A 57,671-nucleotide genomic window follows, 5' to 3' on the forward strand; every position below is an offset into this window, starting at 1 on the left:
ACGCGACATCACCGTGCCCATCGGAATATCCATAATCTCGGCGATGTCCTTGTAAGCGAAGCCCTCAACATCGGAGTAGTAAACCACCATGCGGAAATCCTCCGGCAGAGAGCTCAGCGCCTCACGCACCTCGGTACCCGGCAGGGCGCTGAGCGCCTCCGCCTCCGCTGAACGCAAGCCCACCGCGTCATGCTCACCGGCGGCGGCCAGCTGCCAATCCTCGACGGTTTCGCCCTGACTCTGCTGCGGTTCGCGCTGACGCTTGCGGTACAGGTTGATATACGTATTCGTGAGGATGCGGTACAGCCACGCCTTCAGGTTCGTGCCCTCGGTGAACTGGTGGTAGGACGCGAAGGCCTTCATGTAGGTCTCCTGCACCAGGTCCTCAGCGTCGGCGGGGTTGCGGCTCATGCGCAGGGCCGCGCCGTAGAGCTGGTCCACGTACTGCATGGCCTGTGCGGTAAAGCGTTCGCGTAGCTCGCGGGTGTCCTCGGCACTGACGTCCTGCGTGTCTGCGGTCTCGGCCATGATTCCTCCTCTCTACGGGAACGCTTTGCATGGTCACCGTAGAACATAACGTCGGGTTAGGGGGCTTTATTCCCTGCACCCAGATGATGAGGGGTAAAGCAAAACCCCGGGCTCGAATAGAAGATTCGAAACGCCGGGGTTTTAAAGTGTATGCAAGATACCTTATGCGTTGGGGCGCTTACCGTGGTTTGCGCCGCCCTTACGACGGTCCTTGCGCTTACGACCGCGCTTGCTCATGAGAGCCTCCTTATAGTGTCCATGGAAACACGCCCCACCTTCGCGGTGCGCGTTCCTCGTTAACTGCCCTGTGAGAGGCGGTCACCGAAAATCGGTGGTCCACGCTATAGGGGCAACGCCGTCTATTTTTTCATAGAAACGGTCTGATTGCATCTTGGAACCGAGATATGAGCGAAAAAACACGAAGTTTCTTCACCCACTACTTCCAAAGGATTAGCCGTGCTCCGGGATGTTCAGCCAGTTGTACCAGCCGCGGTGCAGCACGAGCCAAGCCATGAGGCCGTAACCGGACTGGCCGGGGCGACCATCGTTTGCAGCCAGGTCGTTACGCCACTGTTCGTGGTGCAGTAGCGGGTTGAAAGTGTCCACGTACACGTGGTTGCGGCGGGTCACGACGTCAGCGTATGCGGCCGACAGGTCGGCGATGCGGCGGTTACGCTCGGCATCTAGAGTCGGCGGGGGACCGACAACCAGAACCTTGATGTTGTTCTGCGAAGCCATGTCCACAATGTTGGCCAGGTTCAAACGGGAGCGTGCGCTGGTCAGACCCAAATCGATATCAAAGGTCGACGGAGCGATGACAAGGCGGTTGTCGGCGCCCGGAACAAAGCGGCGGCGGGCCTCCTCAAACCAGCGAGCGTTGAGCTGTTCGCTGCCTTCATTGGGTGCGGCCAGGTTGTACGCCGCGATGGATGCGGTGGTCTGCGGGGTGCGCGCCATGACCCGGCCGAACCAGCCAAGGGTACGGGGATCGCCAACACCGGCGAGCAGGTCATCGCCGACTGCCACAATTCGAATATTGCGTTGCTCCACGGAATTCTTTCTTCTGCAGGATGGGCCCGCCGTGAGAGGCGGCAGGGCACGTGAGTAATAGTCTTCATATCTAGGATAAGCGCTTACGGGCCGGTTTTCGAACTTAACCCCTCTCCACAAGCATCCGAGACCAAAACCCGTCGCCCCGCTAGGCGTACCTGACGGGGCGACGGGTGATGAACGGTTAGAGCTTCAACCGGTTAGCCTTCGAAGACCTGCTTGAGCAGAGCCTCGTTCTCAGCAGCGTGCAGCTTGCCGGTACCGGCAGCCGGGGAAGCAGCGGCCGGGCGGGAAGCCAGACGCACGCGGCGGTCGAGCAGCGGCAACAGGTTGACCGCCATGAACGGCCACTGACCCTGGTTAGCCGGCTCGTCCTGAGCCCACACAACGTCGGTAGCGTTGGAGTACAGGGCAAGCTGGCCCTTGATCTCCTTCTCAGGCAGCGGGTACAGCTGCTCCACCGAGACAATCGCGGTCTTGGTGTCGCCGCGGCGCTCGCGCTCAGCCTCGAGATCGTAGTAGAGGCGGCCGGACACGAAGACCAGACGCTCTACCTGAGCCGGGTTAATACCCGAGCGGTCGCCAATCACCGGCTGGAACGAGCCTTCGGTGAAGTCCTCAATCGAGGAGGCGGCAGCCTTCAGACGCAGCAGCTGCTTGGGGCTAATCACCACCAGCGGCTTGTACGGGCGGTGCTGAGCGTGGCGGCGCAGCAGATGGAAGTGTGAAGCCGGGGTCGAGGGGACCGCAACGGTCATGTTGTTCTCAGCGCACAGCTGCAGGTAACGCTCGATGCGTGCCGAAGAGTGGTCAGGACCCTGACCCTCGTAGCCGTGAGGCAGCAGCATGACCAGCGAGGAGCGCTGGCCCCACTTCTGCTCGGAAGAAGACACGAACTCGTCGATGATGGTCTGGGCGCCGTTGGCGAAGTCACCGAACTGAGCCTCCCACACGACCAGCGAGTCGGGGCGCTCCACCGAGTAACCGTACTCAAAGCCGAGCACACCGTACTCCGAGAGGAAAGAATTGTAGATACGGAACTTACCCTGATCCTCGGAAAGGTGCTGCAACGGCGACCACTCTTCGTCAGTCAGGTGGTCGTGCAGGACCGCGTGACGCTGAACGAAGGTACCGCGCTGAACATCCTGACCGCTCATACGAACGTCGGTGCCCTCCAGCAGCAGCGAACCGAAGGCGAGCAACTCACCCATGCCCCAGTTCACATGACCGCTACGGCCCATCTCAACACGCTGATCCATGAGCTTCTTCAGCTTCTTATGGATGGTGAAGCCCTCGGGAGCCTGACCGAAAGCGTCAGCAATACGCTGGAAAGTCTCCAAGGAGATTGCAGTCTTACCTGCGTGAACCACCTCGGTGTTCTGCTGAGCAGCCGGCAGCTCCAGGCCCGAAACGTGAGGAGCGGACGGAGCCGGTGCCGAGGACTGAGTCTCGACGAAGATAGCGTCCAGCTTCGAGTGGTAGGAATCCAGAACCTCGTCTGCCTCCTCCTGGGAGACATCGCCACGGCCCACCAAATCCTGTGCGTACAGGGTGCGGGTCGAGGGCAGTGCGTCGATGTCCTGGTACATCTTCGGCTGGGTCATCGACGGGTCATCGGCCTCGTTGTGACCGCGGCGGCGGTAGCAAATCAGGTCGATAACCACATCGCGGCCGAAGCGCTCGCGGTACTCGAAGGCCAGGCGTGCGGCGCGGACCACAGCATCCGGGTCATCAGCGTTGACGTGGAAGACCGGGGCCTTAGTCATACGCGCGATATCGGAGGGGTGGGTTGCGGTGCGGCCATCGTTGGGCAGGGTGGTGAAGCCAATCTGGTTGTTCACCACGATGTGCAAGGTACCGCCGGTGGTGTACGCCTTCAAGCCTGCCATCTGCAGGGTCTCCATAACGATGCCCTGGCCAGCGAACGCGGCGTCACCGTGAATCAGGATCGGCAGAACCGGGTAGCCCTCAACGCCCTGCTCGCGGTAGACGTCCTGCTTAGCGCGGACGATACCCTCGAGCACGGTGTTAGCGGCTTCGAGGTGCGAGGGGTTTGCGGCCACGTACACCTGGGTCTGCTTGCCGGAGTCGGAGGTGAAGACACCTTCGGTGCCGAGGTGGTACTTCACGTCACCGGAGCCACCCTCATAGGGTGCTGCGGTGCCGGAGAACTCACGGAAAATCTGAGCGTAGGACTTGCCCGCAATGTTGGTCAGAACATTCAAACGACCACGGTGTGCCATACCGATGGCAACACCCTTCAGGTCCTTGTTAGCTGCCTTGTCCAGAACAGCGTCCAGCAGCGGAATCAGGGACTCGCCACCCTCCAGGGAGAAGCGCTTCTGACCTAGGTACTTGGTCTGCAGGAAGTTCTCGAACGCCTCAGCCTCAACCAGCTTGGAGAGAACACGCAACTGCTCCTCACGGGTGGGCTTAGCGGCACCGCGCTCCATGCGCTCTTGGAACCATGCGCGAACCTCGGGGTCCTCGGAGTACATGTACTCGACCGAGAGGGAACCCGAGTATGCCTCGTGCAGACGCTCCAGGATGGTGCGTAGCGGCAGACGCTCGGCACCGCCGAAACCGCCGGTCGGGTAGACGCGGTCCAAATCCCACAGAGTCAGACCGTAGCGCTCTAGCTTCAGGTCCGGATGCGAACGCATCTCATACCCGACGGGGTTGGTGGCCGCGGTCAGGTGGCCGTGCACGCGGTACGCGTGAATCAGCTGCTGAATACGGGCGACCTTCGAAATCTCGTGCTCGTCATCGATGTGGTTGTCACGGGCCCAACGCACCGGCTCGAACGGGATGCGCAGGTCGCGGAAGATAGCGTCGTAGAAGTCATCGCCGCCGAGCAGGTAGTGCTCGACCAGCTTCAGGAACTCGCCAGAACCGGCGCCCTGAATCACACGGTGATCGTAGGTGCTGGTCAGGGTGATAATCTTCGACAGGCCCTGCTGAGTAATGAGCTTCTCGGACAGACCACGGAACTCAGCCGGGTATTCAAGAGCACCCACACCAATAATGGCGGCCTGACCCTTCGACAGACGGGGCACCGAGTGAACGGTACCGATACCGCCGGGGTTGGTCAGCGACACAGTAGTGCCGCGGAAGTCCTCAATGGTCAGTGCACCGTTACGGCCACGCTTGACGATGTCGTTGTAAGCGTCCCAGAACTCGCGGAAGCTCAGCTGCTCAGCACCCTTAATGTTCGGAACCACCAGGTTACGCGAACCATCAGGGCGGGGAATATCAATTGCCAGGCCGAAGTTCACGTGAGCATTGTGAACAGCAACGGGCTTACCCTTTTCGTCCACGTTGTAGGTCACGTTCATGGAGGGCATAGCCGCAACGGCGCGGATGACCGCGTAACCAATGATGTGGGTGAAGGAAACCTTACCGCCGCGGGTGCTGGCCAGGTACTTGTTGATGGCGCTACGGTTCTCAATCAGGAGCTTAGCGGGGACCGCACGAACAGTCGTAGCGGTGGGGACGGTCAGCGACTCTTCCATGGTCGTGACGACCGCCTTGGCGGGGCCACGCAGGGGGACAATCTTGTCTTCAGCAGGTTCCACGGTATTAGCTTTCGGAGTAGCAGGTGCGGGGGAGGGGGCAGCAGGCGCTTTCGTAGGCTTCGATGCCACGGGAGCGGTGGGGGCTGCGGGAGCCGCAGGAGCGGCGGTGGGAGTTGCGGGAGCCACGGGAGCAGCCGGTGCGGCTACGGCGGGGCTCGGAGCACTCGCGGTACCGGCGCCTCCCAGCGCCTTGTCGATGGTCTCAAAAATGGGCCACCATGAAGGGTCCACGAGGTTCTTGTCCTTTTGGTAACGCTCGTACTGTTCTTCAACGAACCATTCGTTACCGGCAAATTCCTCAGGCACCAGATGTTCTGGCAGATTTGGCACGTTAAACGCCTCTTCCAATTAGTGTGAATTTATCCGTCGCGTCCGGGACTCACCCCGGCATAGACGACCCGCGTCTTCGAGGGGCGAATCATCACGCTGAGCATGCGCGCATCGCCTGCAGTAGAGGCCGTATGTGCGGGGTTCGCACCGTACAAACCTGCCTAGCGTGCCGTGAACGTCGGAGATCATCCGCTACCTGGCGGCACACTCATGCTCCTATGTATAAGTGTAGAGAGAATCACCGTGAAGTTTCCAGCTGAGAACAGCATGTAGACAATGCAATTTTTCACTCAACACGGTTCAAATAAGGTAAGGGTTGTCATAAAGCCCCTCACGAGGCCTTCCGCCTAGAACAGAACCGACAATGAGCCACGAAGCGGTACAGAACCTTCGCTAGAATATGGGGTATGGATGACCCTTCGAGTACGAACGTACACACAGACCAACGCGGAGTATCCGCACTATTCCGCAGCCCGACCGCTACTCTCCCCAAACTTGGCCCCTCGCCCCAACATGAGGCGGTGACCGAGTGGATCTGATTCTACTGCTGATTGGGTTGCTACTCATTCTGGGAACCGGATTCTTCGTGGCCGTCGAATTCTCTCTCGTGGCCCTCGAAGCCGCCACCGTGCAACAGGCCAAAGACTCCGGCGACAAGGCCGCAGATGCCGTCCTGCACTGCCTTAAGACCCTGTCTACGCAGCTCTCCAGTTGCCAGATCGGTATCACCATCACCACCCTGCTCACCGGTTACACCCTGGATGCCGCCATCAAGGCACTCACGACGGGCGCCATCGGCAGTCTGGGCTTACCGAGCGGGATAACCGACGTCCTGACCCTCATCCTCGCGATGCTCATCGCGACCCTGCTATCCATGGTGATGGGCGAACTGTTGCCCAAGGGACTCGCTATCGCGGACCCCTACACCATGGCCCGCCGTCTTGCCCCCTTCCAGCTGAACTTTACGCGCATTATTTCGCCGCTCGTACGCATTATGAACGGTTCCGCAAACTGGATTCTGGGCCGATTCGGCATGGAAGCCAAGGAAGAACTCTCCGCCGCCCGCACCCCCGACGAGCTCTCCTCGATGGTGCGCCGATCCGCCAAGGAAGGCACCCTCGACTCCGCTGTAGCCCGCTTCCTGGACCGTACCCTGCGCTTCTCCGAGCTGACCGCCTCCGAGGTCATGACCCCGCGAGGCCAGGTCTCCATGCTCGAAGACACCGCACCCGTCAGCGATATCATCGAGCTGGCACGCTCCACCGGACACTCCCGATTCCCACTCTACAAGGGCGACCACGACAACATCGTGGGCGTTGTACACGTCAAGAAGGCCGTGGGCGTTCCCCCCGAAGTGCGCGGCACCCTCGAAGCCGGCACACTCGCCGAAGATGTCTTGCAGGTCCCCGAAACCCTGCACCTGGACGCCCTGCTCACCCAGCTGCGCCAGGGAGCCCTACAGCTCGCCGTGGTCCTCGACGAATACGGCGGAACCGCGGGCATCGCAACGCTAGAAGATCTCGTAGAAGAAATCGTCGGCGAAGTCTCCGACGAACACGACCGCGGACGCACCGAGCGTCCCCTGCGCTACGGCAACGGCGACTGGGTCTTCTCTGGCCTGCGCCGCCCCGACGAAATCAACGCCCTCATCCCCGGACTCGAGGTTGAGGAAAGCTCCGAGTATGAAACAGTTGGCGGCTTCATGATGGATCGGCTCGGCCGCATCCCCGAAATCGGCGACACCGTCCCGGTCACCGGGGGCACCTTGCGCGTCGACGCCCTCGAAGGCCGGCGCGTGGACCGCATCCGATTCACCCCCGCCCCCGAAGAAAACTCGGTTCACGAGGACACCGCACCGAAGAAGGGAGTACGCGCATGAACGACTGGGTAGCCATCGCACTGCTGGTCCTGCTGCTCGCCGGAAACGCCTTCTTCGTCTCCGGTGAGTTCTCCATCATGTCCACTCGACGAGCACAGGTCGAACCTCTGGCGGAGGACGGCAACAAACGGGCGCAGACCGTCATCTACGCTCTCGAACACGTCTCGCTCATGCTCGCCACCTGCCAGCTGGGCATCACCATCTGCTCACTGCTCATCCTGAACGTCTCAGAGCCTGCACTGCACCACCTGCTGGAGACGCCCATGCACCTGGTCGGTCTACCCACCATGGTTGTCGATGTGCTGGCCTTCGGCATCACCCTCATCCTGGTCACCTACCTGCACGTCATCTTTGGTGAAATGGTGCCCAAGAACGCGACCGTCACCCTCGCCGCTCGAGGCCTGGCCCTCTGGGTCGTACCGCCGCTGGTACGGGTCTCCAAGGTCTTCGCACCCATCGTTGCCCTGCTCAACAACCTCTCCAACGGCCTGCTGCACCTCATGAAGGTCGAAGCTAAAGACGAGGTCGCCTCGACCTTCACCCTGGGCGAGCTGCAGACCATCGTGGCCACCTCAACCGCCGAAGGCACCGTGGAGGACGACGCCGGCGTGATTGAAGGCGCCCTCGAGTTCACCGAGAAGGAAATCTCCGACATCATGGTGACCGGTGACAAGCTCATCACCCTGCCTTTCGGCAGCACCCCCGCCGAGCTGGAACACGCCGTAGCCCGCAGCGGCTACTCACGATTCGTCATCACCGACAGCGACGGAACCTACATGGGATACCTGCACGTGAAGGATGCGCTCGCTATCTCCCCGGAGCGGTTCAACGAGCCCTTCCCCTGGTATAAGCTGCGCTCGCTGGACACGCTCTCGCCGACCACGGATATCGACGACGCTCTGACCTCGATGCAACGCACCCGAACCCACATCGCGCAGGTTATGGACAGTCACGGCCGCACCCTGGGCGTGGTCTTCCTGGAGGACGTACTCGAGGAACTTGTCGGCGAAATCAACGACACCACGCAGGACGAGGTGCGCGAACGTATTCGCCGTCAGCGAGCCCGAGCTACGGGTCGGGACGCCGACTAAAGAGATGCTCGCGCCCTGGTTCGGCTCCTCGATGCTCTTGCCGTCTGAGAGCCGCCCGCGGCAGAAACGATGCCCCGTGCTTCAGTGCCCACAGCTCTGAAGTACGGGGCATTCGTTTACCTGAACCATCGATAAGGTATGTCTCCAATGGGTACCGAACGCAGGTATTCACCGGGCCTGGGCAATGAATAAAGAGTTGTTTATACGGGTATGCGCATGGTGTAGTTAAGAGCGGAAGAAACGCATCAGCAGAGAAAACGAGCAGAAAGAGAACGATATGTCGCATCGCCCCATCACCCGCAAGCACTTCCTCACCGCGCTGGGGTCCCTCGCGGCGACCTCCCTCTTTCTAACCGGTTGCGCCACCGAGAACAGCCCTTCCGGTTCGAACTCCTCCGGCAAATCGAATGGCAAGGTTAAGGTACTCGCCTCTACCGACGTGTACGCCGACATCGTGAAGCAGGTCGGTGGCGATAACGTTGAGGTTAGCGCGCTGATTTCCTCCACCGGTACCGATCCCCACTCTTACGAAGCCACCAGCTCCGACCGTCTCAAGGCTAAGGACGCATCCCTGATTGTTATCAATGGCGCGGGCTACGACCTGTTCCTCGAAGACCTGGCCGGTAAGGATAACGCCTCCCAGAAGGTCGTGAACGCGGTCAAGGTCAGCGGTAAACTCACCGACGCAGAGTACGACCACTTGGTGAATGACCACCGCGGCGGCGAACACCATGAGGACGGTGGCGATCACGCCCACGCTCACGAGTTCAACGAGCACCTCTGGTACGACTTCGAGACCGTCAAGAAGGTTGCCCAGCAGATTGCCGAGGACCTCGCCACCCTGGACTCCGCGCACGCTGAGGCCTACCGCTCGAACGTAGCTAACTTCGTCAAGGAGTTGGACGGCCTCGAAGCCTCTGCAAAGGCCATCTCTGGTGCGGGCAAGAAGTACCTCTATACCGAGCCCGTACCCGACTACCTGATTTCCTCTACTGGCGCCGAGAACGCAACCCCCAGTGAGTTTGCTGAGGCCGTCGAGGCGGGTAACGACGTTCCCGCCCTCGTGCTGAAGGAAACCAAGGACCTCATCAGCGAGAAGAAGGTGCAGCTACTGGCCTATAACGAGCAGACCGCTACCTCCCAGACCAACGAGGTCCTGCAGGCTGCGAAGGACGCCTCCGTGAACTACGTATCCTTCACCGAAACCCTGCCCGAGAACACCGGCTACCTGGCATGGATGAAGACCAACGTCAGCAACCTCGAAAAGGCGCTCTCCTAAGTGACTGATAACAATAACGGTGCCGCCCCCGCGATTTCGATTCGCGGGGGTAGCCTCGCTTTCGGGGCCCGCACCCTCTGGAAAAATCTCACCCTTGATATCGGAGCCGGGGAGTACTTCGCGGTGCTCGGCCCGAACGGCTCCGGCAAATCAACCTTCCTCAAGGTCATCCTCGGTCTGACAGGTCTTAACTCCGGCGAAATTTCGGTGCTCGGCAAGCCTGCACGCCTGGGCAATCCCGGCGTCGGGTACGTGCCCCAGCAGAAGGCAATTGACCCCTCCACCCCGATGCGCGCCCGCGACCTCGTGGGCCTGGGCGTGGACGGACACCGCTGGGGCATCCGCCTGCACGGCCGTAAATACCGTGCCAAGGTCGGCGAACTCCTCGAAGCCGTCGGTGCGACCGAATACGCGAACGTTCCGGTGGGTCTGCTCTCCGGCGGTGAGCAGCAGCGCCTACGTATTGCTCAGGCCCTCGCGAACGACCCGAAGATTCTGCTAGCTGATGAGGCGCTCCTCTCCCTAGATCTGAACCACCAGTACGCCGTGGCGGAGCTGATTCACCGGTTCAACCGCGAGCGCGGGGTCTCGGTGATTTTCGTGACGCACGAAATCAACCCGATTATTGAGCACGTGGATCGTGTGCTCTACCTGGCCAACGGCCGCTTTACGGTCGGCTCGGTCGAGGAGGTTATGACGAGTGAGACCCTCACCTCTCTGTACGGAACTCCGGTGAGTGTGCTCAAATCCAATGGCCGCTACGTGGTGGTGGGGGAGACTCACGCCAGCGATCACTGCCATGTTGAAGGTGGCGACCAGAACATTCACGGCGCCCACCTGCGAGCCGAGGTACAGCCCGGCGATGCATCTGGCACTTTGCACCTTCCGGGAGGAACCACACGATGACCATACTCTCTTCCTTCCCCGTGTTGGCCGCTGCATCCACCACGCAGGGTGATTTGCTCTCGCGCATCTTCGTGTTTGACCGTTACGGCGAGTTGTTGCACATGCTGCAGAACTCGATTCTGGCCGGCGCAATTTTGGGCCTCATCGGCGGCTTCGTCGGCATTTTCGTGATGATGCGTGATCATGCCTTCGCGGTGCACGGCGTTTCGGAGATGTCCTTCGCGGGTGCAGCCCTGGCTCTGCTTCTGGGCTATGACGTGGTGACCGGATCTATGATTGGCTCAATTGCTTCGGCCTTGCTGATTGCGATGATTGGCTCCAAGGCGAGCGAATCGAACTCGGTGATTGGTGCACTCATGCCCTTTGGCCTGGGCCTGGGTATTCTGTTCCTGTCGCTGTATCAGGGCCGTAGCGCGAATAAGTTTGGCCTGCTGACCGGCCAGATTGTGTCTGTGGATGCCGACCAGCTGAACACCATGATTATTGGTGCGGTGGTCATTATTGCCCTGCTGGTTATTGTGTGGCGGCCCCTGAGCTTCGCTTCCCTTGACCCGGATGTGGCTCGGGCGAAGGGTGTACCGATGCGCTTCCTTTCGTTGGTGTTCATGGTTGTGCTCGGTATTGCGGTGGCGCTGTCGGTGCAGGTGGTTGGCTCGTTGCTGGTGCTGGCTTTGCTGATTACTCCGGCGGCGGCAGCGATGCAGGTGACGGCTTCCCCGCTGCGGACGCTGCTGCTTTCGGTGCTTTTCGCCGAGGCTTCTATTGTGGGCGGCATTATGCTGGCGTTGGCTGGCTCCCTGCCTATTAGCCCGTACGTGACGAGTATTTCCTTCCTGATTTACCTGGTGTGCCGTGTGGTGGGGGCCGTGAAGCGCCGCTATAGCGCGTCGGGTCGTCACCTGGTGGCAAAGAACTAGCTTCCGTCCGCAGACGTGAAAGAGCCCCCGCTCGGGTTAAGCGGGGGCTCTTTCACGTCGTGCTATAGGGTTGGGGTCTCAACGCCCTGTGTGTTGTCGTGCTATTGGTGGGGTTCGTCGGTATTTGATCAGAATCCCAACCGTCTCTGGGACGGCGTATCGATCCTAGCGGGCCGATTCGTTCTGCGTTTCTTCTTCTCGCAGGGCCAGGGTGCAATCAGGGCAGTAGCCGGTCACTTCAACCACGTGCTCGAGCTCCGAGAAGCCGTACTTCTTGCCCATGCTCAGCGCCCAATCCTCGAACTCGGGGGCTTCCAGCTCGATGGCGGTGCCGCATCGGCGGCAGAGCAGGTGGTGGTGGTGTTCCTTGGCCCGGCAGTGGCGGTACAGGGTTTCGCCCTCTACGCCCTTCACCGAGTCCAGTTCGCCGGTGTTAGCTAGAGACTGTAGCACGCGGTAGGTGGTTGCGAGGGAGACCTGTTCCTTGCGGTTTGCGAGGGTGAGGTGCAGATCCTGTGCCGAAATAAAATCGCCGAGCTCCTCCATCGTGGCCTTGATGATACGGCGTTGACGTGTGTTGCGGGCTTCGGCGGGCTTTGTAATTCTCCGAACAGGAATATGAGTGTCCATTGATGAACCTTTCGGGGCGGAGGACCGCCCCAATAGTCACGGTTAATCTTGTGTATAGAACTGTACACTAAAGCCACATAGAAAGCTCTTGATTTGCAGTTTATCTCAAAAAGTGAAGTTTTCGCAGGAATAGGGGGCGTATAAGAGTAGACTAAAACACATGAAGCTAACAAAGTACACCCACTCCAGCATCCGTATCGAAAACGACGGACACATCCTGGTGATTGACCCCGGTAATTTTGCCCCCGAAGGCGAGCATGCCGAGGCCCTGCAGGGTGCGGAGTACCTTTTCATTACCCACGCCCACCCCGACCACTTTGACGCCCCCTCGGTACTGCCGATTATTGCCCAGCGCATCGCAGAGGGTAACCCCCTGAAAATCTGGGCCGTTCCCGAGGTTGCCCAGGTCATTCTGGAAGCCTCACCCGAGGCTGAGGTGACCGTCGTGGAGGCAGACACCGAGTTTGCTATCCATGGCTTTGACGTGAAGACTTTTGGTGGCCAGCACGCCCTGATTCACCCGCTGATTCCCGTAATCCGCAATGTCGGCTACCTGTTCAACAACAGCGTGTATCACCCGGGCGACTCCCTCGTGGTGCCCCACCGTGTGAAGGCTCAGACCGTTCTGGTTCCGATTCACGCACCCTGGTCAAAGGTTCAGGAGGTCATTGATTTTGTGATTGCTACCGGCGCTCAGCGTGTGGTTCCGATTCACAACGGTATGATCAACCAGAATGGTACCGGTATTATTGAGGGCTTGGTGACGAACTTCGGCGGCAAGTACGGTACCGAGCTGAAGCACCTGAACCCCGGTGAGAGCATCGAGATTGAAGACTAACCCTCATTCCCGTACTACCCGTTCTACTGCCCACGCGTTAATTGCGTGAGCGGTGGGGCATTATCAAAGGAGATACCATGAGCACGATTTTTACCAAGATTATTGACGGCGAGATTCCCGGCCGCTTCGTCTGGAAGGACGACCAGTGCGTGGCCTTTATGGACATCATGCCCGCCTCTGAAGGCCACCTGCTGGTTGTTCCCCGTGCGGAGATTGACCGCTGGCCCGACCTGCCCGAAGACTTGGCTGCCCACCTGTTCTCTGTGGCACACAAGATTTCTGGTGCTTTGGACGAAGCCTTCGATAAGGACCGTGTGGCACTCATGATTGCCGGTTTCGATGTGCCGCACACCCACATCCACCTGTTCCCGGCTGACAGCATGGCTGAGTACGACCCCGCCAACGCCAAGAAGGACGCCACCGCCGAAGAGCTGGACGCGGCCGCCGAGAAGGTGCGTGCCGCCCTGCGCAAGCGCGGTCACGGCGAGTTCGTGCCGGAGGCATAAACACACCTCTTACAGTGTCGATACAGATGAAGGAGCCGCCTTCTACGGGACAGTAGAGGGCGGCTCCTTCATATCGCGTGTTGCTTGCAGAGAGGACCCTTAGTGCTTCTCAGCCTTGGAAATCTGATCGGCCAGGTCCTCGGGGGAGAGGTTAGCGGAGGAGAACTCGGGGGTCAGCGGCAGGTGCAACTGCAGGCCGGTACCGGGGCAAATCTCAACGCTTGCCGAACGCAGCTTGAAGTCGACCACGTGGCCGCCCTGAACGTGATCGTCGTCGATAAAGTGGGCGTGGCAACCGGGCACGGAAATACCCTGCTCGTAGATGGGGGTGCGGAAGCCAACAATCGTACCGGTCACGTTGTCGAACTGGACAATGTCCTCATTCTCGGTGGCCGCAACCATCTTCGGGTAGGGCTTCTCCTGCTTGATGACGGTGCGGGTGCGGACCCACTCGAACTCGCCGTAAATCTTGATGGCGTACATGTAGTTCTTGGAGACGGTGAAGTCATCCAGAATCTGCGAGGCAGACTTACGCAGCAGGTTCTGCGGTAGTTCGCGCTTAATCATGGGCACGAAGTTGGTAACGACAGCGTAGGGGGTCTGCTGGCGCAAATCGGGCAGGGAGACGGAACCGTCGTGACGTACCTGGTAGCAGACGCCGTCGAGGACGACCATCTCGCCGTCGAGGCCGTTGAAGGTACCCACGCCAAAGTTACCGTGGCTCAGGAGCTCACCGATAGTCATTTCACCATCGTAGATACCGTCCAGTAGCTGGGACATGAGACCGGTCTGGAAAACTTCATTACGAAAAACGGTTTCACCGTTTAGGATAGTCGGCTGGTATGCCATAGTATTTCTCCTGGTTGACAGTTGATACGCGGCGTCAGACGAATCGGTCGGTCATCGGCGATGCTCGCCCCGGGAGGCGTTAGGGCACTCAGGTGGGCGGCACTGAGAACACGGCGTGTGATGTCGTTTCTCGAGGAATTCGTAGGTGACGCAGGCCGGGCGCTCGCATTTCCATTGTACGCCCGTCCGTGAAAATCCTGGGACCTGTACTGGGACCTGTAAAGATGGTATCTTATGGTATGCTCCCATGCTCTTTGCGCCCGCTATGAGATTTTAGAGCTTCAAAATCATCTCCACATGCTCGATACCGACCTCAAGGTACGGCTCACCCACCTGCACGAACCCCGCTGCACCGTAGTAGCTATCTTTGAGATATGACTGGGCGCTAATCACCAGCTGACGGGCATCCGTATTCTCCTTGACCCATTCAATCGCTTCACTCAGCAGAGCACGCCCCAGGCCGGTGCCGCGTGCTTCCTCACGTACCGCTACCCGTCCAAGAGTCCAAGCGCCCTCGATAGGGCGATGATAGCCATCATCAACCGTCATAAGGTCGAAGAGACGTAGATATGCCAGGATTCGCCCAGACTCATCTGCATGGAAGAAATGAACAGACTCGAAATCTGCTTCGTCTGGCTCCTGAGCTAGAATCTGCTGACCCACAGTAAAAACTAGGGAACGGGTGATCTGAATCTGCTGAAGCTCACGGAGGGTCAGCTTGTCAAAACGTTTAGCCTGAAAACGAGGGGGAGTGCAAGGCTGGGAAAGCAAAAGGGGCTCGTCCTTTCGTCGTAGTTAGGCAATGAGCGTACCTCATTAAGAGAAGCGGCGTGCAGGAGCAGAACGAATAAGCCGCTCTATGAAATTGTGTGGGGAGGGGGCGATAGCAGCGGCGGATAAACCTGTCGTATCAATGTATTCAACGTTTGCGCCGGGCCCTCCAACAGATAACCGTTGGGAGGGCACATAAAATAATAAAGCTCTATACTGATGAAGCTATTGTCACTCAACGATTCGGAGACACTCCTATGTCTATCGCAGCTATCATGACCTGGACCCTTCAATCAGAAATTCCTGTACCGCCGGATGCCCAAGCTCTTTTAACGCCTGGCGAAAGTGCTGTCGCGGCCTTCGCTACTTTTCGTGATTCCGCGATTTTTACCACTCACCGACTCATCATCCGCGATGCTCAAGGTCTAACAGGTAAAAAGGTAGAAATGTACTCGCTGCCCTACTCTTCGATTCATATGTGGTCTTCAGAGAACGCCGGAAACTTGTTCGATGTAAACAGTGAAATTGCTCTGTGGACAAAGGTGGGATACATCAAAATCAAGCTGGGGCGAAAGGTAGATGTCCGCAAGCTTGACTGGATTATTGCCCAGCAGGTTCTAAAGTCTCAGCAGCACTAAGGCATAAAGATGCTGGCGCCCCTCCCGGTTGCACGACGTAAGTAGGAGGAACGCCAGCATCTTTAGGTTAATCCTTAGAGTTACTCTAAGTGCAAATTCGAGGCATAAGCCTAAACCAACAGCCACAACTCAGAACATGCAATACGGGGCGTGCCACCCTGAATCCTCAGCCCCACGCCCTGAGCGGACCACCGCCTCCGGAATAGGTACCTGAATCACCACTGCGGTAGAAGAAGAAACCCAATAAACGACTGTTCCCCGCACACCTCATAGGTATGCGGGGAACAATCACAGGCTAGCTACTGAATGAAGCAAGCTCTTAGACGCCGTAGTACAGCTGGTACTCAAGCGGGTGCGGAACCAGCGAAAGGGGCTCCAGCTCGTTCTTACGCTTGTAATCAATCCAGGCCTGAATCAGGTCCTCGGTGAACACGCCGCCCTCGAGCAGGAAGTCGTGGTCAGCCTCGAGAGCCTCCAGAGCAGCCTCCAGGTTAGCAGGAGCCTTCTTGATGTCCTTAGCTTCCTCAGCGGGCAGCTCGTACAGGTCCTTGTCAACCGGGGCGGGCGGCTCGATACGGTTGCGGATACCGTCCAGACCAGCCATCAGCTGAGCAGCAAATGCGAAGTAGGGGTTAGCCGAGGGGTCCGGAGCACGGAACTCAAGGCGCTTAGCCTTGGGGTTGGTGCCGGTAATCGGAATACGGATACCAGCCGAACGGTTACCCTGCGAGTACACCATGTTCACGGGAGCCTCGTAGCCGGGAACCAGACGCTTGTAAGAGTTCACGGTCGGGTTGGTGAAGGCCAGAACAGAGGAAGAGTGCTCAATCAGACCGCCGATGTACCAGCGAGCGATGTCGGAGAGGTTAGCGTAACCGCGCTCGTCGTAGAACAGCGGCTCACCGTTCTGCCACAGCGACTGGTGGCAGTGCATACCGGAACCGTTGTCGCCGAATACGGGCTTCGGCATGAAGGTTACGGACTTACCCCAGGCATCCGCGGTGCCCTTGATAACGTACTTGAACTTCAGCAGGTCGTCAGCAGCCTTGGTCAGAGTGTCGAACTTGTAGTTAATCTCTGCCTGGCCGGCTGCGCCCACCTCGTGGTGGCTACGCTCAACCTCGAGGCCAACCTCATCCAGAGCAACGCTCATAGCGTCACGCAGGTCACCCTGCTTGTCGATGGGGGAGACAGGGAAGTAACCGCCCTTAATGGGGGTCTTGTTACCCAGGTTGCCGCCCTCTTCCTTGCGACCGCTGTTCCAAGGAGCCTCGTCAGAGTCAATCTTGTAGAACACGGAGTTCGGCTCGACCTGGTAGCGCACATCCTCGAAGACGAAGAACTCAGCCTCGGCAGCGAAGAACGCGGTGTCTGCAATGCCGGTGGACTGCAGGTATGCCTCGGCACGCTCAGCAACGCCACGGGGGTCACGGTGGTAGGGCTCACCGGTACGGGGGTTCACGATGGAGCAGATGATGACCAGGGTCTTCTCGAGACGGAAGGGGTCAACGTATGCGGACTGAACATCGGGGATCAGCTGCATATCGGACTCAGCGATGCCCTGGAAGCCGCGGATGGAAGAACCGTCAAAAAGCTGACCGTTGACGAAGAAATTGTCATCGATAGCCTTAGCCGGAAGGTTGAAGTGCTGCTGCACACCGGGCAGGTCAGTGAATCGGATGTCAACGAAGACAATGTCTTCGTTCTTAATGAAATCGAGGACTTCCTGAGGGCTGGTAAACATGAGGACTGCTCCTTGTTTGATTGAGTGCGGAGGGAGAATCGTAACCCGCCGCGACAGCTCAACCTGTTTGTCTAGTGTCGGTTTCGGGCGAATCACGAATCACCCGGACATATCCAGCATAGTGGGTATTTTTTTCGGGTGCATGACTAACGTGTTTCGTCAATGTTACAAATTTGGGAAACAGGTAACATCTCTGCCGCTGTACTCCCCTAACCCCTCATCATTCACGACTGACAGCGGGACACTACTCACAATACCGGCCTTAGACACAATGAGGGCCCCGACCCCTCCACAGGGGAGAAGTCGGGGCCCTCAGAAGCGTTACCTAACGGCCGCGCATCGCACGGCGATCGGGGCGTGCACGCATCGGGTCAATACCCTTGGGAAGGCCGTTCATCGGGTTGCGCATGTGGTTCAGGGTCTTCAAACGACCGCCCACCGCCTGCACCTCCTGCTGGGTCAGAGCCTTGGGCAGCTTGTTCATAGTCTTCACGACGTCCTTGAGCTCCACCTGGCCCTCATCATGACCGGTCTCAATCACGTGCACAGGCACGCCGGGAGCCACACGATTCAAATGCTTCTTCTCGGTGCTCACCAGAGCATTCACGCGGCTGTGGGGACCCTCAGTCACCAGCACGATACCGGGACGACCCAGTGCACGGAACACCATATCCTGGTTGCGGTTAGCGGCCACCGGCTGCTCCTCAACCTGCCAGCCTCGACGCACCGAGTTCATGGCTGCACCGCTTCGGCCAGGCTGGCCCTCAATCTGCGAGAAAGCAGCGGCCTCCGCACGACGGCTCAGAATCAGCATTGCCACGACAGCAGCAGCGCCCAGACCCAGAATCAGGAAGGTAATCCAGTTACCCAGAGCAACGCCAATGAGGATAAAGACCAGGAGGGTGCCCAGGGCGGCCAGGCTCAGAATCCAACCAATCTTCGGGTCGGACTTCTTGGTCATCTGGTAGACCTGCTTCATCTGGGCGAAAGTGCCCGGAGTGCGTTCCTTCTTCTTCTTTTTCTTCTCTTCGCGCTTATCTGCCACGATGTCTTCCTCGGTGGTTCTTCCGCGGCCCCGAAGCGCCTCAAACGCTCACGGAACCATAGTGACGTAACGATGCAGTGTGCCTGCAATTTATCTAGTTTACCCTACCCGCACAAAGACCGGGGTATAAAATGGAGGCTCCCCGAACACCAGCTGAACACCGGGTTTGGGGAGCCTCCACACTCTCAGACAGAATCTGAAACGGCTTAGTAGCCCGCAGCCACCAGAGAAGAGGCTTCCTGCAGGGCAGCACCCTCACTCTCAATGTGGGAGAGATTCTCAGGGATGGGGTAGCCGTTCTTACGCATCGCACGAGCCCACAGACGACCCGCACGGTAGGAAGAACGAACCATCGGGCCTGCCATAACCCCGGCAAAGCCAATCTCCTCCGCCATGTTTGCGAAGTCCACGAACTGCTGCGGCTTCACCCAACGCTCGATGGGGTGGAAGAGCGGGCCGGGGCGCAGGTACTGGGTGAGGGTAATGATGTCGCAACCAGCATCGTGCAGGTCGCATAGAGCCTCGTAAATCTCGTCGTCGGTCTCACCCATACCCAGAATCAGGTTGGACTTGGTGACCATGCCACCTTCCTTCGCCTGGGTAATGACGTCCAGAGAACGCTCGTAACGGAACGCGGGACGAATCTGACGGAAGATGCGGGGGACGGTCTCCAGGTTGTGCGCGAACACCTCGGGCTTAGCGTCAATCACCTTCTGGACGTGCTCGGGAACACCCTTGAAGTCGGGAACGAGCATCTCAACACCGGTGTTCGGGCACATCTTGTGAATCTGGCGGGTGGTCTCTGCATACAGCCACGCACCGCCGTCCTCCAGATCATCACGGGCCACGCCGGTCACGGTAGCGTAGCGCAGACCCATGACCTTCACATTCTTTGCCACCTTGAAGGGTTCTGCGTAGTCCACTGCGACGGGCTTACCGGTCGCAATATTGCAGAAGTCGCAACGACGGGTGCACTCGGAGCCACCAATCAAATAGGTAGCCTCGCGGTCTTCCCAGCACTCGTAAATATTGGGGCAACCAGCCTCTTCACACACGGTGTGCAGGCCCTGACCACGAGCCAGCTCACGCATCTCGTTGTACTCAGGGCCGACAATGGCCTTGGTCTTAATCCAGTGAGGCTTCTTCTCGATGGGGGTCTCGGCATTGCGAGCCTCCACACGCAACAGCTTGCGTCCGTCAGGCTTGGTGCTCAAAAGTCTTCTCCTTGGGTTCGACGTGCCCTCTGCTCATTCGGGCCACGTCCTATTCTACGCCCGGTACGGCGTAAGTGTAAGTGAGTTTAATATATGACGTGCAGGTGACGGGCCAGTTACTTAGGCGCTAATAGGCTCGAAAGATTCAGCCAAACGGTCCTGGTACTTTACCAGTTCTGCCTCAAGCGGCTCCAAAATATCTGCAGGAGTGACGGTGCGACCGAGCTGCTCCGAAATTGAGGTGACGCCCGCATCGCTAATGCCACAGGGGATGAACTGAGCAAAGGGCTCAAGGTCGTTGCAGCAGTTGATGGCGAAGCCGTGCATCGTGGTGTTACGCGAAACGCGCATACCCAGAGCGGCAATCTTCTTATCCTGAGTCTTGCCATCACCCAGAATCCACACGCCGCTACGACCCTCGACGCGCTCACCCTTAATACCCAAGCCCGCCAAGACATTGATAATAATTTCCTCGACGATGCGCACGTAGGCTACCACGTCAATGGGCTCGGGTAGGCGAAGGATAGGGTAGGCGGTCAGCTGACCCGGGCCGTGCCACGTGAGCTTGCCACCGCGGTCAATCTTGACGACCGGGGTGGATTTATCTGCGGGATACTCGTGGTCTTCGGTGCGCTTACCGGCCGTGATGACGGGCTCATGCTCCAGCAGAAGAATGGTGTTCTGGCGGGTGCGGTTGGCCACCTCATCATGGATGCGGTACTGGTTCTCGAGGCACTCGACATAGTTCACATAGTTCGGGGCGAAGCCCACTCGTTCAATAGTCACAGACATACTTCTACATTAGACCTGTGGATGAGCTGATAAAAATTAGGGAGCCCTGAATCATATGGTGAGCGAACACGAGGCATCGCAACGCTTTGCGTGAGGGTGAGCGAAAAGTGCCAGAAGATGGTGCATAGGCGCTGAAATTTAACCTTTGCGTGTCTAATAAAGTTATTTAATATAATTTGATACTCTTATATTATGAATAGCGATGAAGTATTCCCGCTCGAAACCATCGGAAACACATCCCTGGGTACCCTGCACATTGTTGATTGCCCCTTTGGAATGCGTACCGGAGAACCGGTTCTGCGCCCGGGACGCTACACCCTGCGCATCCTCAACAACCCGGGAAAACCGATGGCCACGATGCCCCCAAACGGCCCGGGGCTTGCACGAATCTACGGGAAAGTTAGCCCCTCAGACGAAAACAACGCAGTAAGCCTCTACTACGAACCGTTTGATGCAGGAACACTGGACCGATTGCTGGCCATGCGCTCGCTAGAAATCGAAGAGCTTCTAACCCTGGCTTGCGCCCTGCAAGAATCCATCGAGACCCTACGTGAAGCGGGTGAACGCCACGCCATAATCTCCGCCGAGTATGTGGGGCTCACAGCCAGCGGCAAACCCCGGCTACTACTCCCCGAGAGCTCCTACCTTGGCCCGGAGCACGACCTCCAAAAGAACACGGAACTCACACGCTACGTCTGGGTGGGAGAGTACGTACGCTCCGCTGCCGCCCTGCTCTGGTATGCCGCTTGCGGGTACAACCCCGAGCCAACCGCCGCCCGCGTACCCCTTAGCCTGCGTCTTAGCCCCAGAACAAAAACCGAAACCAATCAAGCCCGAAGCCTCGGCCGCGCCCTCGAGTACCTACTGGATGCTCCCGCCGCCCAACTGGCTCGCATCGGTTTAAGACCTGTGCTTAATCTCGACTGCAACTTCAGACCCATTAACGTGTACCTCAGCTGCTCCGAACGTGCCCGGATGCTGATACCCACCGCCCCGCAGCAAGAGGGCAACATGAGAAACACCCCGCTCGAGAAAACCCAAGAGAAGATCCGCAAAACCTTGGAATCCCTCGGGATTATCAAACAACGCGGAAGGTCGATAAGGCGTGCCTCCGGGAGATTACTTCCCCTCACTCCCATCCGGTGGCTCGTAAGCCTCGTTGCGGGTGATAACAGAAGCTCCACGAAAAGCCCGCGCTTTAGCACCTCGACGCGGATAGGTGTTACTGCATTGACCCTGGCTGTGCTCGCGGCCTCTGCAAGCACGCTGGTGCTTAACGGGGGAGCGGGGGAAGCCTCGGCCCGGGTACATGCTGTCTCCACCGAATCACCCGTAGCCCGTGATACTCCCGACGTATCAGAGACGGGGGATAGGACACACGAAAATCCAGAGGCGGTGCTGAGAGCCCTCCTCGACCAGCGTAACCGCGAACGCCGCGCCCGAGGCGGAGCCGAACTCACCCTCGAACGCATCGAAGATTCCGCCGGAGACGGAGCGGACCTGCGCGTCGTCGCGGTGATTTCAGCATCCGGCTACCGGCCCAGTGCGGAAGAAAAACAGGCCCGCAAGCTCAGCGAAGAAAACGGTGTCACTCGCCAAAAAGTTATCTTTGAGCTACACCGCGGAGAGCAAGGCTGGGAAATCATCCGCGCCGAACCCGTGTAACCCTGTAACCCCTGCATTATAGAGATACAAAAAGCGGCGGCCCCACCCACCGAAGTGGATGGGGCCGCCGCTTTTACGTGCCATCGGAAAAACCGGGGAGCTACGCTCGGTTACCCGTCAGGGTACCGCCGCAAGGAAACTTCCTTGAATCTACGCAGGTCTTAGAGGCCCAGCTCAGACTCGAAGTTTGCCTCCTCCAGGCGGGTCTTGACGGTGTGCAGGAAGCGACCTGCGTCTGCACCGTCGACCACGCGGTGGTCGTAGGTGAGGGACAGGTAGCACATGGAGCGGATAGCGATAACGTCGTTACCGTCAACATCCTTAACAACCATGGGGCGCTTCACGATAGAACCGGTACCCAGAATTGCAACGTTCGGCTGGTTGATGATCGGGGTGTCGAACAGTGCACCGAAGGAACCAATGTTGGTGATGGTGAAGGTCGAACCCGACAGCTCCTCGGGGGAGATGTCGCCGGTACGTGCGCGGCCACCCAGGTCGCCAATAGCCTTTGCCAGGCCAGCAATGCCCAGGTCGGAAGCGTTCTTGATGACGGGAACCAGCAGACCCTTGGGGGTGTCCACAGCAATAGCGATGTTCTCGGAGCCGTGGTAAGTAATCTGCTTGTAGTCCTCGGTCATGGAAGCGTTCAGAGCGGGGTGCTGCTGCAGAGCCTCAGCGGTTGCCTGGACGAAGAAGGGCAGGAAGGTCAGCTTTGCGCCCTCGCGAGCAACGAAGCCGTCCTTAGCCTTTGCACGCAGCTGAACAACACGGGTCACGTCAACCTCGGTGACCTGGGTCAGCTGGGTGGAGATGTCCAGGGACTCGCGCATACGCTTTGCAATGACCTGGCGGATGCGTGCGGTCTTCTCGACGGTGCCACGCTTGGGGGAAACTTCGAAGGTGTGTGCAGCCTTTGCGGAGCCTGCTGCCGGAGCAGCAGCTGCGGCGGGAGCAGCTGCGGGAGCTGCGGAACCCTTGGCAGCGATAGCAGCCTGAACATCCTGCTTGCGGATGCGGCCACCAACACCGGTACCCTTCACGGTGGACAGGTCGATGCCGTTGTCCTTAGCGAGCTTACGGACCAGCGGGGTCACGTATGCTTCACCCTCAGCAGCTGCCGGAGCGGCAGGTGCAGCGGGAGCTGCGGCCGGAGCCGGAGCAGCAGGAGCAGCGGCCGGTGCAGCTGCGGGAGCCGGAGCGGCCGGAGCTGCAGCAGCGGAAGCGTCACCGATGATAGCCAGAACCTGGCCAACAGCGGCGTCCTCATCCTCGGGGATGCGGATCTCGAGCAGGGTACCTGCAACGGGGGAGGGAACCTCGGTGTCAACCTTGTCGGTGGAAACCTCAACCAGGGGCTCGTCAACCTCAACCTGCTCGCCAACTTCCTTCAGCCAGCGGGTCACGGTGCCCTCGGTCACGGACTCGCCCAGAGCGGGCAGCAGAACCTCGGTACCGGAAGCGGAGCCAGCAGCCGGAGCAGCAGCGGGAGCAGCGGCAGGCTCAGCGGGAGCGGCCGGAGCAGCAGCAGCGGCGGGAGCGGCCGGAGCTGCAGCGCCGGAACCGTCGCCAATGATAGCCAGAGCAGCGCCAACCTCGACGTCCTCGTCCTCAGGAACGAGAATCTGCTCGACAACGCCTGCTACGGGGGAGGGAACCTCGGTGTCAACCTTGTCGGTGGAAACCTCAACCAGGGGGGCGTCAACCTCAATGGTGTCGCCGACCTCTACGAGCCAGCGGGTGACGGTACCTTCGGTCACGGACTCGCCCAGTGCGGGCAGTACTACGGTGTGGGACATAATCTTTCCCGTTCTCCTTGGTGAATGCTTGAACTAGAAAAATGTGGGCGGCAACCCGGATGCGCACCCCGGCTCAAAACCGGAGGATGCGCATCCGGGTGCAGGGCGTAGTTCAGCGGATACGCCCGTTACCGCCTATGACCTAAAAGGTCGTAACTAAGCCGATGCAAAAGCACCAGCCAGTAAAAATAGGGGCGCCTGGATTATGCGCTGTGCAACGGGGTGCCGTTCAGGAGCATAGCTGCCTCACCCAGAGACTCGTTCTGAGTCGGGTGTGCGTGGATGAACTTGGCAACATCCTCGGGGAATGCTTCCCAAGCAACCCACATCTGAGCCTCACCAATCTGCTCACCCATGCGCTTACCGATGGCGTGAACACCAACGATGGGGCCGTCCTTCTGGCGAACAACCTTGACGATACCGGTGGCGCCCAGGATAGCGGACTTACCGTTACCAGCCAGGTTGTACTCGGCGGTCTCAACGTTGTCAGCACCGAACTTCTCCTTAGCCTTAGGCTCGGAGTAGCCGACAGATGCAATCTCGGGATCGCAGAAGGTGACCTTGGGGATGTTGATGTCTTCAACAACGGTGGGGTTCAGGCCAGCGATTTCCTCAGCAACGAAGATACCCTGCTGGTAACCGCGGTGAGCCAGCTGAACGCCGGGGACGATGTCGCCCACAGCGTAGATGTTGCCCACGCCGGTGTGCAGACGCTCGTTAGCCAGGACGAAGCCGCGGTCCATGGGGATGCCCTGCTCCTCGTAGCCCATGTTTGCAGTGTTCGGGCCACGACCAACAGCAACCAGAACGATGTCAGCCTCGAAGACCTTACCGTCTGCCAGGGTGACCTTAGCGCCGTTAGCGTTCTGCTCGACCTTCTCGAAGAAGGTACCGGTGTTGAACTTGATGCCGCGCTTCTTGAAGGCACGCTCCAGAACCTTGATGATGGCCGGATCCTCGTTCGGAACCAGGTGGGGCAGACCCTCAATGATGGTGACGTCAACGCCCATAGCGTTCCACATGGATGCAAACTCGCAACCAATCACACCGCCGCCGAGCACGATAGCGCTCTTGGGCAGGTAGTCCATCTCCAGAGCCTCGGTGGAGGTCAGGACGCGGCCCTCAATGGGCAGACCGAAAGTCTTGGAGACCGAACCGGAAGCCAGGATGATGTTCTTACCCTTGTACTCCACACCGTTAACGGTGATGGTGTCCTGAGCGGTGAGCTTGCCCTCGCCGGCAATGATCTCGATGCCCTTCATCTTCAGCAGGCCAGCAAGACCCTTGAACTTACCGGAGACGATGCCGTCCTTGTAGTCGCGCACCTTGCCCATCTCGATGGACTGCAGAACAGCGTTAACACCGACCTTGGATGCCTCGCGGGCATCCTCAGCCAGCTCAGCGGCGTGCAGGTAGGCCTTGGTGGGGATGCAGCCGGTGTGCAGGCAGGTGCCGCCGACCTTTTCCTTCTCAACCAGACCGACGGTGAAGCCCAGCTGGCGTGCGCGAATAGCTGCAGAGTAGCCAGCGGAACCGCCGCCGAGGATGAGGATATCGAATTCTTGAGCCACGATATTGCTCCCTTGCATAGTTGGTGGGGTACGACCCCGTGCAATGAGTTCTTACCTATTGGTAGGTTCCCCGGCACACACAGCAGACCCGTATCAAAAGACGCGCGCCCATCCGCGTACGCAGAAAAACACTTAATACAACAATACCCCCGATACCGCTGCTTTAAGTTCACTCAGGGTAGTTTTTAGCTAAATAATCCCGTAAAGCGGCCAAAAATTCGAGGTGTATAGCATGCTGGACACTCCACCCGGGTCGTTCTAGCATGAAGGCGCAGAGAACGTAAAGAGAAGGAAAAGAAACTCCCGCCATCGAGACCCCGGAAAAGGCGGAAATGACCTCAACATGGCGCGAGAGGCGCCCCAGCCGGGTTGGCTGGGGCGCCTCTCGCGCATCCCACTATCAAAGATTTGGTGATCAACAGGGACTCCGCAGATAAGGAAGCTTACGAAAGAGTCCCCGCGCCGCCAGATCTTCTACTTGGCGTAGGACTGGATGAAGTTCACCAGGGTAGCGGTACCGAAGCCGGTGCCCTCCTTCGGGGTGTAACCGTAGGGGGCTTCCTCATTGAACGCAGGACCCGCAATATCCAAGTGCGCCCACGGAATACCCTCGCCCACGAACTCCTTCAGGAACAGGCCAGCAGTCAGAGCACCACCGTAACGTGAACCGATGTTCTTAATATCGGCGACCTGAGAGTTCAGGTTCTTGCGCAGGTGCGATTCCAAGGGCATAGGCCAGTAAGACTCGCCAGCGGATGCACCGGCAACCTGCACACGCTCACGAATCTGCTCATCACCCAGCAAAGCGGCGGTCCGCAGGCCCAGAGCGGCCATAGCGGCACCAGTCAGGGTAGCAATATCCAAGATGACGTCCGGCTTAGTCTCCGAAGCCAGCGCGATACCGTCCGCCATCACCAGACGACCCTCGGCATCGGTGTTCAGCACCTCGACGGTGCGGCCGTCGCGCATGGTGATGACGTCCTCGGGGCGCAGGGCGTGGCCGCCGGGCATGTTCTCGGCCAGGCACAGGTAACCGGTCACGGCCACCGGAACCTCCAGCTCAGCGGAGGCCACCACGGCGTTCAGCACGGCTGCGGCACCGGCCATATCGCACTTCATGGTCATCATCGAAGCAGCGGGCTTCAGCGAGTTACCACCGGAATCAAAGGTGATGCCCTTACCCACCAGCGCCACGTGAGCCTGCGGGTTCTCAGGAACGTACTTCACCACAGCCAGAACAGGCTTGCGAGGCGAACCCTGACCAACGCCAGCGATGCCGCCAAAGCCCTCCTCAACCAGACGGTCGTAGTGGAAGAGCTCAACCTCAACATTTGCGTAATCCTCGGCCAGCTCAGCCGCAAACTCACCGAAAGTCTCGGGGTACAGGTGCGACGGGGGCAGGTTCACCAGGCGGCGTGCATCCTTCGTGGTCTCACCCAGAACCAGGGCCTGCACCAGAGCGGGCTCTGCCTCCTCCGGATCAATCGAAGAGATAATCAGGACGGACTCAATCTCTTCCTTAATCGAATCCTTGGTCTTACCACGCAGACCCTCCTCGATGAAATTACCCAGCACGGCACCGTGCGCAACGGCCTCAATCTCATCCGCAGCGGACAAGCCGAAATCGAAGGCAATCTCTTCGGCAGAACCAGCCAACTGACGGCTTGCCGAACCCGCGGCGTAGCGCAGAGCATCCAGACGCTCCTGACCACTAGCCTGGTCAGAACCCAAGCCAGCCAAGGCCACAACACCGGCACCCGAATCCTCAAGCCCCGGCAGACGCAACAGCTGATCAGGATCACCCGAAGCGCCCAGCGCCTCCAACAGCTCGTTGATACCCTCAACGGAATCCTCAGACAGCGAGTTTGGAGCCAGGTACGGGCCCTCGGAGCCCTTCAAAACACCCAGGACCAGAACGTCAGCCTCCAGCGCCTCAAGATTGGTGCTGTGAATCGACAGGGACAGAGACATCGTTACTCCTTTGCGTATGTCTTCTTGAAACCATCCCACCTGAGGCTGGCGAACCGCTCAACACGATGCGCGCGTAGAGGTGGAATGCGCCGCGTCAAAGTACGCGGACTACTCGTTTCTACTCTACCGGATAGGGCAGAGGAGCGATGAGCAAGCCCGCGAGCAGCCAGCGAGGTTCCACTACCCTTTGACTCATTCGGGGTAAACCGTTCACCCGTCGCGAGAAAACACCGAGAGAGAAGCCGACGCAACCTTCTTAGCATTAGAATGAAAGACTACGGAAAGCGTCTGTTGACAGAAAGACGCGTCGGCCAGCCCCGCGAAGAAACACCGCAAGGCAAACCGAACAGATTCATAGTGAGGAGGCTGCCATGCTCAATCCCGAAGACCTCTACTTAGCTAACACCAAAATCCTTGACGATCCGCGGATGCACGGGCTGACCCTCGTCATTGCCCTCTCCAGCCCGCAGGATGCGGGGTCCACCGCCGGCCAGCTCGGACAGGTGCTCCTCAGCGAGCTGAAAAACATTGAAATCGTCGAGTTCGACAGCGACCAGTTGCACAACTACCGCGCCCGCCGCCCCTTCGTGCACTACGAGAAGGATCACTTCGAGAAGCCGCAGTACCCGCAGCTCAAGCTCTACGCCGTCGAAGACAGCCTCGACCAGCCCTTCCTGTTGCTCACCGGCGCCGAACCGGACCTGCAGTGGCAACGTTTTCAGAAGGCCCTGCTCGGCATCGTGCGACGCCTGCAGCCTTCGCTGATCGTACTGGTTTCGGCCTATCCCATGCCCGTGCCGCATACCCGACCCTTCCCCGTCACCGCGCACGGCTCCCGCAAGGATCTGATTCGCGGCATTTCGCCGTGGAAGCCCACCGCGGACCTGCACGCAACCGTCACCAACCTGCTCGAAGTGCTCTTCACCGACGACGGCTTCGATACCGTGGGATTCGGCGTGAACATTCCGCAGTACATCTCCGAGGCCGACCTGCCGCAGGGCACCCTCACCGCCCTCGAGCATGTGGGCATGGCCGCGCATCTCTCGCTACCCACCGATGATTTGCGCGAGGCCGCTCGTCACGTGCACGGGCAGATTAACGACCAGGTCAAGCAGAACCCCGAAATCGGGCGCATGATTACGACCATGGAAGAGAACTACGACGAGAACTACCGCACCTCGGATATCGCCATTCCGCTGTCGCGACGGGACGCCAACAATATTCCGAGCCGCGACGAGATCGGTGCTCTCTTCGAACGTTTCCTGGACGAACACTAGGCGAGCGCTAGACGAACGCTAGGCGATTCGTCGAAGTGCGCGTCGGGCGACGGGGAGACATGCCTTCAGCCTATGACCCTCCAGCCGGCCATACAGTGGGGCGTTCATGACCGAATGTGACGGAACTGCCGCGGTGCAATGCCCAAAAAACCGAACAAAACGAACAAATCTGTGGATTTTCTGCCCCTCGATGGAGGAGATATCCACAGATTTTTTCTTTAACAGCTACCAAAGCGGCGCACCTGACATCGTGGAACCATGAATAACCACCACGAAACTCAGAACCCTGACACCCGAAATAGCCTCCCGAACGGTACCCCGAGCCCCGCACCTCCCACGATTTCCAACGAGTATGACATCCTCAGCCACGCCCTCCACCACAACGGATACTGGCCCGAACGCTCCCTCATCATCCTTACCGCCCACGACTCCGTTCTCGGCCCCAGCCTGCGCGTCAACCTGCCCGAAGAACCACTGCCGGACAGCCACCGCGCCGTGTACCTCACCGGCCTCTTCACCATGATCCCCACCGAATACGACGGGGCACCCCTCAACCGCTTCTACGCCATCATCGTCGATGGGGATAACGCAGTGCGCCAACGCCAGCTCGACCCCGCCACCCGAAGCGCCGCAAACCTGCACGAAGTCGGCGCCGACATCACCACGCAAAGTCGCATCAGCTCCTGGGCACACATGCTCTTCGACCCGCGCATCGTCGGCGAACGACGCTGCGAAGACATCATCTACGCCGGCGCCGCCACCGTGTGGGCCCTCAACGACCGCATGGAAGCGCTCACCCTCCTCGGACCCATCGAAGACCTCCACACCAGCTGCTACCAGGCATGGCGAACCAGCCTCGGTGACAGCATCGCACCCGACGCAACCGGCAACTTCGCCCGGAGCCCCTGGGACACCGACACAACCAACAGTCCCGATACACGCGAGGACTGGGAATCCGCCACCGAACTCTGGAGCGCAACCCGCACCCAACGCGTCCCGATCACCACCACCGACCGCGCCTACCGCCAGACCCAGCTCGACCTCTGCTACTGGGAAACCGCCATCAGCGCCGTCGAGCCCTACCTCAACACCCCGCCCGAACTCAATGAACACACCATCGGCGACACCCTCCGCGAGCTCATCCCCGCCGAGGTTGCGGGGCACCTACGCGCATCCCTACAGCCCAGTACCCTCACCAACGCCTTTGAAGCGCACAGCACCCTCGAAATCCTCAACTCAGAAACCCTAGCCTACCTTGCCGGATACGGCCTCGACCGGACCCAACAGGTACTCACCCTCCAGCGGTATACCACCGATTACATTTACTACGCCCTCGGCGGCACCGCACCCATCAGCGAGCCCCACGAAGAGCCCATCGAACCGCCCCACTACGGCACACGCCTCACCCGAAAAGCCCGCATGCCGCGCAGCTTCACCGCGGCCCTAGCCGGTGAGGGGCCCGCCGTGCGTACCGTCCCCGCCAAATGCAACCAATGGCAAGACTGGATTCGCCGAACCCACCGCACCATCCAAACCGCCAACCTCGAACGCTGGACCTTCACCGAGCTCGATGGAATCGACCTCGCCGAAAGCTCCCTACTGCACGAAGAAACCCTTCGCGAATACAACGACGGCATGCTTCCTCCCTACATCGCCGAAACACGCGGGGAAGCGCCGACCGCAGAGGAAGAAAACCGCGACCAGCACATCATCCAACAGCTCAACAACAGCACCTACATGAGCGACCCCCAGCGCCTCGCGGCCCTCAACCACTACCGTGCAGCGCTCGCCGGATCAGTCGCCGCCGAAGCACCCGACCACCACCGTCTCAACGCCCTCGAGCTTCTCACCAGCCTCCTCATCCCGAGCTCCAACACCGCAGAGTACAGCGCCCTACGCACCCTACAAGCCTGGATTAACTGGCTCAAGGGGCACAGCACCTACGCCAACCTGCTGCGCCACGAGGCGCAGCTCCACGACCCTCACCTCAGCCCCAACATCATCGATGCGCGACTCGCCACCGGAACCTGCCCCGCCTGGCTCACCGCTCGGCGTGCCAATACCGACGCGCTCACCGAAGGGACCACCATCAGCACCCTCAAGCCCCGCAAAAACACCCCGACCTACGGCCAGTCAAGTTGAAAGCACCCAAAAATCTGCAATACTTATATATTGACCCCGTACAGTCGATGCGCTATAGCGCGCCCTCAAACAGCTCACCACAATGAGCCGCGGCACTACACCAACAACCAACGCAAGCGGAAAACCCGCCCCGTAGCGTTGAACGGTTCCAGAGTCGCAAACACACCGAAGAGGACGCCAGCATAGACTTGACAGGGTCTTAGGTGTTTTGCAGACAAAGCACCCCAACACAAGCCAGAAAGGGTACTAGTGGCACCTGCACCCAGCAAGAAGACTGCAACCGGCGACGCAACCGAAGAAACCGCCGCCAAGACCACCCGCGCCACCAAGGCAACCAAGACTACCACCGCAGAAGACACTGCAACCGCTGACAAGCCCAAGCGCACCCGCAAAACCACCGCTAAAGCAACCACCAAGCGCAAGACCGGCGGACGACGCAAGAAGACCGAAGACGAATTCGACCTCGAACTCGACGACGTTCTCGAAACCCCCGACGCAGACGAAGAACCCGAAGAAGACGAAGCCACCGTCGCCAAGAAGGAAGAAAAGAAAGCTGCCGAGGCTGTAGCAGCCAAGGGCTCCGGCTTCGTCCTCACCGCCAGCGACGACGACGACGCACCCGCACAGCGCGTCGTCACCCCCGGCGCAACCGCCGACCCCGTCAAGGACTACCTCAAGCAGATCGGTAAGGTCTCTCTGCTCAACGCGCAGCAGGAAGTTGACCTCGCCATGCGCATCGAGGCTGGCCTCTACGCAGAACACAAGCTTGCCGAAAACCCCGACATGGACAAAGACCTCAAGAAGGCCATGCGCTGGGTCATCCACGACGGCAAGCGAGCTAAGAACCACCTGCTCGAAGCCAACCTGCGCCTCGTCGTCTCCCTTGCCAAGCGCTACACCGGCCGCGGCATGCTCTTCCTCGACCTCATCCAGGAAGGTAACCTCGGCCTCATCCGCGCCGTTGAAAAGTTCGACTACTCCAAGGGCTTCAAGTTCTCCACCTACGCCACCTGGTGGATCCGCCAGGCCATCACCCGCGCCATGGCAGACCAGGCCCGCACCATCCGCATCCCCGTGCACATGGTCGAGGTCATCAACAAGCTCGCCCGCGTGCAGCGCCAGATGCTCCAGGACCTCGGGCGCGAACCCACCCCCGAGGAGCTCGGCAAGGAACTCGACATGACCCCTGAAAAGGTCATCGAAGTCCAGAAATACGGCCGCGAACCCATCTCCCTGCACACCCCCCTCGGTGAAGACGGCGACTCTGAGTTCGGCGACCTCATTGAGGACTCCGAGGCAGTCGTCCCCGCAGACGCGGTGTCCTTCACCCTTCTGCAGGAACAGCTCCACTCCGTGCTCGACACCCTCTCCGAGCGTGAAGCGGGCGTGGTCGCAATGCGCTTCGGCATGACCGACGGCCAGCCCAAGACCCTCGACGAGATTGGTAAGGTCTACGGTGTGACCCGCGAACGAATCCGCCAGATCGAGTCGAAGACCATGTCTAAGCTCCGCCACCCGTCGCGTTCGCAGGTACTGCGCGACTACCTGGACTAAAAGTTCCTGACTAGTGGTTCTAATATACGGGCGGATGCTCGTGTAGCTTGGCTCGCGGCACCGTTCTGCACGACCGGCACGCGGACGATGCTCGCGGGGGAGTGCCCCCTCTTCAGCGCCTGGGGGCGCTTCGAGGACGGAGCCCCCGCTCCGCGTGACCGGCTACGCCGTAAGGTTTAGTTGCACATACAGAGAAGGCTCTCCGAGATACCGGAGAGCCTTTTCTGTGTTTATGGGCTGTTTATTGCGACGGCATGCAGACTATGCTCTGCGCAGCCGGCTTGCGGACAATGCTCGCGGGGGAGCGCCCCCTCTGCGGCGCTGAGCGCCTTGAGGACGGAGCCCCCGCTACGCATGTCCGCTACGCCGTCAACGTTCGGTTACTTTGCGGCTACGTAGAGATAGTTACGCATGCAGTCCTGCGAAGATATACCTCGCCCGCTACGCATGTCCGCTAAGCCGTTAAGGTTGCGCCGTTGAGGTTCAGCACTGCTACAGGCCCAGCTGGCGCAGGTAGCGGCCCGCCACGGCCTCAACCTGGTCCAAGCCGCGGACACGACCCAGCGCCTCCGACCAAGCATCACCCGCAGGCTCCTGCCCCACCGGCAGACCGGCCGCCGCCCACAACGCCGCCGTCATCGCACCCACCGAATCCGAATCAGAATCCACCGACACCGCACGGCACAGCCCCTCAAACAGGGCGTCACGCACCGTCGCATCGGCGGCATCGGCCGGCAGAATCCTCAGAGCATCCGCCGCACACCAGACCGCCGTACCCAGCAACTCCGGGGCAGTCCAGCCCGTACCAAAATGTTCAGCCGCAGCCTGCGGCACCGGCTTAACGCCGAGCTCAAGCAGGTCGAGGGCACGATTCAGCGACTCCACGGTACGGGAACCGTCACCCGGAATTGCATCATCCCCGGCAACCGAACCGCACCACGACACCACACGACGCGCAGAGTCCAGCAACGCGCCAAACGAATCGGAGGGAGCAGCCAACAAATCGCGGATGAGCAGCGCGTATGCCGCCGCTGACACTAAAGCCTCCGGGTGGCCGTGCGTCAACGCCGCACCACGCACCGCCAACATGACCACCGTGCGCTCCTGAGCCACCGGCAACAGCCCCAAAGCCGCCGAACGCACCAGCGCGCCGCTACCCAGAGCATCAGGGTTCACCGACTTCGACACCAGCTGCATCTCACCGGTACCCAACGCCCGCAACGTCGCAGCACCCGGACCGCGACGAGCCGTCAACTCGTTCGACCCGTCAATTTCACGATCCAAAGAAAGCGGAGCAGCCTCCGGCAGAGCCTCGCCAATACCGCGGAACCACCGCAAATACGCCAACCACAGGCAGGCCAGCTCATCCGCCGCCGCACCCTCGTTATTCCACTCCAGAACCTCGGTCAGGCCATCTAGGGTGTAGCAGGTCAACTGGGTATCATCGCTGATCAGCAGCTCACCGTACGCCGCCTCCCAGGGCTTCGGATTACATTCCGCAATCTGCTCCGCCGACAACAGCTCAATGGGATAGCCCAGCGCGTCACCCAGCGCGGACGCGCACAGCAGGCCGCGCACCCGGCCCGCAAACTCAGCCGAAACCTCAGGTGCACGCGTGAACTCAGAAAAACTCATAGGGCGATTATCCCACGGGCGCATTAGGAAGCGGATGCCACAGCGGATACGCGGCTTCGTGCTCATGCTCGCGGGGGAGTGCCCCCTCTTCAGCGCCTGGGGGCGCTTCGGGGACGGAGCCCCCGCTCCGCATGAGCACCTACGCCACGATGGGGTCCGAACCGTGAATGACGAACCCCGGGGCGCACTTTTTCCAACGGTGCCATACTGAAACCATGAAAATTCTGCACACTTCCGACTGGCACCTCGGCCGCACCTTTCACCGCAGCCCCCTCACCGACAAGCACCGACAGTTCATCGACGAACTGCTCGACTACGTGCGTGCCGAAGGTATCGGCACCCTCCTCATCAGCGGGGACGTCTACGACAGTAGCATCCCCACCGCCGAAAGCACCGCCCTGCTCGACCGGGCTCTCACCCGCCTCGTTCAGGCAGATGTGCAGGTTATCCTCAGCTCCGGCAACCACGATTCCTTCCGCCGCCTCAGCTACGGATCGGCCCTCTTCGAGGCCTCTGGCGTGCACATCCGAACCACCCTCGAAGACGCCACCCGCCCCGTCGAACTCGTCGAGGGTACCCAGCGCATACACGTCTACGCCATCCCCTACCTCGCGCCGCGCCTACACGCCGCCGCGCTTGGGGTTGAGCCCACGCACCGCGCCGTCCTCGGCGCCGTCACCGACGCGATTCGCGCGGACATCGCCGACCGTCGGGCCCGCGGCGAAGGCGCTGACCGCGTCATCGTCATGAGCCACGCCACCGTCAGCGACACCGCCGGTAACGCCGACACCACGCCCCGTAGCGACTCCGAACGCGACATCAGCGTCGGCGGCATCGACTGGGTTCCCGCCTCCCTCTTCGAAGGCTTCGATTACGTTGCCCTCGGACACATCCATAAGCGGTACCCCGTCACCCCCACCATTCGCTACAGCGGGTCTCCCCTCGGCTTCTCATTCAGCGAAGAAACCAACCGCAACGGGGCTTACCTACTTGAGCTCACCCCCGGCGAAGAGCCCATCATCACCGGGCACGAATGGGCCACCCGCGTTCCCATGAAAACCCTCCGCGGCACCATGGACGACCTGCTCAACAACCCCGAATACGCCCTCTACGAGCGCGGTTACTACTGCCGCATCGAGCTCACCGACGAAACCCTGCCGGTCGGCGCGGTCGACACGCTCCGCAAGCGTTACGAAACCATCTCGCACTTCAGCTACCGCAGCACCCGCGAGGCCGTCGAAAAACCCGCCGCCCCGCCGCTCAGCCAGAAGCTCAACCCCGTGGACATCTTCGACCAGTTCCACCGTTACGTTCGCGAGCGCCCCCTCACCGACCCCGAACGCGCCGCCATCGCCGATATCGCCGACCGAGTCACCACTCAGAAAGACCACGCATGATCCTGCACCGCCTCGAATTTGAAGCCTTCATGGCATACCCCGACCGGCAAACCATTGACTTCAGTGATCTGAATGCCGCCGGCGTCTTCCTGCTCAACGGCCCTACCGGCGCCGGTAAAACCACCATCCTGGACGCTATCTGCTACGCCCTCTACGGCGGCACCACCGGCGACCGTGACCCCGCGCAGCTCTATTCCACTTACGTGGCGCGCGCCAATACCCCGCCTCGCGTCTTCCTCGATCTCACCCTGCAGGGCCGCCGACTGCGCATCAACCGCACCCCCGTGTACAGCCACCCCATCACCCGCGGCAAGCGCGCCGGCCAGATGACCGTCAAGGCCGCCACCGCCACCGTGGAGGAGCTACTTCCCGGAGGCAACCCGGAGGATGAGCAGGCATGGAAGCCCATCGCCTCCCAGGTCAAGGAGGTCAACGCCGTCATCGCGGAACGTATTCACCTCAACCGCGAACAATTCCTTAAGGTCGTGCTTCTGGCGCAGGGCCAGTTCGCGCAATTCCTCAAGTCCAAGCCGGTTGAGCGTAAAGAACTGCTCAAGAAGATGTTCCCCGTAGAGCACATCGAGGCCATGTACGCCGAGCTTCTCGAGGAGGCAAAGCAGGCCCGGCAGGACGTGGCCAACGATGAGCAGGCCCTCGAAGGCTACCTCGAGCGTGCCCGGAGCGGCATGGGGGCTCTTCATGAAAGCCTTGCCCCGCTCACGCCCGAGGCGGGTGAAGAATCCTCCGCCGACGGCGCGTCAGAGACCGCAGCGACCGCAGAAGCCGCGGAGACCATCACCGCCGAAACCGTCGCCGCCGAAACCCTTGACGCGTGGCTCGCCGCCGGTATCGAGGAGGCGCGCACCGCCTCCGCACGGGATGCCCTGGAACAGTCCCGCCTCGCCGGCGAAGCCGATCGTCACGACCAGACTCTCAACGAGCGTCTCCAACTTCGTAAGGATTGGAGCGAATACGAGCAGCTCATTGTGCGCCGTGAACGCCTTGCCGAGGAGCGGGAACCGCACGAAGCACGCGTGAAGGAACTCGCGGATGCCCGCGCCGCCGCCCCGCTCGTTGCGCACTACACTCAGATGCGCGGTGAGGAAGAGGATATCGAAGAGCGGCGTGCCCAGCAGGCCGAGTATGCTGGCGCACTGAAGACCGCCAGGGAGGACCTGCTCCGTGCCCTGCGCGCGGGGGAGGAGCCCGCAGAAGATGCCGTTCCCTACCCCGAGGAGGAGCTCTTCGCGAAGCTTGATGCCGAAGACTTTGCGGAGGCTCGGGGCCGGCAGCTTGATGCCACCCTCACCTCCCTGCGCGCCTTGCACAAGCGCGATGACCTGCTGGCTCAGGAGGAGCGCACGGTTCGGCAGACCCGTGCCCGGAGTGAGCAGCTGGTGCAGAAGGCCGAAAGCGCCGCCCAGAACCTCGATGCCTTGGGCGCCCGGGTGCGGGACATTCGGGAGAACCTGACTGCTTACGAGAAGGCTGAGGAAGAGCACGCTCTTGCCCTCCTCGGGGCTGAGGATGCCGAGAAGGTGCATCGAGAAGCCCAGCAGGCCCAGCAGAATATTGATGCCGCGCAGCGGGCCGTCGCCGAGGCCGAGAAGGAAGCGGAACGAACCCTCAAAACCCAGCAGAAGGCTCAGGAACGCTGGGAGGAAGCCGCCCGAGCCGCTATTGAGGCGACCGACGCCTTCAGGAGCCTGCAGGCGCAGCGACTGGTCCAGGCGTCCTCCCTGCTCGCCCGCGAGCTGACCGAGGGGGAACCCTGCCCGGTGTGCGGTTCCGCGGAGCATCCCAACCCCGCCCGTGCCCGCGAGGGCGAGAGCCTCGTCGAGCAGACCGATCTGGACGCAGCCAAGACCCGTGAAGACCGCGCCCACGAGGCCTCCCGCGCTCGCGAGGAGGAGAAGGAAAAGGCCACCCTCGCGTATCACCGGGCTTCTGAGGCACTGGCCCGCGCCCGTAGTCAGAGCGAAACCCTCGCGGCCCAGGAGCGTATGGATCCTGAGCAGAGCGCCCGGCAGCTCACCCAGGCCCGCGAACGGGTTCAGCAGACGACGGCTCGGCTCGCTGAGCGTGATGCTCTGCGCAAGCGCCAGGCCCAAGCAGAGGTTGAGCAGAAGACCGCCGAAGAGACCCGGAGCACCCTGCACGATGCCCTCACAGAGGCCCAGGCCCTCTACCGCAAAAGCCTCGAACGCCGTGACGCTCTGGCCCGGGAGCTGGAGCCTGCCCAGGCTCGCATCCCGTTTGCCCAGCGTATTGAGGCTCTCGAGAGCTACCGCGCCCTCGCCCAGCGTGAGGAGCAGGGCTCGCTACTGCTGAACCGTGCGGTGGAGGAGCACTCTAAGCACCTCGTCGAGGTTCAGGTTCTGCTGCGTGAATCGCCTTTCGCTGATTCTGCCGGGGTTGTGGCGGCCGAGCGAGCCAAGGCGCAGATTCTTGCCCTTGAGGAGGCTACGAACGCCTACGAGCTGGAGTCTGCCCGCGTGGGTGAAAGCTTGGGACGCGAAGCCCTGGTTGAGGTTGCGGCTCGTGTGGCCGCTGGCGAACAGGCTCCGGATGACCAGCAGGAGCTCAAGGGCCGCATTGAGGAATTGCGTCAGCAGGTGCGGCATCTCATTCGTCGAGAGGGCGAGCGGGAAGGCATCGTGCGTTCCCTGCGGGCTCTGCGCAGCGAGTTCGTTGCGTTCCGTGAACGGACGGCTGAACGCTATGATCGGGCTGAGATGCTGAGTGCCCTCGCCGCCGCGGCTAGGGGCGATACCCTCGGTGGGTACACGCATCAGGTGGATTTGGTGAGCTATGTGCTCGGCGGTGAATTCGAGCGGATTCTAGACGTTGCGGATAAGCATCTGCAGCGCATGAGTGACGGTCGCTACGGCATGAAGCTCAGCGATCACCGCGCTAAGGGAAGCCGTAGCGGCGGTGGCCTGAACCTGAACATCACCGACACCTGGACGGGAGAGCCGCGTGACGCCGCGTCCCTGTCCGGCGGTGAGTCCTTCCTGGCTTCCCTGGCTTTGGCTTTGGGCCTGGCTGAGGTGGTGCAGTCGAACAATGGCGGCATCGAGCTGGACACTCTCTTCATTGATGAGGGATTCGGAACGCTTGACTCCGAAACCCTGGACACGGTGATGAACACCATCGAGTCTCTGCGTGAGAACGGTCGCACTATCGGCCTTATTTCGCATGTGGAGGAGATGAAGAACCGTATTCCGACCCAGATCGTGGTGGAAAAGGGACCGCGTGGCTCTTCGGTGAGGGTAAACTCCTATTAGACATACCCCCGCCCTCGAACGTTGACACGTCGAGAACTGGCGGATCTATCACGAGAGAGACCATGACCTCAACACCTCAGCGTAGGACTCAGGACCCTACGCACCCGGCGGCTCACCCCGCGGATGCGTCACCCGCCCCCGGTGCTCACGTACCGGGGGTTCCTCCGCGCACCGTGAAGGTGGCTCCTCCTCCCGCGTTGCATGCGCAGCCTTCTCCTGGCACGGGGGTTCCTACCGTTCCGGGCGGTCCCCTTGCCGATGTGGTGCGTAATAACGACCATGTGTTGCAGGAGGTGAGGCCCCTCCCTCTGCCCTCGGATGGCGAGGTTAATAAGGACGATTCGGCGTCGAATATTGTGCGTCAGCACTGGGCGCTGTTTTTGCGAAATGGGCGTGAGCAGCGCAAATATCTGCGTGATATTTTGCGTGATGAAGGATTTGCACGTAGCTTCCTGACCGTTCTGTTCCACGTCCCCGTGTCATCGTCGGCGTTTGCTCTATATATTCTGTTGGCGAGCCACCTGGGTAGTGTGCATGATGCCGGTTATGCGGTGGCGGCTTTTGCCGGTGCGTATGCGGTGCAGGTGATGATGGGGCCTATGCTGGTGCGTGCCTTGGGGTTGCGGGCTCTGCTGGGTGTCACGTCGTTGTTGAATATCGCCGCGACAGCGAACATGCTGGTTATCGGTTGGCGTTTGACGGTGGACCCGAACAATGTGAGTACCTTGTACCACGCGCTTTCCTGCGTGGCGATGGGCTTTACGACCCCGCCGTGGACTCCGTTCGCTCTGGAGTCGTTGTATCGACGGAATTACCCGCATTGTGATGAGCGGTTGGCGACGGCTGTCTCGTGGGGTACCACGGCGAACCTGCTGATGCATCCGCTGGCTGCCCTGATGATTTGGGCTGGTGACGCCTATATTGCGCCTAATCATGAGTATTCGGGCTTCTGGATTACTATCGGTTTGGATGCGCTCCTTTTCTTGGTGGTTCTCGTGGCCCCGAAGCTCCTACCGGATGTGTCTCGCTTGAAGACAGCGACCAAGAAGGTGCGCATGGTTCGTCCCAACCTGCAGACAGTGGTTTTGGTGATTGGCCTGGTGCTGCTGGGCGGATGCGTGGGCTCTGTGGGCTCGGGCTTGCTGGGCTTCGCGCTGATGCAGGGGTCGATGAACATGTTCATGGCGATGGTGGCTGTCGGAACGGGTTCGATGGTTCTGGTAGCTTTCCCCGTGATTTTGGGCGGGCAGTCCATTAACCCGTGGCATGGTTGGCTTTTGAGCGGAATTTTGCTGGTTCTGGGCGCCTTGTACCTGCCGACGAGCGTGGATACGTCAACGATTTTCTATGCGTTGGTTCTGTGTGGTGCGACGCTGGGTGTGGCTTTTGCTGGGCATGAGCTGTCGCTGAGCCGCTCACTGAAGTATGTTCCTGACGCGCAGGCTAGTTTCTTCACTCGTGCGCTGCTGGGTATCGGCATGGCGATGGGGTGTATGTGGGGCGGCTACATGGGTGACGCTCCGTACTACCGCAACGCGTTTATGGTGCCGGTGATTGTGGCGACGATGTACTTTGCATTGGGGCACCTGTACGGTTACCTGTGGCGTGAGGAGCATGAGGAGAAGCTGGCTCCTCTGGAAGCGTAGTTTTGACGCTTTTCTGATATGGCGGAAGGCCCTGCCACCCTGAGTGGGTGGCGGGGCCTTCCGCTTTTTAGCGCCGTGTTGCGTATTACCGCGCTGGATGGGTAGCCGTGTGGGCAAACGGACCTTAGTGCCCGCGCTTAATCCATGCGGGCAGTTCGGGCGCCTCCAGGCCGATGCCGGTGCTGTCACCGTGGCCGGTAAGGACCGCCGTGGACTCGGGCAGAGTCAGCAGGCGGGTTGAGATTGACTCGATGATGGTGTCGAAGTCGCTGTAGGAGCGTCCGGTTGCGCCGGGGCCTCCGTTGAAGAGGGTGTCGCCGGAGAAGACGACGCCTTCGCTGTTCTCCCAGCTGAGGGTGGGCGCGTAGAAGCACACGGAGCCGGGGGAGTGGCCGGGGGTTGCCAGCACGGTCAGCTCGGTGTCGCCGATGCGTAGCACGTCGCCGTCAGCCAGCTCGTGGTCAAAGTCCCAGGAGGGGTACACCATTTCCCAGAGCACACGGTCCGCGGGGTTCAGGTAGACGGGCGCGCCGAAACGTTCTGCCGCCTCCTTGGCGCTGCGGATGTGGTCGTCGTGGGCGTGGGTCAGCAGGATCTTCTCCACGGTGCGGCCCGCGACGGTGCGCGAAATCTTGTCCACGTCGTGGGCGGGGTCAATGATAATGACCGAGGAGTCGTTGCCGACGATCCACACGTTGTTGTCGACGTCCCAGCAGCCGCCGTCCAGCGAGAAGGTGCCGGAGGTGACGACTCGTTCAATGCGTTCGCTCACGCTACGCTCCTAGAGTTCCACGACCGAGCGCAGCACGCGGCCGGTCTTCATGGTTTCGAAGGCCTCGTTGACGTCCTCGAGACTGATGCGCTCGGAGACGAAGCTGTCCAGGTCGAGGCGGCCGAGCAGGTACTGGTCCACGAACTCGGGGAAATCGCGGGAGGGCAGGGTGTCACCGTACCAGGCGCTCTTGATGGAGCCGCCGCGGCCGAAGACCTGATCCAGCGGGATGTTCCAGGTGGTGCCGGGTGCGGGCACACCCACGAGCACGACGCGGCCGGCCAGGTCGCGTGCTTCGAAAGCCTGCTTGAAGGTGGGGGCGATGCCGACGGCATCGATGACGAGGTCGGCACCGAAACCGCCGGTGAGCTCCTTGATGGCCTCGACGGGGTCAACCTTGGAGGAGTTCACGGTGTGGGTTGCGCCGTGCTCGCGGGCACGAGCCAGCTTCTCTTCGTCAATGTCGACGGCGATGATGGTGGTAGCGCCACCGAGCTGTGCGCCTGCAATTGCTGCGGTGCCGACGCCGCCGCAACCGATAACGGCCACGGACTCGCCACGCTTGAGCTCACCGGTGTTCAGCACAGCGCCCAGGCCCGCGGTGATACCGCAGCCGAGCAGACCGATAGCTGCGTACTGTTCGGGGGTGATGTCAGCGGTAATCTTGGTGCACTGACCTGCAGCGACGAGAGTCTTCTCAGCGAAGGAGCCGATACCCAGCGCGGGGGTGAGTTCGGTGCCGTCCTCAAGAGTCATCTTCTGGGTGGCGTTGTGGGTTGCGAAGCAGTACTGCGGCTGGCCCTTGCGGCATGCACGGCACTCACCGCACACGGCACGCCAGTTGAGGATGACCAGGTCGCCGGGGGCGATGTCGGTGACGTCCTCGCCGACGGCCTCGACGATACCCGCGGACTCGTGGCCGAGCAGGTAGGGGAAGTCCTGGCCGACGCCGCCGGTGACGTAGTGGTGGTCGGTCTGGCAGACGCCGCAGGTGAGGACCTTGACGAGGGCCTCGCCCTTGCCGGGGTCGGGTACGTTGATGGTGGTGACGGTGACGGGGGCGTCCTGGGCGAGAGCTACGACGGCCTTGACCTTGTGCATGCTGTTCCTTTGTTTGGGGAAGCGCGGTTGAGGCTCAACCGCTAGATAAAGGTTTTTTGATATCTTCCCATTCTAAGAGCTAAGGCATACCTGACGCACCCCGGGTCTGAGCGTGAAGCCCTCGGGGGAATATGACGTTTTATGAAGGATCCGTCGCGTCCCCAGCACCTTCTGCCGCCTCGGTAGCATCCACTTCTGCCGCGAAGGCGAGCGCACCGCGTCGGAACACTCCGGAGGTCAGTGCGTTCACGTGATCGCGGCCGGGCAGGGAGATAAAACGGTTGAGCGGGTTGTCGTCGCGCACCATGTCGTAGAGTTCGGTACCGTCGGCGGCGATGGTGTCCGCGTCGCCGAGCACGACCGCAATGGGCGCGTGCGGATGCGCACCCGGGTGACCTGCCGGCAGGTTCGGGGAGCCGGCGCGTAGGGCGGGCACGTCGAAGAACGGGCCGAAGGGAATCCGCACGAATTTCAGCAGCGCGTCGGGCTGAATGGGGGAACTATCAATAATCGAGGTGAAGGAGGCAACCGCCTCGTCGGTGGAGTCTGCCGCGGGGGTTTCTGCGCTCGCGGAGGCGCTGGTACCTTCGTATGCTTCGAGCATGGCGCGCAGGGTGATGAGATGGTCGTGTAGAGGCAAGCCGCCCAAGGTGAGGGATACGACCGCCTCGGGGTGGGTGAGCGCAAGCTCCCAGCCGATGCGCGCGCCGAATGAGAAGCCGATAACGTGCGCGCGCGGCTGCAATTCAACGCCGAGGTTGTTCTCGGTGGCGACGGTGCGTAGCAGCTGGGCGAGTGCGCTGGTGAGCTGGTGCATGGGGGAGAGGCGCTCACCCTCCGCATTCGTGGAGGGCATGGAGCTGAACGGGATTTCACCGCTCATGACCTGCGTGTGAGTAGGGAGTTTGCAATCAACCGTGAACTGTAGGTCCTTGAGGTATTCGCCTGTGTGGTAGGGCAGGTTGACAACTAGTACAGGGTATCCGGCGCGCAGGTATTGGCGGATCCAGCCGGTACCGCCGTAGAGCTGATCGCCGCGGGTGGCGAAGCCGTGAATCATGAGGGCCGGGAAGCGGCTCTTCAACTGATTCGGCTGGTAGAGGGTGTACTCGAGGCCGGGCAGGCTGACGCTAGGCACGGCGTCATTGGGGGCAGCGGTGGGTACGGCAAAGGGCGCGGGAGAGAGTTCTGCACTGGTCATAGTTCTATCTTAGTGACCAGCGCTGGGTTTCTATCCCGCGCCCTTAACACGTCGAGGCGATATACGCTCAGGTGAGCTGTTGTTTAGTTTTTCTTCGTGTCAGTACCCGAGCCGAAGAGAGCCTCTTGGCTCGGATTGGTGGAAGATGTCGCCTCGGCGGAGGAGCCGGGCTTGGCGGTTGTGTTTGCATCCGTTTTCGCCTGCTGCTTCTTGCCGTTATCGAGGCGCTCCTTACCGTCGGCAACAATGGTGCGAATCATAGCGGTGTTGGTGTCCACCGCCTTCTGCACGCGAGCTACGACGGAGGGCCCTTTCAGCTTGGGGAGCATGCCCTGGCCGGCGGCCTGCTGCTGCAACTCACGCCCGGCAGACATGAGCCGTTCCTGGCGGGCTTTCAACGCACGAGAGGCGGAGGTGCTGCGCGGCTGCACCTTTAGGTGGCCGTGGTCGTCCTCGCCCGCAATGATCTGGCGCATGAGCATGATTTCTGCGTCGAGGTGCGCGCCGAAGAGCAACATGTTGTTCATAATCCAGATGAACAGCAGCATCACGATCACACCACCGATCAGGCCGTAGGTGGCGTTGTACTTGCTGACGTTGTTGGCGTAGAGGGTGAAGCCGAACGCGCCCAGGCCCATGCCGGCCAGCGCGAGCGCGGCGCCGTGGGAGAGCTTCCAGGGTTTGTAGCGGCGCACGTTCGGGGTGGCCGCGTACAGCAGCGTGATGAGGCCGATGGCCATGAGCAGAATCAGGATCCAACGGCCGTTGAGCCAGATGAGCTTGATGAGCTCCATGTCGATGCTTGCGGGCACATACTGGCCGACCATGTCCAGGACGGTGACGCCCAGCAGCATCATCAGAATCATGAGAACCACCAGGATGATGAGCACGGCGGTGACGAACACGTTAATGGGTTTGAGCAGCCAACCGGGTCGACCTTCACGCACACCGTAAACGCGGTTGAGAGCTCGACCGAAGGACCCGGTGTACCCGGAGGCAGACCACAGCGCACTCAGAATACCGGTCAGCAGGACCAGACCCGCACCCTGACCGCTCGTGAGCTGCTTGATGGGGTCTTCCAGAATGCCGTACATCTGAGTGGGGGCGTTGTCCTTCAGGAAAGCGAGAATCGCGGTGGCGCTGTCTTCGCCCTGGCCAAAAATACCGAGCAAGGAGACGACGGCGAGTAGTGCCGGGAAAACCGACAGCACGGTGAAGTAGGTCAGCGCCGCAGCCATGTCGGTGCCGCCGGTGGCGGTGAACCTGTAGAGGGTTCGACGCAGAATGTAGAGGAAGCTACCTCTGGGGAAGTCGCGTAGCTTAACGCTGACGTACTTGGGGTCCGCGGGCTTCGGTTTGCGTGTGAAGAGTCCGCGTCGAGCTCTGGCGGATACGTCGGGATGGGAGGTATCCGTGGGAGAGCTGGTGTGTGCAGCCAAATGGGGCTCCTTGAATGAAGGGGTGAGGTGTACACATGGTTCAGCGATGCGCTGGCACCCCGCACGGTGTAGGTTGAGGCCGCGCCGGGCGCGCGGAAGGGGCGGGAGGAACGAAGAGCCGTCCTTCCCGCCCCTGCGGTGCCATTATAGGGTTTCTGTCGCCTCCCACAATTTACTGGAGATGCAAATATTGGGTGTGCTTGCCCTCCTGACATTACGTTCTGACACGCATGAGGCCCCTCCACGCGGGGTGGAAGGGCCTCATGAATTATGTGCCGAACACTCGACGGGTTACGTGTGACTAGTTGTGGATGCCCAGAACCTTAGCGGTGTGGCCCATCAGCTCGTCAGCCAGCTGCGGGTTATCGTTGAGCTTTACACCGTAACCGGGCACGAGCTCCTTGATGCGCGACTCCCAGCCAGCAATCTTGGAGGGGAAGCACTTGGCCAGCAGGTTCAGCATAATCGGAGCTGCGGTGGAAGCACCCGGGGATGCACCCAGCAGCGCGGCAATCGAACCGTCAGCGGAGGAGACGACCTCGGTACCGAACTGCAGGATACCGCCCTTCTTCGCGTCCTTCTTCATAATCTGGACGCGCTGGCCGGCCTCGATGAGCTCCCACTCGCCGCCGTCAGCCTCGGGGTAGTACTGGTACAGCGACTCGAGGCGGGCTTCCTTGTTCTTGAGCAGTTCGGAGACGAGGTACTTGACCAAATCTAGGTTATCCAGGCCTGCGCGGCTCATCGGGTAGATGTTGTTCAGGCGCAGGGACAGGGGCAAATCCAGCAACGAACCCTGCTTGAGGAAGTTCGTCTTGAAACCCGCGTAGGGGCCGAACATGAGGGCACGCTTGCCGTCAACGTAGCGGGTGTCCAGGTGGGGCACGGACATCGGGGGAGCACCCACGGATGCCTGACCGTAGACCTTTGCGTTGTGCTGGTTTGCGGTGGCCTCGTGGGTGTTGCGCAGGAACAGGCCCGAGACGGGGAAGCCGCCGTAGCCCTTACCCTCCTTGATGCCGGACTTCTGTAGCAGGTGCAGGGCGCCACCGCCAGCGCCGAGGAACACGAACTTCGCATTGATGGTCAGCGGCTCTTCCTTGTTGATGCGGTTAATCGCGTCAACGGTCCAGGAGCCGTTGGATTCACGGTTCAGGTTGGTGACCTGGTAGCCGTAGCGGACCTCGACACCCTTGGACTGCAGGTAATCAATCATGTGCTGGGTGAGCGCACCGAAGTCGACGTCGGTACCCTCGGGAGCCCAGGTGGCGGCGATGGGCTCGTTGCCCTTGCGGCCGTTCACGGTCAGGGGTGCCCATTCGGCGATCTTCTCGCGCTCGGTGGAGAACTCCATGCGCTCGAAGAGCTTCTCCTTGCGGAAAGCGTCGAAACGGGCGGCCAGGTACTTGGAGTGGTCCTCGCCGAAGACCAGGGACATGTGCGGCACCGGGTTGATGAACTCGGTGTTCGGCAGAATCTTTTCTTCAACCAGGGAAGCCCAGAACTGGCGGGACACCTGGAACTGCTCGTTAATGTTCAGGGCCTTGACGGTGGATACGGTGCCGTCAGGACCGGCGGGTGCATAGTTGAGCTCGCACAGTGCCGAGTGGCCGGTACCGGCGTTGTTCCAGGGGTTGGTGGACTCCTGGGCGGCCTTGTCGAGGCGCTCCAGCAGGATGATGTTCCAGGTCGGCTCGAGTTCCTTGAGGAATACGCCGAGGGTGGCGCTCATGATACCGCCGCCCACAAGGACGACGTCGGTTCGTTCAGTATGTGCTACCACTGAATTCTCCCTAGTGTGTGGGTGCCCGGCCTCGGGCACGACAAATAATTGTGGGGTACATCATCTAGCCTACTATCTTTTAGGCGGTGAACTGTAGCTAAAATCCACAAAATATTGGAGAGTGGTGCACCTCATAAACACCGTCTTCTTAGGGTAGAAAAAACCTTAGCTACCGCGGTTTGGCGGGCCACCCCGTGCGGAGGAGCAACCCACCGCGCGCATCGAAAATTATGCCCCGTCGGTATCACCGGCCGCGCAGAGAACCTCCGCTACGACAGACGCAACTTACTGAAGAACTCGATGGCGTTTTGCTCCGTCTGGTAGCCCTGCACGCTGCGGCTCACCGCAACCTTCGAGGTCGCATTCAGCAGAGGAACTGCCGGCATGAACTGGCTGAGTTGAGAAATCACCTTCGCGTACAGCTCACGCTGCGCATCCACCGACTCAGCCGAGTCTGCGGTGCGGATACTTTCCATAATCTGCAGGAAGCTCGGGGAAGCATCCACCGGAACAGGCGTTGCCGAAGGTGAAGGCGTAGGGGTGGGGGAAGGCGAAGCGGAGGCGGACTCCTCCGGGTTTGCTGGGCTGGGTGAGAAGCTCGGTTGCGGGCTCGGGGTTGCCTGAATCCGAATATTTGAATCCGCACCCTCCGAGGATGGCAACTCAGCGGCCTTTACCTTCACCCCGGTCGTCATGCTCTCAGGCGCCTCGGTGACGAGTGAGCGCACCTGCTGCTCGGCAATCATCGGCGCTAGCACCGGACCAAAGAACGCATACGGGTCGCGGTACATGCCGTAAAAGCCCGCCAACGCAATGCCTCGTGTTGAGGACGGCTCATTAACCTTCGCATGGTACTGCTCCCATGCGAGCGGCACAGGCACAATGTTGAGGCCTACTTCGATGAGGGAGGCCACCATCTCGGAGTACACCTTCTGCGGGGTGTCTACCCACGGCAGGGAGACATCGGCGGGATAGTAACACTCAATGACCTGGTTGCTGTACCCGGCCGTGGCCAGTAGCGAACGTGAAAGGTCCTGGTTGCGGTCGGTGTGGTCCTTCGGACGATCGGTCTGAATACGGAACGAGGGGGAGACAAGTGTCTGCGCGTCCGAGGTGCCCTGCGGGTAGTACTGGTGGAGTGCCCCGCGGTCAACAGCGTGAGCAATGGCGCGGCGCACCGAAATGTTCTTGAGTACGGGATGCGCCGTGTTCAGATTCAGGTACACGAGCGAGAACGGGTCGCGGCCCGGGGTCTGATAACCGTCGCGAGCCAGCTGACCCAGGTCAGAGGAATTCACCTGATCGCATGCGTCGATTATTCCCTCGACCAGCGCGAAGTAGCGCTTGTCAGAGGATGTGAGGGTCGAAATCTGAATTTCGTCAATTTGCGGGCGGGCGCCGTCAAAGTGCTCATTCGGGAGCAGTCGCACGGCGCCTTTCTCGGAGGACTCGATTCGGAACGCACCGGTGCCCACCGGAATACCGGTGAGCTTCTGATCGCCGCCAAAGAGTGCGGGGTCGATAATGCCGAAGGCCTGCTGCGTCAGGATACGGCCGAAAGACAGTGAGGGGCGCGAGAGGGTCACGACGACCGCGCCATCCTGCTCCTTGACGGAGGTTACCAGCGGAATGAAGGGGACGGGCTTAGGCTCGGGTTTGGTCGTCTCTGCCTTTGCGTTGGCGTCCTTTTGGGCACCGTGTGACATAGGATCGGTTGACGGAGATGCGGTGCTCTGAGCATCTGCGGTTGCGGAGGCGCTCGCCCCCGCGGTCGGGGAGGCCGTCTCGGATGGGGCGGCGGAGGCGTCTGCCGAGGCTTTCTGCTGCGCGGGCTGCTCCGGCACGCCGAAGCCCCACGCATACAGAGGTTGCGCGGGAACCGCCAGCGCGGCGGTCGCCTCGCCTGTCGCCAGGGCCTGCCAACGCTGGAAATTCTGCACCACAGCTGCGGCTGTCAGTGCTGTGCCGTTGCTGAAATGCACGTTGTCACGCAGAACGAACGTGTGGGTTAGGCGGTCATCTGAAATCTTCCATTCGCGGCAGAGCGAATCAGTTGTCTCGGGAGAACCCGTGTAATGGTCGGCCACGAGCAGGGTCTGCAGAACCTGCGCCGTCACCTGATAGGTGCTCGCGACCGGGGAGAGCGCGGGGTCCAGCTGAACGGGTGCAGCCCCCTGCGCGAAACGAAAAATGCGGCTTGTTGAAACGGCTGAGGAACCCGAATTAGGGTTTGAGGAACCGTTCGATGCGCATGCGGTCAGGGCCGTTCCCGCGCTCAACAGGGCACCAAAACGCAGAATATCGCGGCGGCTCAGACCGCGCGAACCGGCGGTTGCCCGGAGCAACTCGGCGTTTTTGCGGGCCGAAGAGGCACGATGGTTATTCAGCACGGGAGGTCCTCTTTTCCGTAGCGGATGCTTGTATTCAGAATACCGGGTTGAGCCGCGCTCGGGCACTCGCTCGGCTGCAATCTGCGAGAGTAGGGCCACAGGTAGGTGCGGATAGAGACGCGAATAGAACAAACCCGCCGCCACGGTAGTCGTGGCGGCGGGTTCAATGTGAATGTGTGTGCGCGAGGGGGGACTTGAACCCCCACGCCGTAAGGCACAGGAACCTAAATCCTGCGTGTCTGCCAATTTCACCACTCGCGCATGCGGACCTCACCCCGAAGGGATGCGTCAGAGGTCCAAGACTCAAGTCTACACTAGAGACTCCATCTGATGCGAAACGAGTAGCGTGCTGTTCTGATTGTTGCTCCCGGCGTTGTCCGTGGTATGCCGTGCCGAGTGGCAACTCGGCTTTACTTCGGGTCGATGCCCAGGTCACGGCGCAGCTTTGCTACGTGGCCGGTTGCGCGCACATTGTACTGGGCCACAGAGATGACGCCCTGTTTGTCAATCACGAAGGTCGAACGAATCAGGCCTTCGTATACGCGGCCGTAGTTTTTCTTCTCGCCCCATGCGCCGTAGGCCTCGGCTACTGCGTGGTTGGTATCGGAGAGCAACGGGAACGGTAGGGACTCCTTCTCTGAAAAACGGGCAATTGCTGACTGCGAGTCGGGGGAGACGCCCAGCACCACGTAGCCCAGGGACTTCAGCGAGGCCAGGTTGTCTCGAAAGTCGCAGGCTTCTTTTGTGCATCCGGGGGTTGAAGCCTTCGGGTAGAAGTACAGGATAACCTTGTGGCCCGCGTAATTGCTCAGGCTGTGCTCCGTGCCCGATGCGTCGGGGAGGGTAAAAGCGGGGGCTGGGGTGCCCGGCTCAAGACGGATGCTCATGGTGCTCCTCAAAGTGTATGATGTGCGGCGGGAGTACCCGCCCTGATGCTCTACCTCAGTTTAAGGTGTCCCGGTCTCGGGGTGCACCCTGCTTGGGAAAATGATTTGAGGGATGCGCTTACCCCCCTCCCCCCACATGTAATGTGTCGAGAGTCACTAAATATTGAGTTGTGTAAAGCCGCAGAAGCGCGTATAGTATTTTCTTGTTGCAGGGAACGCCGCGAGGCAGACCTGATAATTGAATAAGCGCCTCTAGCTCAATTGGCAGAGCAATTGACTCTTAATCAATGGGTTCTGGGTTCGAGTCCCAGGGGGCGCACATCAAGAAAGATCCCGCTGATTCTTCGGAATCGGCGGGATTTTTGCGTTCCCTGAATTTTATAGATTTTGGCTTGAGGAGTCTAGGGTCGGCTTTGTTTCTGATGGTGCGCGCCGCATGTTTCCTCCGCGCCTACGCAGGGGCACCCGTCACCCGGACGCTCCGCTCTTTCCTCGCTTCGCTGCGGAGAGCGTCCGGGCTGACACCCTGAGGGCGCTTCCGGAAAACGCGGCGCGCTACCGATGCGCCGCCCCGCTCCTCTCCGTGTTCTGTGGTTCAGGGGTTCGCGAAATCCCGCCGGGGTTGCGGTAGATTCGCGGTGGTTTAGTGCGTGCGCCCCGTGCCTAGCGAACTGGGGTGGGGTGGGCTGTCGCGTTTTAGCGTATTGCGTGGTGGCTGAGTGTTTTGCGGGTGGGGAGGGCTGTCGCGGTTTAGTGTGTTGCTTGGTGGTTGGGTGTTTTGCGTGCAGGCACACGAAAGCCCGCCGCAGCTCACAGAACCGCAGCGGGCAAACGCTAAAACTTGTTTACAGGACAGGCCAAATCTGCGTCACAAACTCGCGGAAGTCCTTTACATCCTTACCCTGTTCCAGCAGGCCCGTGCCGTAGCGGGTTGCCACCTCGGCATTGTCTGCAAAGGACAGCGCAAACGCGCTACCGTTTACCGACTCAATCACCACGGAATCCTCGCCTACCGAATAGGCGTGCAGGGCGTTTGTGTTGTCAATTGTGGTGGCCGTGCCTGCTGGGGTTAGCGCAGGCATGTTGATTGGTGCAATCACTACCTCGTCGGGAGAGTCCTGGTAACCAATGATGAAGTGCGTCTGGTCCGGTGACTGGTGCACTGCCAAATCGGGGTTGCGGTATACGGCGTGGCCTGTTGCGTACACCAGGTTGTAGGCACCGTAGTTGATGATTTGCTCGTCAAAGACGGGGTGCATGACGCGTACGAGCTCCTCTGCGGTCAGGAACTCGGGATTCTCGAGAGAGTTGAGGGGGTCGACAACCTCTGCGTACTTACTTGCTTCGGTCAGCTCGTCGGCGACCGGGATATTGGATTCGGTCATAGCTTCAGTCTACCGGGGTAGGGTGGACAGGTCACGGGTTTACGGCGATATTACGCATCATTAATCGGGTGATACGCACCTTTTGTGGATAGTGGAGTGAGATTCATGCAGAATAATACATCTGTGTATCGAGTGTCCACATCATGAAAGATAGGGACTGATATGGGTTGACGTGCAAGCAATCTAGCCTTTACGCCTCTGGAGACTTGACTCACCTCATCTAGAAGAGCACCATAGAAGAGTGAAGAACAGCAATGTTCCAGCGAATTCTACGCCTTGTCGACGTCGCCTAGGGCGCGTGGCAGGGTATATTCACTGCGACTGAGCGCCCCTACCGCTACCACCAACAGCGAGGGGCATTTTTTATAGCTCGGTACCACCGGGCATAGGATGCGTGAGGACCACACAAATCCCACGCAGAACATTGAATATAACGAAGAACCAAAAGACACGAGGCATTTCCATGACCATGGGATTTTCCACTTCTGATGACGCGGCAAACGCTCCTGCAGAACGCATGACCGGTTCTCAGGCAATCGTCCGCACCCTCGAAGATTTGGGTGTGACTGACGTTTTCGGCCTGCCTGGCGGAGCTATCCTGCCGACCTATGATCCCCTGTACGATTCCAAGAAGGTCCGTCACATTCTGGTCCGCCATGAGCAGGCTGCTGGCCACGCAGCTCAGGGTTACGCTGTTTCTAGTGGCAAGACCGGCGTGTGCATCGCAACCTCTGGTCCTGGCGCCACCAACCTGCTGACCGCAATTGCTGACGCAAATATGGACTCCATCCCGCTGGTCGCTATCACCGGTCAGGTACCCACCAGGTTGCTGGGTAGCGACGCATTCCAGGAAGCTGACATTGTCGGTATGGCAATGCCTATTTCTAAGCATTCCTTCATGATTACTGACGCACAGGACATTCCCCGTGCGCTTGCTGCCGCTTTCCACATTGCTTCTACCGGTCGCCCCGGTCCTGTGCTCGTGGACGTCACTAAGGATGCACAGGTTGGCATGATGGAATACCGCGGCATCCCCGAGGACCTTGAACTGCGCGGTTACACTCCCGCAACCCGCGGCCACTCCAAGCAGATTCGCGAAGCCGCTAAGTTCATTACCGAGTCTAAGCGTCCCGTCTTCTACGTTGGCGGTGGCGTGGTGCGCGCAGGCGCATCCGAGGAGCTGTACAAGCTTGCTAAGCTCATTGGCGCTCCCGTTGTTACCACCCTGAACGCTATTGGTGCGTTCCCCGAGTCTGATCCTCAGAACCTCGGTATGCCCGGTATGCACGGTACCGTCCCCGCTGTGGCAGCTATGCAGAAGTCTGACCTGCTGATTACCCTGGGCGCTCGTTTTGACGACCGTGTAACCGGCCAGGTTGACACCTTCGCTCCCGAGGCCAAGGTCATTCACATTGACGTTGACCCCGCCGAGATTTCTAAGATTCGCTTCGCTGACGTTCCGATTGTTGGCGACCTGAAGTACGTACTGCCCGAACTGACTGAGTTGCTCTCCACCGAGTTCGCTCAGGAGCTGCCTAAGCTGGGTGAGTGGTGGAACGAACTGAACGAGATTCGCAAGGATTACCCGCTCGGCTACGAGAAGCCCTCTGATGGCCTGGGCTCGCCCGAGTACGTCCTGGAGCGTATTAGCGCTCTGACCGGTCCCGATGCATACTACGTCACCGGCGTTGGTCAGCACCAGATGTGGGGTGCGCACTACATTCAGCAGGAGAACCCCCGTCACTTCATCAGCTCTGCTGGTCTTGGCACCATGGGTTACGGCGTTCCCGCCGGTATGGGTACCCAGGTGGCACACCCCGACTCCACCGTGTGGATTATCGACGGTGACGGTTGCTTCCAGATGACCAACCAGGAGCTGGCAACCTGCGCCCAGAACGGCATTCCTGTCAAGGTTGCCGTCATCAACAACTCCTCCCTCGGTATGGTGCGCCAGTGGCAGACTCTCTTCTACGATGAGCGCTACTCGAACACCGATCTGAAGGACGGCTACGGCACCGCACGCATCCCCGACTTCGTGAAGCTCGGTGAGGCCTACGGTTGCGCCACCTTCCGTTGCGAGCGTGACGAAGATGTGGACGCCACCATTAAGGCTGCTCTGGAGATTAATGACCGCCCCGTGGTTATTGACTTCACCGTGAGCCCGCACGCACTGGTCTGGCCCATGGTTCCGGCCGGCGTGTCGAACGACAAGATTTGGATTGCGAAGAACACTTCGCCCGACTTTGACCGCGAGGGAGAGAACAAGTAATGTCTCAGCACACCATGTCCGTTCTGGTAGAGGATAAGCCCGGCGTTCTGACCCGCGTCTCCGGCCTCTTCTCCCGTCGACTGTTCAACATCCTCTCGCTGGCTGTCGGTCCGACCGAGAACCCCGGTGTCTCCCGCATCACCGTCGTGACTGAGGGTGACGCTCACACTATCGAGCAGATTACCAAGCAGCTAAACAAGCTGGTGCACGTGCTGAAGGTTGTCGAGTTGCCCGCCGACTCCTCGACTCAGCGTGGTCACATCCTCATTAAGGTGAAGGCTGATGCTGCTGCACGTCTGCAGATTGTTCAGGCTGCTGACCTGTTCCGTGCTTCCGTCATCGACGTCTCTCCCGAGTCTGTGGTCATTGAGGCTACCGGTTCGGCTGAGAAGATTCACGCTCTGCTGGATGTTCTGGAGCCCTATGGTATTCGCGAGATTGTTCGCGCTGGTACCATCGCCCTCTCCCGTGGCCCTCGCGCCATGAGTGAGCGCATCTAACACTCGCACCGCGAGTGTAAAACATTCCCGCATTGGCGGGGAATACATCGGGTATCGCATCGCTTTGACCGGGGAACTGGCGGCGATGCGGTACCCGGCTCTATAGGGTTCGCGAACCTTCCGGATGCTTCAGATGCTGAGAAGTACTCTCGGGAACCCGAAACTAAACAGCTTTCAAGTAAAATAGTGAGTGTTGAGCCCAGCCTGGGCCGCATATCATAAAGTACTTAGGAGAAGAAAAATGGCAGCAACCATTTTCTACAACGACGACGCAGACCTCTCTGTGATTCAGGGCCGCACCGTAGCGGTTATCGGTTACGGCTCCCAGGGCCACGCACACGCACTGAACCTGCGTGATTCCGGCGTGAAGGTCATTGTTGGCCTGCCCGAGGGCTCCAAGTCCCGCGCCAAGGCTGAGGCTGAGGGCCTCCGCGTTGTAACCGTCGCAGAGGCAGCAGCAGAAGCTGATGTCATCATGATTCTGACCCCGGACCAGGTCCAGGCAAAGGTCTACGCAGAGAGCATCGAGCCGAACCTGAAGCCCGGTGACGCACTGTTCTTCGCACACGGCTTCAACATCCGCTTCGGCTACATCACCGCACCTGAGGGTGTTGACGTGGCTATGGTTGCTCCCAAGGGCCCCGGTCACATTGTGCGCCGCGAGTTCGAGGCTGGCCGTGGTGTTCCCGCCCTGGTTGCAGTCGAGAAGGACGCATCCGGCCAGGCACTCGCACTGGCACTGTCCTACGCTAAGGCACTGGGTGCAACCCGTGCAGGCGTTATCAAGACCACCTTCACCGAAGAGACCGAGTCCGACCTGTTCGGTGAGCAGGCAGTTCTCTGCGGCTCCACCTCTCAGCTGGTTCAGTACGGCTTCGAGGTTCTGACTGAGGCTGGCTACCAGCCCGAGATTGCTTACTTCGAGGTTCTGCACGAGATGAAGCTCATCGTCGACCTGATGATTGAGGGCGGCATCGCTAAGCAGCGCTGGTCTATCTCTGACACCGCAGAGTACGGCGACTACGTCTCCGGCCCCCGCGTGATCTCCCCCCAGGTCAAGGAGAACATGAAGGCTGTCCTGGCAGACATCCAGAACGGCAGCTTCGCAAAGCGCTTCATGGACGACCAGGCAGCTGGCGCACCCGAGTTCAAGGAACTGCGCGCCAAGGGTGAGGCACACCCCATTGAGGCTACCGGCCGCAAGCTGCGTAAGCTCTTCGCTTGGAACTCCGTTGACGACGACTACACCGAGGGTTCGGTCGCTCGCTAAGCGGTAGCCCAGCTATAGCTTTCTGATAATCCGGCGTCGCGCCTCTCTTCCTGTGTGGGGGAGGGGTGGGGCGCCGGATTTCTGTCTAACGAGAGTCTGGGAAATCTTCAAACGGCAGATGGGACGCATGTGTGATGCAGTTCATGCTTTCTTGAGTTGCGGATGGGATGGAAAGCGCGTATAGTATTTTCTTGTTGCAGGGAACGCCGCGAGGCGGACCTGATAATTGAATAGGCGCCTCTAGCTCAATTGGCAGAGCAATTGACTCTTAATCAATGGGTTCTGGGTTCGAGTCCCAGGGGGCGCACTTAACAGAAAATCCCGCTGATTCTTTGGAATCGGCGGGATCTTTGCGTTCCCCGAATAAATACAGTTTTTGAGACTTGAGGTGCATATTATCCTCTTTGTTTCGGGTTTCGATGCTTGGAAGACGGTATTCGCCCTTGTTCCTACAGGGGACCCGTCCTCGCTTCGCTTCGGACACCCTGATGTCACTACGGGCGATACCGTCTTTCTCGCTCGGTTACCTGGTGCTGCGGCAGGGGATATATGCACCTCTGCGTGTATCAGTATTCGGGGTGCGCTGCGGTCCTGCCGGGGTTGCGGTAGATTCGCGATGGTTTTGTGTGCGCCCCGTGCCTAGCGAACTGGGGTGGGGGAGGGCTGTCGCGGTTTAGCCTGTTGCCTGGTGGCTGGATGTTTGGGCTGGTGCGCCGTGTTTTCCGGAAGCGCCCTCAGGGTGTCACACGGACGCTCTCCGCAGCGAAGCAAGGAGGGGCGGAGCGTCCGGGTGACGGGTGCCCCTGCGTAGGCGCGGAGGAAACATGCGGCGTGGCAGCCTCCACCCACAAGCAATGAGCCACCGCGTATCAGAGTGTAACCCCGGTGAGAGCCTAGCCTAAGACTGCGGTAAACTGAAAGTTATGACTGCAACTCCGTTCTACATCACCACCGCCATCTCCTACCCCAATGGCAACCCGCACATCGGCCACGCCTACGAAACCATCGCCGCCGACGTGCTGGCCCGCTTCAAGCGCCTCGACGGCTTCGACGTACGCTTCATGACCGGCACCGACGAGCACGGCCAGAAGATGCAGACCACCGCAGAGAAGCTCGGCAAAACCGCCAAGGAACTCGCCGACGAGAACTCCGCACGCTTCAAGGCCATGAACGACGCGCTGAACATCAGCTACGACCGCTTCATCCGCACCACCGACCCCGACCACTACGTCGCATCCCAGGCCATCTGGAAGCGTATGGAAGAGAACGGTGACATCTACCTCGGTAAGTACGCCGGCTGGTACTCCGTCCGCGACGAGGCCTACTACGCAGAAGACGAAACCGAGGTCCGCGACGGCCAGCGTTACGCCATTGCCACCGGCACCGAGGTCGAGTGGACCGAGGAAGAGTCCTACTTCTTCCGCCTCTCCAAGTACGGCGACAAGCTCCTGGAGCTCTACGCCAACGAAGGCTACGTCTACCCCGAATCGCGCCGTAACGAACTCATCTCCTTCGTCAAGGGCGGCCTCAACGACCTGTCCATCTCGCGCACCACCTTCGACTGGGGCGTACCCGTGCCCGGCAACGACAAGCACGTCATGTACGTGTGGGTGGATGCGCTGACCAATTACCTCACCGGCCTCGGCTACCCCGACACCGAGAACGAGCTGTTCACCAAGTACTGGCCCGCCGACCTGCACCTCATCGGCAAGGACATTACCCGATTCCACTCCATCTACTGGCCCGCATTCCTGTGGTCCGCAGGCCTGGAGCTGCCCAAGCGTGTCTTCGGCCACGGCTTCCTGCTCGTCAACGGCGAGAAGATGTCCAAGTCCGTCGGTAACGTCGTCGACCCCGCAAACCTCGTCGACGCCTTCGGCCTGGACGCTGTGCGCTTCTTCCTCATGCGTGAAGTGTCCTTCGGTCAGGACGGTTCCTACTCCGAAGAGTCCATCATTAACCGCATCAACTCCGACCTGGCAAACAACCTCGGCAACCTCGCCCAGCGTTCGCTGTCCATGGTCGCAAAGAACTGCGGCGGTGCAGTGCCCGAGCACGGCGAATTCACCGAGGCAGACCGCAAGATTCTCGACGAGGCGGCTGCCCTCTACGAGCCGGTCCGTGCAGACTTTGACGAGCAGGCATTCCATC

Annotated in this window: 42 protein-coding genes and 3 tRNA genes (2 of these 45 running past the window's edge); 21 read left to right on the top strand and 24 right to left on the bottom strand. The window is 60.2% G+C overall.

Annotated features, from left to right (window positions below; genetic code table 11):
* The 4 genes from JX292_RS07055 to JX292_RS07065 form a co-directional block, all read right to left on the bottom strand.
* On the bottom strand, nucleotides 1-528 hold the 5' portion of the coding sequence (locus JX292_RS07055; RefSeq protein ID WP_204862984.1) for a sigma-70 family RNA polymerase sigma factor. It extends 150 nt beyond the left edge of the window; 528 of the gene's 678 nt are visible here — the first part of the coding sequence; its start codon is at nucleotides 526-528; its stop codon lies beyond the left edge, outside the window.
* 162 nt (nucleotides 529-690) lie between these two features.
* Nucleotides 691-765, bottom strand: a complete 75-nt coding sequence (locus tag JX292_RS09135) for a 50S ribosomal protein bL37 (protein WP_095343185.1) — start codon at nucleotides 763-765, stop codon at nucleotides 691-693.
* 213 nt (nucleotides 766-978) lie between these two features.
* Entirely contained in the window at nucleotides 979-1,578 is a 600-nt protein-coding gene (locus tag JX292_RS07060; RefSeq protein ID WP_204862986.1) for a GDSL-type esterase/lipase family protein, read from the bottom strand.
* Between the two features lie 200 nt (nucleotides 1,579-1,778).
* A complete protein-coding gene (locus JX292_RS07065; protein WP_204862988.1) occupies nucleotides 1,779-5,483 on the bottom strand; it encodes a multifunctional oxoglutarate decarboxylase/oxoglutarate dehydrogenase thiamine pyrophosphate-binding subunit/dihydrolipoyllysine-residue succinyltransferase subunit in 3,705 nt (1,234 codons plus the stop codon).
* Nucleotides 5,484-6,012: 529 nt separating this feature from the next.
* On the opposite strand from JX292_RS07065, the gene JX292_RS07070 reads away from it, so the two are divergent.
* The 5 genes from JX292_RS07070 (at nucleotide 6,013) to JX292_RS07090 (ending at nucleotide 11,555) form a co-directional block, all read left to right on the top strand.
* Nucleotides 6,013-7,362: a hemolysin family protein gene (locus JX292_RS07070; RefSeq protein WP_204862990.1), complete on the top strand. Its 1,350-nt coding sequence runs from the start codon at nucleotides 6,013-6,015 to the stop codon at nucleotides 7,360-7,362.
* A complete protein-coding gene (locus tag JX292_RS07075) occupies nucleotides 7,359-8,453 on the top strand; it encodes a hemolysin family protein (protein ID WP_204862992.1) in 1,095 nt (364 codons plus the stop codon). Before JX292_RS07070 ends, JX292_RS07075 begins: the two co-directional genes overlap by 4 nt.
* A gap of 277 nt (nucleotides 8,454-8,730) precedes the next feature.
* Complete coding sequence (locus tag JX292_RS07080) at nucleotides 8,731-9,732, top strand: metal ABC transporter solute-binding protein, Zn/Mn family (protein ID WP_204862999.1); 1,002 nt, start codon at nucleotides 8,731-8,733, stop codon at nucleotides 9,730-9,732.
* Entirely contained in the window at nucleotides 9,733-10,638 is a 906-nt protein-coding gene (locus JX292_RS07085; RefSeq protein WP_204863000.1) for a metal ABC transporter ATP-binding protein, read from the top strand.
* Nucleotides 10,635-11,555: a metal ABC transporter permease gene (locus JX292_RS07090; RefSeq protein WP_204863001.1), complete on the top strand. Its 921-nt coding sequence runs from the start codon at nucleotides 10,635-10,637 to the stop codon at nucleotides 11,553-11,555. Before JX292_RS07085 ends, JX292_RS07090 begins: the two co-directional genes overlap by 4 nt.
* Nucleotides 11,556-11,720: 165 nt before the next feature.
* Here the strand turns inward: JX292_RS07090 and JX292_RS07095 are convergent, their stop codons facing one another.
* Nucleotides 11,721-12,185 (bottom strand): Fur family transcriptional regulator, encoded by a 465-nt coding sequence (locus JX292_RS07095; protein WP_204863002.1) that lies wholly within the window; start codon nucleotides 12,183-12,185, stop codon nucleotides 11,721-11,723.
* 160 nt (nucleotides 12,186-12,345) lie between these two features.
* Here JX292_RS07095 and JX292_RS07100 point away from each other — a divergent pair, with 160 nt between their 5' ends.
* Nucleotides 12,346-13,023: an MBL fold metallo-hydrolase gene (locus JX292_RS07100; RefSeq protein WP_204863003.1), complete on the top strand. Its 678-nt coding sequence runs from the start codon at nucleotides 12,346-12,348 to the stop codon at nucleotides 13,021-13,023.
* Between the two features lie 77 nt (nucleotides 13,024-13,100).
* Nucleotides 13,101-13,529, top strand: a complete 429-nt coding sequence (locus tag JX292_RS07105) for an HIT family protein (RefSeq protein ID WP_204863004.1) — start codon at nucleotides 13,101-13,103, stop codon at nucleotides 13,527-13,529.
* Nucleotides 13,530-13,628: 99 nt separating this feature from the next.
* Here JX292_RS07105 and budA read toward each other — a convergent pair whose 3' ends face one another.
* Both budA and JX292_RS07115 read right to left on the bottom strand, forming a co-directional pair.
* Nucleotides 13,629-14,378, bottom strand: a complete 750-nt coding sequence (gene budA / locus JX292_RS07110) for an acetolactate decarboxylase (RefSeq protein ID WP_204863007.1) — start codon at nucleotides 14,376-14,378, stop codon at nucleotides 13,629-13,631.
* Between the two features lie 273 nt (nucleotides 14,379-14,651).
* Nucleotides 14,652-15,149 (bottom strand): GNAT family N-acetyltransferase, encoded by a 498-nt coding sequence (locus tag JX292_RS07115; protein WP_204863008.1) that lies wholly within the window; start codon nucleotides 15,147-15,149, stop codon nucleotides 14,652-14,654.
* A 257-nt stretch (nucleotides 15,150-15,406) separates the two neighbouring features.
* Here JX292_RS07115 and JX292_RS07120 point away from each other — a divergent pair, with 257 nt between their 5' ends.
* Entirely contained in the window at nucleotides 15,407-15,787 is a 381-nt protein-coding gene (locus JX292_RS07120; RefSeq protein WP_204863010.1) for a PH domain-containing protein, read from the top strand.
* A gap of 319 nt (nucleotides 15,788-16,106) precedes the next feature.
* Here JX292_RS07120 and glnA read toward each other — a convergent pair whose 3' ends face one another.
* The 4 genes from glnA to lipB form a co-directional block, all read right to left on the bottom strand.
* Nucleotides 16,107-17,531, bottom strand: a complete 1,425-nt coding sequence (gene glnA, locus JX292_RS07125) for a type I glutamate--ammonia ligase (RefSeq protein ID WP_204863014.1) — start codon at nucleotides 17,529-17,531, stop codon at nucleotides 16,107-16,109.
* Nucleotides 17,532-17,856: 325 nt separating this feature from the next.
* A complete protein-coding gene (locus JX292_RS07130; RefSeq protein WP_204863015.1) occupies nucleotides 17,857-18,576 on the bottom strand; it encodes a DUF4191 domain-containing protein in 720 nt (239 codons plus the stop codon).
* Nucleotides 18,577-18,782: 206 nt separating this feature from the next.
* Nucleotides 18,783-19,790, bottom strand: a complete 1,008-nt coding sequence (lipA, locus tag JX292_RS07135) for a lipoyl synthase (RefSeq protein WP_204863022.1) — start codon at nucleotides 19,788-19,790, stop codon at nucleotides 18,783-18,785.
* A gap of 120 nt (nucleotides 19,791-19,910) precedes the next feature.
* Nucleotides 19,911-20,582: a lipoyl(octanoyl) transferase LipB gene (gene lipB / locus JX292_RS07140; RefSeq protein ID WP_204863023.1), complete on the bottom strand. Its 672-nt coding sequence runs from the start codon at nucleotides 20,580-20,582 to the stop codon at nucleotides 19,911-19,913.
* Between the two features lie 192 nt (nucleotides 20,583-20,774).
* Here lipB and JX292_RS07145 point away from each other — a divergent pair, with 192 nt between their 5' ends.
* Complete coding sequence (locus JX292_RS07145) at nucleotides 20,775-22,247, top strand: peptidase (protein ID WP_204863025.1); 1,473 nt, start codon at nucleotides 20,775-20,777, stop codon at nucleotides 22,245-22,247.
* Nucleotides 22,248-22,408: 161 nt separating this feature from the next.
* On the opposite strand, the gene sucB is transcribed toward JX292_RS07145, so the two are convergent.
* From sucB to JX292_RS07160, 3 genes are all read right to left on the bottom strand, one after another.
* Nucleotides 22,409-24,043, bottom strand: a complete 1,635-nt coding sequence (gene sucB, locus JX292_RS07150; protein ID WP_204863027.1) for a 2-oxoglutarate dehydrogenase, E2 component, dihydrolipoamide succinyltransferase — start codon at nucleotides 24,041-24,043, stop codon at nucleotides 22,409-22,411.
* A gap of 203 nt (nucleotides 24,044-24,246) precedes the next feature.
* Nucleotides 24,247-25,632, bottom strand: coding sequence for a dihydrolipoyl dehydrogenase (gene lpdA / locus JX292_RS07155; RefSeq protein ID WP_204863029.1), 1,386 nt, complete (start codon nucleotides 25,630-25,632; stop codon nucleotides 24,247-24,249).
* Between the two features lie 456 nt (nucleotides 25,633-26,088).
* A complete protein-coding gene (locus JX292_RS07160) occupies nucleotides 26,089-27,585 on the bottom strand; it encodes a leucyl aminopeptidase (RefSeq protein ID WP_204863031.1) in 1,497 nt (498 codons plus the stop codon).
* A 371-nt stretch (nucleotides 27,586-27,956) separates the two neighbouring features.
* Here JX292_RS07160 and JX292_RS07165 point away from each other — a divergent pair, with 371 nt between their 5' ends.
* The 3 genes from JX292_RS07165 to JX292_RS07175 all read left to right on the top strand — a co-directional run bounded on the left by JX292_RS07165 (nucleotide 27,957) and on the right by JX292_RS07175 (nucleotide 32,558).
* Nucleotides 27,957-28,862: a PAC2 family protein gene (locus JX292_RS07165; protein WP_204863033.1), complete on the top strand. Its 906-nt coding sequence runs from the start codon at nucleotides 27,957-27,959 to the stop codon at nucleotides 28,860-28,862.
* 258 nt (nucleotides 28,863-29,120) lie between these two features.
* Nucleotides 29,121-31,004: a metal-dependent hydrolase gene (locus JX292_RS07170; protein WP_204863035.1), complete on the top strand. Its 1,884-nt coding sequence runs from the start codon at nucleotides 29,121-29,123 to the stop codon at nucleotides 31,002-31,004.
* A 249-nt stretch (nucleotides 31,005-31,253) separates the two neighbouring features.
* Complete coding sequence (locus JX292_RS07175) at nucleotides 31,254-32,558, top strand: RNA polymerase sigma factor (RefSeq protein ID WP_204863037.1); 1,305 nt, start codon at nucleotides 31,254-31,256, stop codon at nucleotides 32,556-32,558.
* Nucleotides 32,559-33,050: 492 nt separating this feature from the next.
* Here the strand turns inward: JX292_RS07175 and JX292_RS07180 are convergent, their stop codons facing one another.
* Nucleotides 33,051-34,193, bottom strand: a complete 1,143-nt coding sequence (locus JX292_RS07180; protein ID WP_204863039.1) for an ADP-ribosylglycohydrolase family protein — start codon at nucleotides 34,191-34,193, stop codon at nucleotides 33,051-33,053.
* Between the two features lie 215 nt (nucleotides 34,194-34,408).
* Between JX292_RS07180 and JX292_RS07185 the strand changes: the two genes are divergently transcribed.
* The 3 genes from JX292_RS07185 (at nucleotide 34,409) to JX292_RS07195 (ending at nucleotide 40,523) form a co-directional block, all read left to right on the top strand.
* Nucleotides 34,409-35,590, top strand: coding sequence for an exonuclease SbcCD subunit D (locus JX292_RS07185; RefSeq protein WP_204863041.1), 1,182 nt, complete (start codon nucleotides 34,409-34,411; stop codon nucleotides 35,588-35,590).
* Complete coding sequence (locus JX292_RS07190; protein ID WP_204863042.1) at nucleotides 35,587-38,877, top strand: AAA family ATPase; 3,291 nt, start codon at nucleotides 35,587-35,589, stop codon at nucleotides 38,875-38,877. Before JX292_RS07185 ends, JX292_RS07190 begins: the two co-directional genes overlap by 4 nt.
* A 62-nt stretch (nucleotides 38,878-38,939) precedes the next feature.
* Nucleotides 38,940-40,523 (top strand): MFS transporter, encoded by a 1,584-nt coding sequence (locus tag JX292_RS07195; RefSeq protein WP_239653686.1) that lies wholly within the window; start codon nucleotides 38,940-38,942, stop codon nucleotides 40,521-40,523.
* A 124-nt stretch (nucleotides 40,524-40,647) separates the two neighbouring features.
* Here JX292_RS07195 and JX292_RS07200 read toward each other — a convergent pair whose 3' ends face one another.
* The 8 genes from JX292_RS07200 to bcp all read right to left on the bottom strand — a co-directional run bounded on the left by JX292_RS07200 (nucleotide 40,648) and on the right by bcp (nucleotide 50,096).
* Nucleotides 40,648-41,295, bottom strand: a complete 648-nt coding sequence (locus JX292_RS07200) for an MBL fold metallo-hydrolase (RefSeq protein WP_204863043.1) — start codon at nucleotides 41,293-41,295, stop codon at nucleotides 40,648-40,650.
* Nucleotides 41,296-41,304: 9 nt separating this feature from the next.
* On the bottom strand, nucleotides 41,305-42,396 hold the full coding sequence (locus tag JX292_RS07205) for an S-(hydroxymethyl)mycothiol dehydrogenase (RefSeq protein WP_204863044.1): 1,092 nt from the start codon (nucleotides 42,394-42,396) through the stop codon (nucleotides 41,305-41,307).
* 139 nt (nucleotides 42,397-42,535) lie between these two features.
* Nucleotides 42,536-43,597, bottom strand: coding sequence for an alpha/beta fold hydrolase (locus JX292_RS07210; RefSeq protein ID WP_204863045.1), 1,062 nt, complete (start codon nucleotides 43,595-43,597; stop codon nucleotides 42,536-42,538).
* 83 nt (nucleotides 43,598-43,680) lie between these two features.
* Nucleotides 43,681-45,036, bottom strand: coding sequence for a YihY/virulence factor BrkB family protein (locus tag JX292_RS07215; protein ID WP_204863046.1), 1,356 nt, complete (start codon nucleotides 45,034-45,036; stop codon nucleotides 43,681-43,683).
* A 301-nt stretch (nucleotides 45,037-45,337) separates the two neighbouring features.
* A complete protein-coding gene (locus tag JX292_RS07220) occupies nucleotides 45,338-46,819 on the bottom strand; it encodes a malate:quinone oxidoreductase (protein ID WP_204863047.1) in 1,482 nt (493 codons plus the stop codon).
* Between the two features lie 269 nt (nucleotides 46,820-47,088).
* Complete coding sequence (locus JX292_RS07225; RefSeq protein WP_204863048.1) at nucleotides 47,089-49,209, bottom strand: ABC transporter substrate-binding protein; 2,121 nt, start codon at nucleotides 49,207-49,209, stop codon at nucleotides 47,089-47,091.
* A gap of 179 nt (nucleotides 49,210-49,388) precedes the next feature.
* Nucleotides 49,389-49,470: transfer RNA gene (locus JX292_RS07230), tRNA-Leu, on the bottom strand.
* 149 nt (nucleotides 49,471-49,619) lie between these two features.
* The gene (gene bcp / locus JX292_RS07235; protein ID WP_204863049.1) at nucleotides 49,620-50,096 is read right to left on the bottom strand and encodes a thioredoxin-dependent thiol peroxidase; all 477 of its coding nucleotides are present in this window, start codon (nucleotides 50,094-50,096) and stop codon (nucleotides 49,620-49,622) included.
* A gap of 246 nt (nucleotides 50,097-50,342) precedes the next feature.
* Here bcp and JX292_RS07240 point away from each other — a divergent pair.
* A tRNA-Lys gene (locus JX292_RS07240) sits at nucleotides 50,343-50,415 on the top strand.
* Between the two features lie 526 nt (nucleotides 50,416-50,941).
* Here JX292_RS07240 and JX292_RS07245 read toward each other — a convergent pair.
* Entirely contained in the window at nucleotides 50,942-51,481 is a 540-nt protein-coding gene (locus tag JX292_RS07245; RefSeq protein WP_204863051.1) for a hypothetical protein, read from the bottom strand.
* A 463-nt stretch (nucleotides 51,482-51,944) separates the two neighbouring features.
* Here JX292_RS07245 and JX292_RS07250 point away from each other — a divergent pair, with 463 nt between their 5' ends.
* From JX292_RS07250 to metG, 5 genes are all read left to right on the top strand, one after another.
* Complete coding sequence (locus JX292_RS07250; RefSeq protein ID WP_204863052.1) at nucleotides 51,945-53,750, top strand: acetolactate synthase large subunit; 1,806 nt, start codon at nucleotides 51,945-51,947, stop codon at nucleotides 53,748-53,750.
* Nucleotides 53,750-54,250, top strand: coding sequence for an acetolactate synthase small subunit (gene ilvN, locus JX292_RS07255; RefSeq protein WP_204863055.1), 501 nt, complete (start codon nucleotides 53,750-53,752; stop codon nucleotides 54,248-54,250). The genes JX292_RS07250 and ilvN overlap by 1 nt, the downstream gene beginning before the upstream one ends.
* Nucleotides 54,251-54,491: 241 nt before the next feature.
* Nucleotides 54,492-55,520, top strand: a complete 1,029-nt coding sequence (ilvC, locus tag JX292_RS07260; protein ID WP_204863057.1) for a ketol-acid reductoisomerase — start codon at nucleotides 54,492-54,494, stop codon at nucleotides 55,518-55,520.
* A gap of 234 nt (nucleotides 55,521-55,754) precedes the next feature.
* Nucleotides 55,755-55,827: transfer RNA gene (locus JX292_RS07265), tRNA-Lys, on the top strand.
* Nucleotides 55,828-56,443: 616 nt separating this feature from the next.
* Nucleotides 56,444-57,671: the 5' portion of a methionine--tRNA ligase gene (gene metG, locus JX292_RS07270; RefSeq protein ID WP_204863059.1), read on the top strand. 317 nt of this gene lie beyond the right edge of the window; 1,228 of the gene's 1,545 nt are visible here — the first part of the coding sequence; the start codon lies at nucleotides 56,444-56,446; the stop codon falls past the right edge of the window.

It is taken from the genome of Rothia mucilaginosa, assembly GCF_901875305.1.
GTDB lineage: Bacteria > Actinomycetota > Actinomycetes > Actinomycetales > Micrococcaceae > Rothia.

What these genes read in the sequence shown, in the direction of transcription:
- JX292_RS07100 (WP_204863003.1), top strand. Translation starts at nt 12,346, where the DNA reads ATGAAGCTAACAAAGTACACCCACTCCAGCATCCGTATCGAAAACGAC.
- JX292_RS07145 (WP_204863025.1), top strand. Translation starts at nt 20,775, where the DNA reads ATGAATAGCGATGAAGTATTCCCGCTCGAAACCATCGGAAACACATCC.
- JX292_RS07245 (WP_204863051.1), bottom strand. Translation starts at nt 51,481, where the DNA reads ATGACCGAATCCAATATCCCGGTCGCCGACGAGCTGACCGAAGCAAGT.
- lipB (WP_204863023.1), bottom strand. Translation starts at nt 20,582, where the DNA reads ATGTCTGTGACTATTGAACGAGTGGGCTTCGCCCCGAACTATGTGAAC.
- JX292_RS07165 (WP_204863033.1), top strand. Translation starts at nt 27,957, where the DNA reads ATGCTCAATCCCGAAGACCTCTACTTAGCTAACACCAAAATCCTTGAC.
- JX292_RS07095 (WP_204863002.1), bottom strand. Translation starts at nt 12,185, where the DNA reads ATGGACACTCATATTCCTGTTCGGAGAATTACAAAGCCCGCCGAAGCC.
- sucB (WP_204863027.1), bottom strand. Translation starts at nt 24,043, where the DNA reads ATGTCCCACACCGTAGTACTGCCCGCACTGGGCGAGTCCGTGACCGAA.
- JX292_RS07160 (WP_204863031.1), bottom strand. Translation starts at nt 27,585, where the DNA reads ATGTCTCTGTCCCTGTCGATTCACAGCACCAATCTTGAGGCGCTGGAG.
- JX292_RS07170 (WP_204863035.1), top strand. Translation starts at nt 29,121, where the DNA reads ATGAATAACCACCACGAAACTCAGAACCCTGACACCCGAAATAGCCTC.
- JX292_RS07190 (WP_204863042.1), top strand. Translation starts at nt 35,587, where the DNA reads ATGATCCTGCACCGCCTCGAATTTGAAGCCTTCATGGCATACCCCGAC.
- JX292_RS07195 (WP_239653686.1), top strand. Translation starts at nt 38,940, where the DNA reads ATGACCTCAACACCTCAGCGTAGGACTCAGGACCCTACGCACCCGGCG.
- ilvC (WP_204863057.1), top strand. Translation starts at nt 54,492, where the DNA reads ATGGCAGCAACCATTTTCTACAACGACGACGCAGACCTCTCTGTGATT.
- JX292_RS07205 (WP_204863044.1), bottom strand. Translation starts at nt 42,396, where the DNA reads ATGCACAAGGTCAAGGCCGTCGTAGCTCTCGCCCAGGACGCCCCCGTC.
- JX292_RS07105 (WP_204863004.1), top strand. Translation starts at nt 13,101, where the DNA reads ATGAGCACGATTTTTACCAAGATTATTGACGGCGAGATTCCCGGCCGC.
- lpdA (WP_204863029.1), bottom strand. Translation starts at nt 25,632, where the DNA reads ATGCAAGGGAGCAATATCGTGGCTCAAGAATTCGATATCCTCATCCTC.
- JX292_RS07075 (WP_204862992.1), top strand. Translation starts at nt 7,359, where the DNA reads ATGAACGACTGGGTAGCCATCGCACTGCTGGTCCTGCTGCTCGCCGGA.
- budA (WP_204863007.1), bottom strand. Translation starts at nt 14,378, where the DNA reads ATGGCATACCAGCCGACTATCCTAAACGGTGAAACCGTTTTTCGTAAT.
- bcp (WP_204863049.1), bottom strand. Translation starts at nt 50,096, where the DNA reads ATGAGCATCCGTCTTGAGCCGGGCACCCCAGCCCCCGCTTTTACCCTC.
- JX292_RS07090 (WP_204863001.1), top strand. Translation starts at nt 10,635, where the DNA reads ATGACCATACTCTCTTCCTTCCCCGTGTTGGCCGCTGCATCCACCACG.
- ilvN (WP_204863055.1), top strand. Translation starts at nt 53,750, where the DNA reads ATGTCTCAGCACACCATGTCCGTTCTGGTAGAGGATAAGCCCGGCGTT.
- JX292_RS07120 (WP_204863010.1), top strand. Translation starts at nt 15,407, where the DNA reads ATGTCTATCGCAGCTATCATGACCTGGACCCTTCAATCAGAAATTCCT.
- JX292_RS07185 (WP_204863041.1), top strand. Translation starts at nt 34,409, where the DNA reads ATGAAAATTCTGCACACTTCCGACTGGCACCTCGGCCGCACCTTTCAC.
- glnA (WP_204863014.1), bottom strand. Translation starts at nt 17,531, where the DNA reads ATGTTTACCAGCCCTCAGGAAGTCCTCGATTTCATTAAGAACGAAGAC.
- JX292_RS07250 (WP_204863052.1), top strand. Translation starts at nt 51,945, where the DNA reads ATGACCATGGGATTTTCCACTTCTGATGACGCGGCAAACGCTCCTGCA.
- JX292_RS07180 (WP_204863039.1), bottom strand. Translation starts at nt 34,193, where the DNA reads ATGAGTTTTTCTGAGTTCACGCGTGCACCTGAGGTTTCGGCTGAGTTT.
- JX292_RS07210 (WP_204863045.1), bottom strand. Translation starts at nt 43,597, where the DNA reads ATGACCAGTGCAGAACTCTCTCCCGCGCCCTTTGCCGTACCCACCGCT.
- JX292_RS07080 (WP_204862999.1), top strand. Translation starts at nt 8,731, where the DNA reads ATGTCGCATCGCCCCATCACCCGCAAGCACTTCCTCACCGCGCTGGGG.